We start from the raw sequence: 57,671 nt of genomic DNA, 5'->3' as shown, positions 1-57,671 counted from the left end.
ACTGCTGCAAGCTAATTTTGATAACTTCACTGTGACAGAACTAGAATCTGTTTTCAATGAAGGCGATGATCGCTTTAACAACGGTATCTACAGATAATTTTTCATGTAGTTCCTGTCAAGAAGACTCACCCACCCTCTATCCAGGGGGTGGGAGTCTTATTATTTAAGAAGGGAAGAAATTACTAATTCGTAATTCGTAATTCGTAATTCGTAATTAAGGTTGAGTATTGCTTCCTGATTCCTAGTCCCCAGTCCCCAGTCCCCAGTCCCCAACCTTGCCACAAATAGACATACCTAGCCAATTTGACGTTTTAGTAGTCGGTGCTGGTGCAGCCGGACTTTATACAGCTTTGTGTCTGCCAGAATCTTTGCGTGTTGGCTTGATTACTAAAGAAACAGTTGCTCTTTCAGCCAGCGATTGGGCGCAAGGTGGTATCGCCGCCGCGATCGCTCCAGATGATTCTCCTGCCCTTCATATTGAAGATACACTCCAAGCAGGCGCAGGTTTATGTGATGTTGAAGCTGTAGAGTTCCTCGCCCGACACGCCCCTAGTTGTATTCAATCTTTGGTAAACTTGGGGGTGGCTTTTGATCGTCATGGACAAGCCCAAGCTTTAGCATTAACGTTAGAAGCAGCCCATTCGCGTCACCGGGTTCTTCACGCTGCTGACACCACCGGTAGAGAAGTGACAACGACTCTTACCGCCCAAGTATTACGTCGTCCAAATATTCAAGTAATTCAGCAAGCTTTAGCTTTGAGTCTGTGGCTAGAACCTGAAAGTGGTAAGTGTCAGGGAATTAGTCTGTTTTATCAAGGTGAAATTAGCTGGATCAAAGCTAGGGCTGTGGTACTAGCTACAGGTGGCGGCGGCCAGGTATTTGCCCAGACTACCAATCCAGCCGTTAGTACCGGCGATGGAGTGGCGATCGCTTGGCGGGTGGGGGCAATTCTCCGCGATTTAGAATTTGTTCAATTTCACCCCACTGCTTTAACTAAACCTGGACGCTTCCTGATTAGTGAAGCTGTCCGTGGGGAAGGCGCACACCTGATTGATGATGAAGGACGGCGGTTTGCTTTTGACTATCACCCCTCTGGTGAACTCGCGCCTAGAGATGTAGTCAGTCGAGCCATTTTTAGCCATCTGCAACGTACCGCCGTTGATCTAGCTACTGCCAATGTGTGGTTAGATATGCGCCCTATCCCCCCTGACAAAATTCGCCAGCGTTTTCCCAACATTCTGAAAGTTTGTCAGCATTGGGGGATTGATGTCTTTCATCAACCCATCCCTGTCGCCCCAGCCGCCCATTACTGGATGGGTGGCATTGCTACTGATTTGATGAATCGTACCAATGTTCCGGGATTATACGCAGTGGGAGAAACTGCCAGTACAGGGGTACACGGGGCTAATCGCCTAGCCAGTAATTCCCTGTTGGAATGTATTGTCTTTGGCGCACAGTTGGCACAAATAGAACTTCCTGATGAAGAAGACGCAGAACTACCAGGATTACCCTCACGGGAATTTAATATTGATGTTAACGAATGGCAACACCAACAAACACAGCTAGCCACCATCAGGGAAAAATTACCCCGCCTAGTTTGGCAAAGTGCTGGTATTTGTCGGGAAGAGTCAAGTTTATTGAGTGCGATCGCTACTTTAGAATCCTGGCGGCAAGATTTCGAGGATTTGCCTTTGAGTCAATTCTTAATGGCTTTACATCCCAATGAACCTGTTAAATTCAATTTTCTAGACGTTGATCAACAAGTCCGACTTTGGGCAGAAACTGGCAATTTATTGGATGTAGCTTATCTCATCCTCAAAAGTGCTGCCTTTAGAACTGAAAGCCGGGGTGGACATTATCGTTTAGACTACCCCCACCCCAATCCTCATTGGCAAACTCACACTTTAGTACATAAGTACCGATGGAGTAAATCGTCAATTGTGAAATCTTAAATCTTTCTTAAGTAAATTCTACTAAGTGCTTTCATTGACTATACTCTTTTCAGAAAGAGCGAGTATAAATACTGAAAGTTCTCTACACCTCATATACCATAGCTTTTGTGTTGAGACACGAGAATTTTGCCACAAGAACCACCTTGTGACCAGACTTCTTTAGTTTGTGCTTTCCACATTTTTTCAAAAAAAAGATTTAGCGAGTACCACTCCCATACTCGCTGTCTGGCCCTCCATAATTTGGTGGAACGTAAGTATTAACTACATCTTTTTGCTGATATTGACGAGTTTTTGTAGGTTTACTATCAGGATGATGAGAAGCAAGATTTGGTAAATGACGAAAAGTGGCCGTAGCGTCAGCAACCTTTGGTATTACCAAAAAAGCACTGAGACACAACATCACAGCACTAATGATTTGCAATTTTGTCGTCATAGCTCTTTGTAACCAGAAAATATTGTGAATTTATCGCGCGTGTTTTGTTAAATACAGGAAACTGAATTACTTTTCCAAAAACAAAATTTTGGAAAAGTTTTTGCTTATTTACCGAAAAAACTACTTAATTGACAAGTATTTAGTAAAAAGAGTAGCCGAAATACGGATTTTGATCTTCAAACAAGCTTGACAATTAAGAAATACAACTGAAAGCCAGTAGTTTACATCACTCTAAAGTTAGAAGTAAAACTCAGCCTAAAGTTATATATGTTCATTAAGTACCACAAAAGAATTATCTCTGCCATATTTATTTAATAAAATCTTAACATTTTCATGTGTAAATACTCACTTAAATAAGTATTTGCTCTGTAAAATCACTTAAAAAATTTGAGCTACTGATAGTAGATTTATGTAAGAATTTGGTGAATATGGATAGTAAATTAGCTCTTATATAAATTTTTCATGAATTTTTATCGATCAAACTTAAAGAAAGTTCAAGAATAAATGAATCATGAGTCATTAATGAATTGGGCATTGGGTAATTCGATTGTGGATTGATAAAGCCTGCATCCACTCAGCACCGGCTAACGCCGCGCTACCGCTAACAGCACTCACAACTCCCTTACCCCTAAAAAAATTCATAGCGATTTTTCCCCAGATTCTTCGCGCGATACATAGCAGCATCTGCTTGTTTCAGTAATGTATCAGCATCTTGACCCGTTACAGGGTAAATACTGATGCCAATACTAGCCGAAACTTTAGTAGTGTATCCCGCTAAAACAATTGGTTCAGAGATACTAGCTAAAATTTTCTCTGCGACTTTATCTGCTACTTGCTCATTAGGTATAGCTCGTAAAAGCACTGTAAACTCATCGCCACCTAAGCGAGAAACAGTATCACTAGCACGTAGGGAATTGCTTAATCGCTGACCAATAGTTACCAACAAGCGATCGCCGATTTCATGGCCTAGGGTATCGTTAACTTGCTTAAAACCATCGAGGTCAAGAAACAGTATCCCCAGTAATAGATGATTATTGTGCGCCCAGTCAATGGATTCTTGCAGTTGTTCAGCGAAAAATTTACGATTAGGTAGCCCGGTCAGAGAATCATGATAGGCTAAATAACGCAAACGGTCTTCTTTGAGTTTGAGTTCACTATTAGAGCGAAACAACTCAGCCGCAGTCCGCCGGAGTTCATCTTCCATCAATTTGCGCTGCGTGATATCTCGAATCACCCCTACTAAAAAGAAGTTTCCAGCTGCATCTTTATGAAGCGATCGCTTAGTTGCAATTAGATGGGTTTTCCCATAAGCATCAGTAAATTCTTCTTCATTTTCCTGGGGTAGCTGTGTCAATAAAACTAACTCATCTTGCTCGCGGAAAATGTCAGCTTCATGTTTAGGGAAAAAATCAACATCCGACTGATCAATCAGCACAGTATCAGGATGACCAATAAATTCACAATAAGCTTGATTTAACACAATCCATTGACGTTGTTCATTTTTCACAAAAATGGGGTCAGCGATCGTATTGATTACTTGCTGTAAAAACTCTCTAGAGCGTTTCAACTCTTCCTGCATATGAGCCAAATGATAAGTTATCCAGATGACTGAACCACTAAATGTCAGTAGTGGCGGAATCAGTGGTATCCACCAACCAGACAAGAAAGCTAGATATGCACCAATGATCAGCACCAAACAAGAAAGTATCACACTGACAGCACTTTTCATGTAAGTGAAATACAAAATTACACTACCCGCATTCTTGCTAATAGGAAGATTACGGATTGGTGTACTCCATTGTTCTACAAATTTATGTAAAAATCTAGGTAGAGGTCGCCAGATTCGCCATTTAGTTGCAGTTCCGATATAAGACCAAGCAAAAATCCACAAATATTCCCAAAAATCTGGCCAAACTTTTAATAATGGTCTTCCGTCTAAAGCTGCTGAGATTAATTGATCCACAAAATAGGCTTGCAATACAATCCCAGGGACAGGCTTTGCTCCTGTCATCAGCCCACTAGAATAGGGAATAAATACAACCTCCTGAAGACTAGAAGCCGTAGAGCCAATTAAAACAATCCGATCCTTAATCAAGTTAGTTGGGACTCGATCCGCTAACACATCCGCCATACTAATTTGGCGATAACCACAGCTTTTTTCTGGCGTATTGTTACAACCAGGTTTAGGAAAATTAGACAAAATTTGATAGCCTTTGGCATCAGATCGCACATAAGCACCGTCATTCTCTTGAAAGCGTTTAAATACTTTCTTCCCTAACTGTAAATACTTGGGGTTACTAGCTGCACCCTGGGGAATAATACCCTCTGATTTTAAATACAACAACGCTAGTTTTAAAGCAAAGCTTTCGTGTAAATTATTGTCAATATGCCAATACAATAAACTCCGACGGACTTTGCCATCAGGGTCATACAGTATATTGTTAAAGCCTACTTGTTGGCGATTTAAATCTGGTGGAGGTAAAACAGTTTGTTTACCATGAGATGATAGTAGTTCAATACCAATCAAATTGGGCATTGATTTATATGCTGCAACTAGAGCTGCATGACCATTTTTTATAGGCACATCCCGATAGATATCTAAACCAATAGCACGGGGTTGATGAGCTTGTAGTTTTTGCAATAATTCAGCAATCACAACATCTGGAATAGGGAATCCTTCACGTAAAGAAGTTTCATCAATCGTGACTATCGTAATCCGGTGATTGGGAGGCTCATGTGGTCGTAACTGAAAAAATTGATCTAATACCGCTAACTCTAAGGATTGTAATAATCCCAAATAGCGTAAACATAAGACTAAAATGACAACGCCAGAGGTAATAATTAATTCTCTGTTAACTCTACTAAGCGATGCTTTTAGCCCCAAAATTAATTTTACGAGACGCTTCCTGAGTTTCTGACTCATTCCCATTACCCACTGGACTTAACAATTCAAAATTAAAGACAAGTTTTTAAGAGAGGGGTCTTAGAACCTATAATTTACGATAATTCAGAACCCCGATTTCTAAAAGAAATCGGGGTTCTTCTCCCTCACAAATAATTTAGTTTGAGGATGGTGATATTATCTAAAGTATTTGAAGTTACTCAGACCTGTATAATCTGTCACCTTGGCTAGTTCTGAAAGGTCTTGGACTCCACTGTAGGGTTTACCGTTGATAATCCAAGTGGGGAAGCCTGTTATCTGTGCAGCTTTACACAATTCAGGTTTACTATTAGGGCTATCAGCAGCGCATTCTACCTTGACCTGATTCTCTTCGAGGATATCGTAAGCCTCTTTGCCAAACAGCTGTTTTTGGTCATGGCAGTGAGGACACCAATAAGCTACGTACTCCTTAGCACCTACCTGAACCAAGTGGCGTGCTAAGGCAATTTCCGCTTCACCAGAAGTAGTAGTGATTTCCCAACCGAATTTAGGGTCAGGATTGCTCTGGGGAACGAAGGGGGCAAGCCTTCCAGGCGGTACACTAACTTGATCGTTTGGGGTCTTGCGATTGGGATTGATATCTTGATAAATAATCAAAGTACCAATTAGTGTCACCATCCCTACAATCAGTGCAGTCAACAAGATTTGCCCAATGTCCTCCCAGGTGCGACCGATAATAGTCACTACTAAAAGACTGAGGGAGAACAAAGCCGAGGTAATGCAATAAGGACAAACAGCTTTCAGTTGAAACGCTAGTACATACATTAAGTAGCCACTAAAAACAGACATGGCGATCGCGCCTACCAACAGTAGCCACCACGTCAAGTTTTCTAGTTGTTTGGGGCCTTTATTTTCGTCTGTTTTTAAAACCACAGGTGCTAAAGCCAAAACCATCATACCGATGTAGGCTAAAAGCCCAAATAAGGCGAGTGGTTGGCCGAAAACTGTCCCCCAAGGGCTAGCAAGGACATCATTGCAACCCTTAGCACCAGCCTCGGCTACACAAGCAGCACTACCTCCGGTTAACTTTTCGATAGTTAAATAGCCAGTATTTAAAGCACCAAGTCCAGCGATCGCGGCAATTATTATCCGTGACCACTTATGAATCCAGGGAGTAGAACGGCGGCGAATCATAAACTGTGAATGGGGATTAGGGACTGGGGATTAGGGACTGGGGACAATTATCTACTCCCTACTCCCTAAGAATGTAACTTTACTTGTTTTGCTGATTTGCTGTCACTGTCACTTTTGGAGTTCCAACTCCGATGGGCAGCTTCCACAAATTGACTGACGCGAATAGGGTCAATTGGTTGCTCAATCCGACCTTGGCGTTTTAATGAGCTAGAAATAATTACACCATTAGCGGCCTGCAACAGTGTAGCAACATTTTCCCAATTTGCTCCACTGCCAATAAATACTGGCGTGCCATTGGCTGCACCACAAGCGAGTTCTAAATCTTCTTGGTTTGGGGGACTACCAGTAGCCCAACCCGATAAAATCACCGCATCTGCCAAACCTCGCTCAATAGCGTCTTTGACGGCAACAGTGAGATTGGGGGAACTCAGGGGACGGGCGTGTTTTACTAAAACATCCGCCAGAATTTTGACATCAGTACCTAATTCTCGACGATAGCGGAGTAATTGATGGGCTTCCCCCTCAATTAATCCTTGATCAGTAGCCATTACCCCTGTTAAAACATTCACACGGATAAATTGCGCCCCTACACAACTAGCGATCGCCATTGCACTATGACCATCGTTTCGCAAAACATTGAGGCCTACAGGCAACATCACCAAATTCTGGATGCGCTGAACTACTATAGTCATGGCACTCACAACGGCTGGATCAACATGATTTTTGGTGAACGGTGCATCAAAAAAATTTTCTACAATAATACTGTCAACTCCGCCACTAGCCAGAGCCGTTGCTTCTTGTTCGGCGCGGTCAATCACTGCCTTGAGGCTACCTCCCCAACGTGGTGAAGTCGGGAGGGGTAGCAAGTGTACTACGCCAATAATTGGTGTTCGGGTTTTAAATAACTGATCTAAGTCCACGTCTTTTACTATTGTGAGGGCATCAGGTATTGGGAATGGGGCATTGGGCATCGGGCATTTACTTGCTCTTCTCTGCTTCCTTGTCTCTCTTCCAAATATTCTCTAATATTGAATTTTGAATTGATTCGTCCGCAATTCCTTCTTATCATTTAAGTCTGTTTTATTTTGGTTGTTTTACTGCCTCCACCTGAAGATAGAATTTAGCGTAAAACTCACCATAAGATATGTTAAGATAAAACCTGGCTACAAGAGGAGTTTGCCACTCACAACACGCAAGGCAGCTTTCCTTGGTTTAGGCACTTTGCTCACGCATCGTCGTTGGCATAGCCTAGACATTAGGGCAGCATTACTGCTTCATGGGGCGTAGTCGCAAGTGCGATTTCCCTGAGGGTAGCGACTTCTCACAAACAGCCCTTTGGGCGGCTTCCCGATGGGTAAATTAACAACGCACACGCTGCGGTAGTATAAAATACCAACAGGCGATTTGTTAAAAAAGATTACAAGTGTCAAATGTACCCAAAGACACTTAATTTTTACCTGGGAAACAGACTAATAAAAACATCATAACATGACCTGAACATAACTAAGGTCATAGGTTTGAGGCGGTTACTGACAGTGGAAACACCCCACCGGAGTAATGTAACTGCTAGGGTGCGAACCACAAAGAGCAAAATTACTGCTGTTTGTGTTTGACAACAAGCAAAAACCGGAAAATTTTTTCAAAATATGGGTGAAAAGCCAACAATAGCAATTTCTCACTTGGGTTGTGAGAAAAATAGAATTGATACAGAACATATGTTAGGGCTGCTGGTAGAAGCAGGATATGGTGTAGATGCAAATGAAGAGTTAGCAGATTACGTTATAGTCAATACTTGTAGTTTTATTGAAGCAGCTAGGGAAGAATCTGTTAAAACATTAGTAGAACTCGCAGAAGCAAACAAAAAAATAGTAATTACAGGCTGTATGGCCCAGCATTTCCAAGGACAATTGTTGGAGGAATTGCCTGAAGCCGTGGCTGTAGTTGGCACTGGAGATTATCATCAAATCGTCAATGTCATTGAAAGGGTAGAGCAAGGTGAGCGGGTTAAACAGGTTAGTGCCGAACCAACTTACATTGCGGACGAAACAACACCGCGCTACCGCACCACTACCGAAGGAGTTGCTTACCTGCGAGTCGCAGAAGGGTGTGATTACCGTTGTGCATTTTGTATTATTCCCCATCTGCGCGGTAACCAGCGATCGCGTACCATAGAATCGATAGTTGCTGAAGCCCAGCAACTAGCCTCTCAAGGGGTGCAAGAGATCATTCTCATTTCCCAAATCACCACTAACTACGGGTTAGATATTTACGGTAAGCCCAAATTAGCACAATTGCTGCGGGCGTTGGGGAAAGTGGATGTACCGTGGATTAGGATGCACTATGCCTATCCCACTGGGCTAACCCCAGATGTCATAGCGGCAATTCAAGAGACACCTAACGTCTTACCTTACTTGGATTTGCCTCTGCAACATTCTCATCCAGAGATTTTGCGGGCTATGAACCGTCCTTGGCAAGGGCGAGTGAATGATGAAATTATCACTTGCCTGAAAACAGCCGTACCAGGTGCAGTGTTGCGGACAACATTAATAGTAGGCTTCCCTGGAGAGACAGAAGCGCATTTTGAGCATCTACTTGAGTTTGTGCAACGGCATGAATTTGACCATGTGGGAGTCTTTACCTTTTCAGCAGAAGAGGGAACAGCCGCATACACACTACCCAATCAACTGCCACAAGCTGTCATGGACGAACGTCGCGATCGCATTATGGCCATCCAGCAGCCCATATCTTGGCAAAAAAATCAGCAGGAAGTCGGCAAAATTGTTGAAGTCCTGATTGAGCAAGAAAACCCTGAAAGTGGGAAATTAATCGGCCGTTCTGGCAGATTTTCCCCAGAAGTTGATGGACAAGTCTACGTTGGTGGCGAGGCCAAGTTAGGAACTATCGTACCCGTCCAGATTCATGGCGCGGATGAGTATGATTTGTTTGGTCAAGTTGTCGCATAAGACAGGTGACAGGTGACAGGTGATAGGTGACAGAAGGGAAAAAGGTTAAAAGATTTATTCTTTACCCAGTCCCCAGCTTTTCAATAAGTGGATTTTAGATGATTCAATCCAAAATCTAAAATTCCCAGTCCCCAGTCCCCTAATAAAGTTTCAATTTACAAATTTCAAAGTAAAAAACACAATCGAGGAGATTTGATGAATCTTTCTTTTCAAGAACTAGGCATTTCACAAGAACGCGTTGAACACTTAGAAAAACTTGGTTTTACCGAACCTACCAACATTCAAGCGCAAGCTATTCCCCAACTGTTGTCGGGTAGAGATGTAGTAGGTCAATCACAAACGGGTACAGGCAAAACAGCTGCCTTTTCCCTGCCAATGCTAGAGCGGATTGATGTTCAGCAAAGAGGTGTGCAAGCCGTAGTTTTAACTCCTACCCGCGAGTTAGCCATTCAAGTTCACGATGCTGTGTCCCAATTTGTTGGTCATAGTGGCTTGCGGGTGTTAGCAATTTATGGTGGTCAATCAATTGATCGCCAAATTATGCAACTCAAGCGTGGTGTTCATGTAGTTGTCGGTACTCCCGGACGAGTAATTGATTTACTAGAACGGGGTAATCTGAAACTTGATCAAGTCAAGTGGTTTGTATTAGATGAAGCCGATGAAATGTTGAGCATGGGCTTTATCGATGATGTTGAGAGAATTCTCTCCCAAGCACCCCAAGAACGCCAAACTGCTCTATTTTCAGCTACCATGCCACCATCGATTCGGATGTTGGTCAACAAGTTTTTGCGATCGCCTGTGACTGTCACAGTTGAGCAACCAAAAGCCACCCCCAACAAAATCAATCAGGTAGCTTATCTCATTCCTCGTCACTGGACAAAAGCCAAAGCTTTACAGCCAATTCTGGAAATGGAAGACCCAGAGACCGCTTTAATCTTTGTCCGCACCAGACGCACCGCCGCCGAACTCACCAGTCTACTGCAAGCGGCTGGTCACAGTGTCGATGAATATCACGGCGATTTATCCCAACAAGCACGGGAGAGATTACTCAATCGTTTCCGTAATCGTCAGGTACGCTGGGTAGTAGCCACCGACATTGCTGCACGGGGTTTAGATGTCGATCAACTGTCCCATGTAATCAACTTTGACCTTCCCGATAGCGTTGAAACCTACGTTCACCGCATTGGCCGGACAGGTCGCGCCGGGAAAGAAGGTACAGCAATCACCCTAGTACAACCCTTTGAGCGTCGCAAACAGCAAATCTTTGAACGCCATGTGCGGCAAAATTGGCAGTTGCTTTCCATTCCCACACGGGCGCAAATCGAAGCACGCCACATCATGAAATTGCAAGGACAAGTCAGAGAAGCTTTGGCTGGTGAACGTTTAGCTTCATTCTTGCCCATTATCAGCGAACTGATTGAACAATACGACGCACAGGCGATCGCAGCTGCGGCACTACAAATCGCTTACGATCAAACTCGTCCCGCGTGGTTAAGTTCGGATGTCGAAATTCCTGAAGAAACCACATCATCTCCCAAACCCAAACTCAGCAAGCGGCGTGAATTTTCCGGTGACAGAAACCGTTCTAACTGGAACAGATCCGATAACAACAACGGTGACGAAGACAGACGTGGAAGTTCCAAGCCAAAACTACGCTCAGGTCGTCGTGAACCTTCGGTTTCCTCTGGTAATCAAAAGTTAGGCTCATCCGCAACTAGAGAATCAGCTTCATAGAGTGCTGAGTGGGAGTATGATTTTGTCTACTCGGAACTCATGACTCATGACTCCTTGTGTTGACTAATTGTTTTTATCAGCTTGTAGGAACATAGATAGTGATGCAATATTTCTAGTCTGATGTTCACAATCTCATTCCTTAGAGCAGCTACAAGCTGAACATCCAGAATGGCAGATGGAACTAGTGGACGGTAATATCCTGGTTAGAGAACCATCGGATTATACTTCAGAAAAAATAGCTGCTGAGTTAATTCGATTACTTAGCAACTGGGTACGTCCGCGTAAACTTGGACGAGTAACTAGTTCGAGTGCTGGTTTTATTCTGCCTGACCTGGAAACAAAAAATGGTAATAAAGTTGAATGGGTGCTAGGTAGATGAGCAAAAATATTTACAGTCATTAAAAGCGTCCGCGTCTCCGAGACACGAACGCTTTTAATGACATAAATAATCTAAATCTAAAATTCTTCGTCCCCAGTTCCTATCTCCAAGGACGACTGACTTTTTCCAATTCCTGAACTTCATCGTCGCTTAACTTCCAACCTAACGCGCCAGCATTTTGTTGTACTTGTTCGGCAGTTTTTACCCCAGCAATAGGAATGACATTCTCCTGAGCAATTAACCAATTAAGAGCAACTTGGGCTGGAGTGCGATCGCGTTTCTCCCCTAAGCTGCGTAATAAAGAAATCACTGGTGCGATTTTTTGCATTCCTTCCTGGCTAAATCTGGGATCTAATCTTCTTGCACCGCTAAGATTAGCAGAACTTTCAGGCGTATATTTCCCTGTAAGCAATCCCTGAGCTAAAGGACTATATGCCAAAATTGTTACACCCAACTCACGGGCAGTTGCCAAGATCCCTTCGCTTTCAATTTGGCGACTTAGTAAAGAATAGCGTATTTGGTTAACCGCTAATGGTATTCCTTTAGCTGCTAATATTTGATGAGCTTCGCGCATTTGTGCGGCGGAGTAATTACTAACACCAACCGCCGCAATTCTACCCCGCTTCACTTCATCGGCTAAGGTGTTCAACAAAGTTTCTTGACTTAAAAAGAAGGCAAAAGGCCAATGTACTTGATACAGGGCAATACTTTCTAATTGCAGGCGGTTCAGACTGTCTGTTAACGCATCAGTAACAGATTGTCCTGAAAATCGCCAAGGTAGGGGGCCAAATTTCGTGGCAATTTGTACTGGCTGCTGTGTTTGCTGAAGAAATTGTCCTAAAAATTTTTCTGATAGTCCTAGTCCGTAAACTTCTGCGGTATCAAAAAAGGTCACACCAGCTTCTAAAGCGGCGGTAAATGCTGCTTGTAACTGTTCTTGTCCGTAGTCGTCGCCATAATTCCAAAACAGTTTATCACCCCAAGCCCAAGTGCCAATGCAAAGGGGGGTGACAGATGGGCCATTTTTCCCCAATGTGATTGTTTCCACGATAGTAAATTTTAGTTTGTTTACATTTCTTTACTTTCTTAGTGTAGCTTTAGCATCATCGAGAAGTTGCCCTAAACTGCATGAAAATTGACAGATTGGGGATGGGCAGGGTTTATCTTAAGTTAAAGAACGACTAAATCCTGTAGTGTTTTCAGTGAATTATCAATGACAACCAGCAATTTTGAGTCAATAAAACCTGAGTCTGTTAAGAGAGTGAATCTCTTCACTATGTTTCGCCTTGGCCTATTTCAAATGGGGTTGGCGATGATGTCTATTTTGACTCTGGGTGTACTAAACAGAGTCATGATTCAAGAAATAGCAATTCCGGCGACGTTAGTGGCGTTGGTACTCGCATTGCCTGCATTTGTCTCTCCTTCGCGGATTTGGTTTGGTCAGATTTCCGATGCCAAGCCTTTGTGGGGTTATCACCGTACAGTTTATGTTTGGATAGGTGCAGCAATATTTGCGATCGCGGCTTTTTTAGCTGTACAAGTAATGTGGCAGTTAAATAGTGTAGCCAATGATTCTAGTGGCTGGGTGTGGACAACGGCTACTATTGGCTGGACAGCAGTTTTAGGGTTAGTTTTTGCCGTCTACGGTCTAGCAATTTGCGCTAGTGGTACGGCTTTTGCGGCTTTATTGGTGGATATCTCCGAGGAAGATAACCGTTCTAAAGTCGTCGGTGTCGTCTGGTCAATGCTGATGCTGGGGATTATTGTCGGGGCAATTATTAGTTCTAGTTTGCTCAAACAATTAACACCAGAAGCCAACATACTGACTTTACAGGCAGCAATTAACAGACTGTTTTTGATTGTGCCGGCGATTGTCTTTGGGTTGTCGTTTGTCGCTACCTGGGGTGTAGAAAAAAAGTATTCTTTCTACGCTAGCCGTTCTAGTCTCAGCAACCGGGAAGACAGCATCACCTTGGGTGCAGCGTGGAAGATTTTAACAGCTAGTCCCCAAACAGGGTTGTTTTTCACCTTTTTATTGGTGATGACATTTTCCTTGTTCATGCAAGACCCGATTCTCGAACCTTTTGCGGGTCAAGTGTTTAAAATGCCTTTGGCTGAAAGTACCAAACTCAACGTTTTTTATGGTACAGGTCTGTTGATTGCCTACGGAGTCACAGGCTTTCTGATTGTACCGCGCTTGGGTAAACGCAGAACTGCACGCTTGGGCTGTATTTTAGTCGCATTTGCGGCGTTATTGTTGGGTGCGTCGGGATTTTCGGCTAATCCTGCCTTTTTGAAGTTTGCTTTAGTTTTATTTGGGTTAGCGACTGGGTTTTTAACGACAGCTGCAATTAGCTTGATGCTGGATCTCACAGTTGCGGAAAGCGCAGGTACATTTATTGGTGCTTGGGGATTAGCACAGTCCGTTTCTAGGGGACTAGCAGTAGTTGCAGGTGGTGCAGTTTTAGATTTAGGCCGGAATCTGCTACCAACATTAGAATTAGCCTATGGATTAGTATTTGCTTTGGAAGCTTTAGGTATGGTGCTGTCGATTTGGTTTCTCAATCGGGTAAACGTGACAGAATTTCAAACCAATACCAAGCAAGCGATCGCTTCTGTATTAGAAAGTGATTTAGACTAAAACGGCTTTGGTGAGAATTTATCAATGAATGATTTTTGGACGACAGTTCTCGATTTCGCCCAAACCACTACTACCAGGGTGGGAAAGCGACTCATGGAAGATTATGGTCAGGTGCAAGCTTTACAAAAAGCTGATGGTAGCTTGGTGACACAAGCCGACAAATGGGCTGATCAAGAAATTCGGGATGCGATCGCTTCTACTTTCTCTGGTTATGGAATTTTGAGTGAAGAAAGCGATCAGATTTTTCCTGGTACAGAATGGTGTTGGGTAATTGATCCTTTAGATGGGACAACCAACTTTACACGGGGTATCCCTATCTGGTCAATTTCTTTGGGTTTGTTATATCGAGGTACACCAATTTTCGGTTATGTGTATGTACCACCTCTGAATCAAGCCTTTCACGGATTTTGGTCAGGTGATTCTGGTTTAACCACACCATCGGGAGCGTTTCTTAATCATCATCCCATTCATACTAGTATTGATGCTCCCAGCAGTAATCATTTCTTTAATCTCTGTTCTCGCAGCTTGGCTGTGGTGCAACAAGGCTTTCCCTGCAAAATTCGGATGCTGGGTGTAGCTAGTTATAATTTTCTCACCGTTGCGACTGGAGCGACTTTAGGCGGTGTGGAAGCAACACCCAAAGTATGGGATATAGCAGGAGCTTGGGTGATTGTGCAAGCGGCTGGCGGTAGTTGGATATCCCTGGATTCAGAGCCATTTCCTTTGGTATCAGCAGAAGATTATAGCGATCGCTCTTTCCCTACCCTTGTTGTCAGTCGCTCGGAATTAGTGCCATTTTTTACCCCCTTTACTCAAAAGATGGAAATCTAACAAGTTTTTCCAGCTTTTTGATCAAGAAAGGCAGGAGGCAGAAAAAATACTACTCTCTGCCTTTTTTCGATCAAATAAGGAACTTCCAAAAATTAAATTATCCCAAATTGACTGTTCGTAGGGTGTGTCAGTGTGAGAAACCTTTGCTATGCCCAGATATTCTTTGTACTGATGCACCCTACAGATGGAACATTTTTTGAGTTGGAAGTCCCTAAACGAGTTCAAAAAGTTTTGACTATTCCTTTAACTAATTTAATAGCCTGATCTCGCTCTTCAATTAAGCGGTTGATTTCTAAGGCAAACTTAGCACTGTGTTCCGCCAGGTGAATGATAACCTCAGTCGGAATCGCGATCGCCTGCAAATCTTGAACCACCGTCACAGTGACTAAGCTCCTTTGTCCCGCTAAAAGTGACATTTCACCGAAACAATCTCCACTTGACAAACGAAATACTTCTTGCTCTTTCCCTTGAGAATTTTTTACCGAGAGGCGAACACATCCATCCCAAACAATAAAAAATCCTTTGTCGATATTTCCCGCTTTGATAATACATTCGCCTACGCCGTATTCTTCCACAATGGCATGACGAGCAAGTTTATTGATAGTGCTAGGGTCGAGAAAGGCCAGATAAGGCAGTGCTTCCAAGTATTCTAATACTCTTTCCTGTGGAACTTCACTTTTTAACAAAGCTTGATCAACAGAATATTCCATTTGAGTCGGCAGAGGAATTGTTAACTTGTGACGCTTGGCAGCGTAGTAGATTATTTTTAACAAATCGCCTCTGATATCATCTTTCTTGGGATAATTATTGATGTAGATTTTTATCTCGTAATTGATGAAAAAATCCCCATATTCTTTGATGCGAACATTAGGTTCTGGATCGGCAATAATCCCTGGAGTTTCTAATGCAGCTTTTTTAATAATATCTATAACATGATTAGGTAAATCATTATAAGAAAATTTCACAAAAACCCTTTCTGCATGGATGGGATTGAGTAAGGTGTAGTTTTCAAAAGTTGTTTTCCCTAGTTCTCCATTTGGGATCACGATAATGTCTTTATTTCGGGTTCTTAGGCGAACAGCCCGCCAATTCATCTCGATTACTTCTCCTTCAAAATTTGTGCCTGAACGTGGCGAAATTTTTATCCAATCTCCTTCTTCAAAGGGTCTTTCCAAAAGTAACAGAAAACCTGAAACTAAGTTGCTTAAGGTATCTTGCAAAGCTAACGCCACTACTAAAGAACCAACCCCAAGAGCAGTTGTAATTTGTGCTAAGTCAATTTTCCAAATATTAGCTAGGATATGCACCCCAATAAGCAATACAACAGATGCTCGTGCTAACAAAAAATAGAGATTTGGTACTCTAATTTGCCAAGCTTTGGGTTTTTTGCGGGGTGTCAGGGTAGTGTTTAAAAAAGATAGTCCAGTGTAGATAATTGCCACCCAAAATAAAGTTTCGCCTATACGCACGAAGTTTCCTGAAGGTGCGAAACTGAGAATCTGACGCATCACTAGCCAGGCAGTTAGAAAGGGCAAAACTAGATTCCGCAGATGTTGCAGCGTTTCTACGAAGGGTATATTCTGCCGTTGTAATCTCTCAATTACTTCGTTGAGTGCGATCGCCACTACAGGAACTCCCAACATCAGAGCAATTCCCCAAGTTAATATGTCTTGGCGCATGATCCTAAACCCCAATATTTTGATGCTCTACCTGAGCCGCAGCATCTTTCATAATTTCACTCAAAAATTTATAAGCTTCTTCCCAGGCTCGCCGGACTTGGGGAGTAAATGCTTCGCCTAAACCTTGCTCTAGCGTCCAGAGTAAAGCTTCCCCCACAACATCATAATATTCCTCCTTCACTCCGTAACCTGCGTGTCTTTTACCGAGTTCTTGCACAGCCTTAATCACTGCTGCTGGGTTACGTAATCCTTCAACAGCGATCGCTAGTGTACTCATTAGTTTGCGTTGTTGATCTTCCATACTCCCTTTAAATAAAGGTCGTAAAGAGGGGCTTAATTCAAATAGTCGTTGATAGAATAGTTCGGCGGCGGTATCGGCGATCGGCTGAACTTTTGCAAAGGATGATTGCACTAGATCAACTTTGCTCATTGACATCCTAGTGGCAGTAACCAAAATCCATGTGTCCACCTCACCAATGATGTCAATGTACATTGGTCTATACTGCACTAAAGTGTAAGAGTCTGCCACCCACTCATAAGCAGCACGAGTCATCACAATGCTGTTAAGTTCCGCTTGATTGTACAAGCGCATGACTAAATAAACCGATTCTCCCCAAATGTTATAACCAAATCTCTTAGTACCAATTACCCCAGCTGTTACTGAACCGGCATGAATACCAATTTTTAACGCTAAAACTAAATCTTTTCTCAACTCCATCCGATGCAGGATATTCAACATTTCTACCCCAAAATCAATGGTGCGTTTAACATGATCTAGTCGGGGTATCGTCAGTCCGCAGACAGCCATGTAGTCAGTATCAATTGTACTTTTACGCTCCAGCCCAAAGCGTTCTGCCGCCTCATCAAATTCATGGAATAAGTGAGTCAACAACTGGGCGACTTCTGCTGGTGGAAGTCGTTGACTAAGTTCTGCAATCCCAACCACACGGGCATATAAAATGGTGACTTGTTTTACATGGTCAGCAATTAGCAACTCACCTTGCTTAAGACGCTGGGCAATGGTGAAAGGCACAATATTGAGCATGAGAGCTTCGTTTTCCCGATTTTTTTGCTCTATTTCTGCTAACTTTTCGCCCAAACTAATTACCATTGCATTAAATGCCCGCCCTAACTCCCCAAATTCATCATCAGCATTAATATCAACTGTGGTGTCATAATTGCCGGCTTGCAGTTGTTGAATTCCCTCTTTGATGGCTGCGATGGGGCGATTCACAAAATGAGAAACAATGATGCTCAAAAATGTGAACATGACAATTAAAATTGTGCTGGCACTCAACAACCACAACTGTAGATTGTCCACGGGAGTCAAGACTTCGGCTGTGTCCATCTGTGCCAATATTGCCCAATTCAGATCGCCAATCTGCAAAGGAGCATAAGCAGTGAGTGCCGAGATCCCACGATAATCTTTGAAAATGCCTGTACCAGTTTCACCTGCCAAGGCTTTTCGTGCGCCTTCTGTTTCTAGAGTCTGGATTTTGTTTTGTTTATCTGCGAGTGCAAATCTTGAGCGCGATCGCATCCGATAATCTGAACTAACTAAATAAGCTTCTCCAGACTTTCCCAAACCCTCATTCACCCAGTTTTGGTTACTGGTCATGATACGGTTAATTTCCGCAACAGATAGTTGCACCGCTAAAATTCCCACCAGCTTAGAACCGTCATAAATGGGGCCGGCGATAAATGCCACTTGAGAACCATACACTGGTCGATAAGCTTCAAAATCCGTGATTTGAGTTGTTCTCGGATCGAAACTTTGACGCACAGTTGCTACTAACTTGGCTAGGTGACTGGTGCGGTATGGGCCAGTATTGAGGTTAGTGCCGTAGTCTGGTTCTTTACGGATTGAGTAGATAATATCGCCTGTATTATGATCGATTAGTAATAAATTGCTGTAGCCCATGCTCTGGACTAGATTTTGAAATAAAGGTTGATATTGAGCATGGAAGCGACTGTATGCACTACCATCACCAGCATCTAAAAGTTGAGCTTTTTGTTCCACAGGATAGACATTACCAGCAACGTAGTAATGCTGGAGATATTTAGCAGCTTGGCTGACAGGACTGTAGTTGCTAAAACGGAGTTCTCCAGAAACATTGTCAGAAATCGTGGGAAAGAATTCCTTTTCATAATAATTTTGCAAAGATTGCTGCCACTGTGGCGGAATTGATTTCTGATTCAATTCCTGAAATCCTTGATGTAAATCTACCATCGCGGCAATAACCATCCGGTCTTCACACAGGGTTTTCAGGTGGTTGCGTAGAGTTTGCAAATAAGTTTTGATTTCGTCGGACTTAGCAGCGCGAACACTTGTAAGTTGGTTAGAAACAGACTGAGTTAGCGATCGCTTGCCCATCTGCAACCCTAGATAGGCGATGAGCAAAATCGAGCTAATACTGGCAAAAAGAATAATGATAATAAGCTTGGATTTGATGGTCAACCGATTAAAGAGGAGTGGCTGCATATTCGTGATGATTTTTTCCTGCCCCCTAGAGAGCATAGTATAGGCTGATAGTTATTTCTTCCTTTAGAGGCTTGAAATAAGAGAAAATACTTGAATCTAACTAGATGACAGAAAGTTTCCCAGAAAGGAAAGAAGATTTTGAGGATTGGAACCAGGAAATACGGTTATAACCTCTGTCTTCCTCAATACCATCCACTCCTCATTAACTCAAGTCGCCTAACGCCAAAAATTTTACAGATGACTTGGGTATTTTTTCAGGATGTTATAGCTTTACCACGTATATGTAATTAGATGGTGTCAATAACTAATGACATCACTAGTTATTGACTGTGTATTTTTGACTGTCAATAGTAACTTAATTAATGCTGACACCCACTACCTTTTTCAAAACATATTTGAACTTTTTGAGTAGATGATGATGATGATAGGAATCGCTCTATTATCTGCTTGATTGTTACTGCAATGTAAATATTTCCAGTATTTATACTAAGTCAATATAAAAGCTTTATTTTTTTATCTAATCAATTATCAATAGTTCATGGAATATTTCAAATCAATGTATAGAAGAGTTATTCATGAAAACTTTACTACCCGTAATGGACAAATTTGAAGAATCAAAATAGTTCACCGTATATTTACAAATTTAAAATAGGGTTTGGGTATAATCAGAATTACAGTGATGATTTAGTAATGGTGATATTACGGTAATTGCTTACTGACAATGAGCTATAGCTTAAGTAAAAATGGTGCATTGAATATAGAACAGCCATGTTATCTAACTTAGATTTATTAAAAGAGTTTGTTGATCAATCTATCCAAAAGAAAGAAGTTTTGTTAGCCAACGCTTCTTTACAGGCACAGACCGCCTATAAAAGTAACCAAGTCATAGCCAAAGCTGAAGGTGTGATTGCTACTGCCGAAATTACGCAGAAAACACTGGAATTCTCAATTAAATCAACTTCATCTTACTGGGAATTAATGAACGAGGCCTTGGCAGATTACAACTATATCCTCACAGGGGAAATAGATGAACGCCATTGCTACCAGTATAAATACTGTCCTTTGCCCCAAGGATATCATATGCACTGTACAAAATCAGTGAATCTGTGGCGGGCTTGGTGGAAATATCGCAAAAATAGTTTACAGTTAGGGATTCCTTTGGATTTGCTGATCCGTACACGTAATTCATGGTATCCCATCAGAGACTTAATTATTAGCGATGGGCTTTTATATATCAAAACCTTAGGTAGTGAGATTGCAGTTCATTCCAATGACCTAATAATTTGGTTAAGCAAGGTTGAGGTCAAATTCCCCAGTCCATCTGAGGTGGAAAATTGAAGTGCTTTTAGTTCTTTTTGTCAGAAATAGTTATAGCTGACTGGGTAATCAGCATTTTCCTTCTAGAAAAATATTTAAACAACTACAGAGATGAAAATGTCTCTTATCTAGCCTTTGGTCTAAACCTCCCTATGTCCAGCTACTTGCATTGCGGTTAAAATGCCTGTGAGTATTTGACTAGAAAAAGATCATGAAAGGACTCTGGCTGGAAAATAACCAATTACAACTGCGTACAGATATTCCGATTCCTGAACCACCAGCAGGGGAAGCCCTTGTGCGTGTTTTACGCGCAGGAATTTGCAATACTGATTTAGAATTACTGAGAGGTTACTACCCCTATACAGGCGTTTTAGGACACGAATTTGTCGGTTTGGTAGAACAAGGGCCAAAACATCTTGTCAATCAGCGCGTAGTCGGTGAAATTAATGCTGTTTGTGGTCATTGCCGTTTCTGTCGTCGGGGACAACCAACCCACTGCGAAAACCGTACAGTATTGGGTATCGTCAATCGTCACGGCGCATTTGCTGACTATCTTTGTTTACCAATAGAAAATCTTCATCCCGTACCCGAAAATGTATCAACAGACACTGCCACTTTTACCGAACCTTTAGCAGCCGCACTAGAAATTCAGCAGCAGGTGACGATATGTGCAGATGACCGCGTTCTAGTAGTGGGAGATGGCAAACTAGGGCAGTTAGTAGCGCAAACATTGGCTTTAACTGGTTGTCAACTATTAGTGGTCGGTCGTCACCAAGACAAACTCGCTAATTTAGAGGCGCGGGGAATAAAAACTGGTTTCGTTGATGTTGTAAAAGATAGAACTTTTGATATTTCCGTAGAATGTACTGGTAATCCAGAAGGATTTGAGATCGCTCGTCGCGCCCTACGTCCTCGTGGTACTCTTATACTCAAAAGTACCTATGCAGGCAACCTCAGCTTCGATGCTTCTGCTTTGGTAGTAGATGAAATCACCCTCATCGGTTCTCGTTGTGGCCCTTTTCCGGCAGCATTGGATTTATTAGCAGCAGAGAAAGTAGACGTAAAACCGCTAATTCATTCCAGCTACCCCCTCAACGAAGCACTAGAGGCTTTTGCACAAGCCCAACGCCGAGGGGTTTTAAAGGTATTGTTGGAAATTAGTTAAGAGTGCTGAGTGCTGAGTGCTGAGTGCTGAGTAGGGAGTGCTGTTAGCGGTAGCGGGGCGTTTAGCCCGTGCTGAGTAGTGAGTGGGCGTTATTGGGCATTGTATTTTGCTCCCCCTGCTTCCCCTGCTCCCCCTACTTCACCTGTCCCCTATTCCCTAGTACAAATAAGGATTTGTCTTGGGTTGAAAATCACAACAATGAATCGCCTCTTCTGTATTGGCTATAGATGGGTGGACAGTGCATTTGAGGCGGTAGTCATCGGTGAAAAATTGACAACCTGTACAGGGTATTTGGTGCATTTGTTTGGCTGTGGTGATACTGTCTCGTGCAGCTGTCCATAGACTCCAAACAACAAGAGAAATGAGCATCCAAGCAACAACAAAGCAAATGGGTACTAAAAATGGTTGGATGCCTCTGATTAGTAAAACTATCAATTCCAGCACGGCAATTTCTGATAAAAATGGAGAGTTAGAAGTATATTAACTCCTAACTCCTTCAACCTAACTTCTCGCTACAGAAGTATAAATTCATGGGGACTGGGTATTGGGGACTGGGGACTGGGACATTGGTGTTAGGACTTACGCACAATTTACGGAATAACAAACCACAGAGACGCAGAGAACACGGAGAAATAAGGGTTTGAGAGACTTTTTGCGTAAGTCCTGGGTGTAAAATCTCCTCTGCCCCTGTGCTTCTTTCCTGTCACCTGTCACCTGTCACCTTTAAATCCCAGCGTGACCTAATGCTAAACCAGCTACCAGCATTCCTAAAACCAAGAATGGTTGTGCGCTGGCTTGGTATTTCACATCATTCTTTAAGGGGTCGCGCAGAAAGTACATATCCTGGAAGGTGATTTGAGGAATGATTAACAGTACCAAAATCGCTGCATACAAATTTTCGTGGATACTTACCAGATAAGCAGCTATCAAGCCTTGAAAGACATCAATCATCACCACACAAATCCAGGCGGCCTTGTCGATACCGAACATTACAGGTAAAGATTTTAGACCGAGTTGGCGATCGCCTTCTACACTCTTAAAATCGTTGACGATGGCAATTCCTAATCCTGCCCAGCTGTAAATCAAGGTAATAACGATGATTTTCCAGTTGAGTTCACCAAATAAAGCATGACCAGCCCACCAAGGTAAGGCGATGTAGCTAGCACCCAAGGCGTAGTTACCCAACCAGCCGTTTTGTTTCAGCTTGAGAGGTGGTGCAGAGTAGATAAAGGCAATAAAAGAACCAAATATCGCTAAAACTGTGACATTGGGAAATTCATGCCCTGCCCATAAATCCAGTACAAAGGACAGGGAAATCCCAGCAATAAATAAGAAGATAATCTGGCTAACTACCTGGGGTACGGAAATTGCGCCGGAAGGGATAGGGCGATAGGGTTCATTGATGGCATCAATTTCGCGATCGTAAAAGTCATTTAGGGTTTGAGTATAACCCGTCAGTAACGGCCCAGACAGTAACATACAAGCTGCTGCTTTTAAGACATTTTCTAAAGTCCAAGTGTAATTACCAGAAGAAGCCGCACCACAGACAACACCCCAAATTAAGGGAATCCAGGTAATCGGCTTCATCAATTGCAGGCGAATTTTCCAAATCGAGGTTTCCCCCGGTGCTGCACCTTTCATCCCCAGTAACTGCCGGGTTTTAGCAGTGCGGTCACTTGCTTCAGAATTAGAATCGGGAGTAATAGGAGTGAGTTCTGACATAAGGATTAATTATGAATTTGGGAATTGGGAATTGGGAATTGAGAATGGGGCATTGATAATTTCTATATGCCCTATACCCTATGCCCCAGTTCCCAATCCTAAAAAGAAATGATCAAATAATTATTTTGAAACTTAGCCCCAGTGATTGGTCTGCCACTCAGTGCCGGTGGTAGGAAGATATTCCGCCTTTGGTCGCCTGCTTCTACAGTGACTTCTGGCCCATATTGGGTGAGTTTGACCTGTTTTTTATCAAATCCAGGCAAAAACAAGCGTACTTGGAGGTTGTGGACATCGATTGTAATTGGGTTGGGGGCTTGTACTGCTTGCTCAACAAAATTAGGTAGAGCATCTATTAATGGTTGCCAATTACCATTTGTCAAGTCAGGAACAACACTTACCTTCAAGGGTGCGAATTCTTCCGATAAGTCGGTGTTTCCCTGGGCAGAAATTTGGATGACACCACCAATTGTTAAACCGACTTGTTGCGCGCTTCCCCACAAATAACGGCCGCTTGCTACTTCTAAGGGATCTCCTGTAGTCACTAAAAAAGCGGCTACGCGCTGGGGGTCAGCTAGAGCTGCTTTTCCCTTATCTAAGAAATTATTAACTTGATTGGTAGGGTGAGCAAAGTTATCTGCTGTCCAGTTGAAGTTAAAAAAGCTGCTAATTAGCGGTTGAACCAACGGTGATTCTGCAATACTCTTACCTAAGTCAGAGTTGACTACTAACTGCCGAAATCGGCGGATATACCAACTTAAAGACTCTGGTAAACCCAACATCCGCAAGGTAGATGAGTCACCTGTGCCGTTGTAGATAATGGCATCATACTTACCACTGGCATCATATTCACGGATAGCATTGAGGGCAAGGGCATTGTCCATGCCTGGTAATACTACCAGTTCTTGACCGTAGACATCTTTGATGATAGGTGTTCTGAGGTATTGCGCCTCAAGTTTTTTCACTTCATCCCAATTGCGTTCTAGTAATACAGATGCTTGGAACTGTACTACTTCTAGATTGGGTGCAATTTCTTTGGGGTCAGGTGTCAGGGGTTGATCTAACAGGATGGATAATACTGGTTCTGCCAATCCTGCTAAAAGTACGCGTTTACCTTGACTCGCCAATGACTTAGCAGCAGCGATCGCTATTTTGGTACGAGCAATGCTGCTTTCGCCCAAAAATGTCAATATCTGGGACATTATCTTGATTTCCAATAACCGCCGGTCTTTTCAACTCCAACTTAGCACTAGACAAATAACCTTAGCTTCTACCTGGAGTAGCTATGACTACACTGGCTTGATTTCATCATCAAAAAACCAAGTGGAACTATTATCGTCAAACTTCACCACTACACCAATGCCCTGACCATCAGTGACTTTGTAGCCTTCGATAATACCAACTTTACCTAGTTTCTGAGCAATGGGAGCAGAAACGCGATCGCGCAAACGAAATACCTTAACTTTTTGTCCGATTTCCATGCCGACATAAAACGCAATAAACCAACAATCAGTTTAGCTGAATCTGGTACTCATCGGTTATAGGATTTGGGGATTGGGGATTGGGGATTGGGGACTGGGAATTTTAGATTTTAGATTTTGGATTGGATAATTTAAAATCCACTCATTGGAAAGCTGGGGACTGGAGACTGGGGACAGATACTAACTCATACTCCAAGACCTTTTTTCATTTTGAATTTTGACCCTTCACTTCTTTCGAGGGCAAGATTTTAAATTTTGAATTCGGAACGCAGCAACGTGACTATTGACCAAAAGCTTAAAATTAAATCAATACGCAATCAGGTATAAAACCATGTTTGTCACAGCGCAACAGCTAGAACAACAAATGCCCGATGCAACTCGGTTATTAAGTGATGAGCCGGAAATGGAAACTTCGTTGCATTATATGCAGCTATTGCTATTAGTCACTTGTTTAGAATGGCTGTGGCGCGATCAAAATGACTATTTTATCGGTGCAAATCTGACAATATACTTTAGCCGTCAGCAATTGCGAAATCGAGATTTCCGTGGACCAGATTTCTTTTTAGTCAAGGACACCGAAAAACGTCCCCGCAATTCCTGGGTAGTCTGGGAAGAAGATGGGCGTTATCCAGATTTAATTATTGAATTACTTTCTGAGAGTACGGCTGATATTGACCGGAATTTGAAGAAAAGCCTGTATGAAAATCGATTTCACACACCGGAATATTTTTGGTTTTCGCCAGAGAGGTTAGAATTTGCTGGTTTTGAGTTAATAGGCAATAGATATCAAGAAATCCTAGCTGATGAGCGTGGCTGGCGTTGGAGTGGAGTTCTTGGTCTGTATTTGGGTGTGGAAAATAGTCAACTTCGTTACTTTACTGCTGACGGTGATTTAGTACCAACGCCAGAAGAAGTTGCTATAGCAATACAGCAACAAGCATCTGAAGCACAACAACAGTTATCTGAGGTGCAGCAACAAGCATCTGAAACACAACAACAGTTATCTGAGGTACAGCAACAATTATCTGAAGCACAACAACAGGTATCGGGTACTGAATTACGATTGCAACAAGAACAGGAGCGATCGCATCGTTTGGTAGAATATTTGCGTTCTCTAGGCGTTGACCCAGATAGTTTGAGTTAAGGTAAAACTGGCATTTAATATCGTTGAGGTAGCAATCATGTATCAAACTAATCCACCTCGTCCGCCACAAGAAACTATGCCAACGATGTATGATTTACCCAGTGAATTAGTAGGCGAATCAGGCTTGCCAGACGAATTTCATTGCATACAGGCAGATTTGCTTAGTGAGACTTGTCAACCTCCTAACTATTCATCGGAGGAAATTTTACTTGCTAGCGACTTAAACCTTTACTATGACCCCCGCCATACTTTGTGGTACAAGCGTCCTGATTGGTACATGGTTTTGGGAGTACCAAATGCTAATCAACAGCAAGACTTACGTTTAAGTTACGTTATTTGGCAAGAGGGGATTGCTCCGTTTTTAGTAGTTGAATTACTCTCACCAGGTACAGAACAGGAAGATTTAGGGACGACACTACGAGAAGTAAATAAACCTCCAACCAAGTGGGAAGTTTATGAACGGATTTTGCGCGTTCCTTATTATGTTGTATATGACCGCTACGAAAATAATTTGCGGGCGTTTCGACTCAATGGTACTCGTTATGAGGCTATACCTTTAGTAGAAAAGCGATTTTGGTTGGAAGAGCTAGAGTTAGGTTTAGGTCTTTGGCAAGGTTCTTATCAGCAGACAAATGGTTTATGGTTGCGTTGGTATAATACAGCAGGTTGGCTGCCAACATTCAATGAGAAAGTAGAACAAGAACGCCAACGGGCTGAACAAGAACGTCAACGGGCTGAACAAGAACGCCAACGGGCTGAACAAGAACGCCAACGGGCTGATAAACTGGCAGAGTATTTGCGATCGCAAGGAATTGATCCAGATAGCCTAAGTTAAGCCATTCCGGTAGAGACTAAATTTGTAGCTATTTTAAATACCTTGATCGCTGGAAAAAATATTTATTTGACTTTTCTGCATTAATATGGTTAAAAAATCAATAATTACTCACAGAGAAATTTTAGGAACTAACTAACCAGTAAACTGGTCGTGCGGATGTAATATGTGGTGAGTGGTTGAAGTAAGAGCTTATAAATTTGGCTAATATTCACCAATACTTTGAAAAGTATAATTTTATTCTCAGTCTAATGCGACAATTTAGCCTCTAATGAGATAAAATGCGCGAATGAATTGCCTGTGGTGTGTGATGGGTTTTGAGGATGACACTTTCTATCAAAGATAATTCAAATTGGTTACAAGTGCGCCGTTACCGGGAATTGCTATATGTCTTGGTAATGCGAAACCTCAAGGTGCGTTACCGAGGCTCTTTATTAGGCGTATATTGGTCGCTATTGAACCCGTTAATTATGACGGCACTGTACAGTGCGATTTTTGGAGCAACATTTGCTTCTTATTATGGCAATTCTATACTGAACTACATGCTAGCAGCCTTCACTGGCTTAGTGGTGATTAATTTTTTCTCATCCTCTACATCCCAAGCTTTGTCAAGTGTAGTAGGCAATGGAGCATTGTTAAACAAAATTCGCTTACCTGTCAGTGTTTTCCCGGTTTCAATGATTGTAGCAAATGTCTTTCAGTTTGCAGTTGGGGCATTTCCCTTGCTAGCAGTAATCGCTCTAATCAATTCTAAGAGTTTAATCAATGTGCTGGCACTACTATTTCCATTTCTGTCCTTAGCTTTAGTTTGTACCGGAGTTGGATTTTTAGTCAGTGCGCTGTATGTTTTTTTTAGAGATTTACCTTACTTCTATGAATTAGTTGTATTTGTACTTTGGATTAGCAGCCCTGTATTTTATCCAGCAGCTATTGTTCCGTTACCAGTTAAAAAGTTTTTATTACTCAATCCGCTATCACCAATTATTGAAAGTCTCCGTCAAATTACATTATCTGGAAATTTACCTGATTTCAGTTTAATTTGGGGTAGTTTGCTCAGTGGAATAATCCTTTTGTCATTAGGATGGGTTTGTTTTCATATGTGGCGACATCAGTTTATGGATTTGCTGTAGATGGAAGTCATTCGTCTAGATCAAGTTTCACTCTGGCGACGGACGCAAGAAGAGTTTTCTTACGACCTCAAGAAAACAGTTTTATCAATTATTGAAGGTAAGTACCGTCAGCCTGCACGGAAATTAGTACTTGATCATATTGATATAGTCGTTAATTCAGGTGAAAAAGTAGGAATTATTGGCGCAAACGGTTCAGGTAAATCAACTCTCCTGAAAATAATTTGTGCTATTTTACAACCAACAAGCGGTATAGTCAGAGTCAGAGGACAAATAGCTCCTTTGATTGAACTCGGTGCAGGGTTTGATTCAGAGATTTCGGTGATGGATAATATTGTTTTGTACGGAGTTTTACTAGGATTTTCTAGGGCGGAAATTCAGCAAAGATCCTCCTCGATCTTGGATTTTGCAGAGTTGGAAGATTATGCATTAGTCCCAGTCAAAGGTTTATCTTCTGGTATGGTAGCTAGGCTAGGATTTGCTATTGCTACAGATGTGCAACCAGATATTCTAATATTAGATGAAGTTCTATCGGTAGGAGACGAAAAATTTAAAAATAAATGTAAGCAGAGAATCGATCACTTTTGGGATGGAAATGCCACAGTCTTGGCAGTATCGCATGATCTAGCGTTTATTAGAAATTCTTGTGAGCGAGCAATTTGGCTAGATAAGGGACAAATAAAATTTGTAGGTAATGCTGAAGAAACAGTAGATTATTATCTGCAAGCAGTCAAAGAGGGTAACACTTAAACTTCGATCTTTAAAGCAATAATTTTTACAAAAAAGCTCTTTTACGTGTAAAATCTCAATCAGAGTATACAAGGAATGACAATGAGAATATTAATTACTGGAGGGGCGGGTTATATTGGTTCTGTACTGACACCAACTTTACTAGCTAATGGTTATGAGGTGACTGTATTAGATAATTTTATGTTTCACCAAAATAGCTTGGCTGATTGCTGTCAATATGATGGCTTTCAAGTGATGAGGGGTGATTGCAGAGATGAAAACACTATTAAATTTCTGCTCAAAGATGCCGATGTGATTATTCCCCTAGCAGCACTAGTAGGTGCGCCCTTGTGTAAGAATGATGCGATTGGCACTCAAACTATTAACTCTGATGCTGTCAAGATGTTGTGTCGGCTGGCTAGCAAAGAACAAAGGATTCTCATGCCAGTAACAAATAGCGGTTATGGTATTGGTGAACCTGGAAAGTTTTGTACAGAGGAAACACCTTTACGCCCAATTTCCCTTTATGGAGTTACGAAAGTAGAAGCAGAAACAGCAGTTTTAGAAAGAGAAAATAGTATCACGTTCCGACTAGCAACTGTTTTTGGGATGTCACCTCGTATGAGGATGGATTTATTAGTAAATGACTTTGTTTACCGGGCTGTACATGACCGAGCCGTGCTGGTTTTTGAGGGACATTTTAAGAGAAATTATATTCATATCCGTGATATAGCCAAGGTATTTTTGCATGGCATTGCTAATTTTGAAACCATGAAGGGTAAGCCCTACAATGTGGGTTTAGAAGATGCCAACTTATCCAAATTAGAATTATGTGCTGAAATTAAAAAGCACTTGCCCCATTTTGTATATCTAGAAGCTCCTATTGGAGAAGATCCAGATAAGCGCGATTACATAGTTTCTAACGCCAGGATTTTAAATACTGGTTTTGAACCAGATTGGTCTTTAAGTCGAGGTATTCAGGAGTTAATTAAGGGTTATACAATCTTACGCAACAGCCTGTATTCTAATGTCTAGTGGAGGCAGCCAATGTTATTTCCCCCAAATGAGGTCATAGCCGTAATTTTAGCTGGTGGTTACGGCACACGCATCAAACACCTATTAAATGGTGTCCCTAAACCTATGGTGTCAATTGCAGGTAGACCTTTTGTTGAGTGGGTTGTACGTTATCTAAAAACACAAGGAATTACAAAAGCCATTATTTCGACAGGTTATCTTGCAGAGGTCATAGAACAACATTTTCAAACACACCCTGTTGATGGTATACAGATTATTTGCTGTCGAGAAAACACGCCCCTAGGTACTGCTGGGGGTTTTTTAAATGCTGTACATCACAGTGAAGACGTACCGAATATTTGGCTAGTTGTCAATGGTGATTCTCTAGTGTTTGCAAATTTAGCGTTACTGAGTAACCATTTTTATGATAAAAAAAATAGTGGTGTAATTGTAGGCTTATCTGTGAATGATGCTTCACGATATGGTTCTCTAGTATGTAATCAGTTCGGTGAACTAGAAAATTTTGCTGAAAAGTGTACTGGTGCTGGAATAATAAGTGTCGGTGTATACTTATTAAAAAATTCTTTATTACAAGAATTTCCAGACACACTGCCGTTGAGCTTTGAAAATGAAGTATTCCCTTTATTTTTAAGCAAACATTTTTCCATACAAGTAGCTATCACCGATGCTGCTTTTTTAGATATAGGCACTCCTGAGTCTTTAGCACAGGCTGAATCATTTATTCTACAAAACTTAGATAAGTTTGAGTCGGCATATTAATATTTTCCGTACCATGCACATATGATATATAGACGCTTCGCCACTTATTTTTTCTTGTAATTTATCAGTTATCCAATCACTTTAAATCATCATTACACCAATTCTGGTAAGCTAGAGTTAATTGCAAAAATCATCACTCATTTAAAAATTTCAGATGCTTAGTTGTATATTTGTATATGTTTAAATGAGGTATGTTCAGACAGTAGCATTGCTAAAAAAACTATTTCATTTTGTAATTCTAGACTAGGTTATCAGAGTGAGTTGTCTGCTTAGGAAAATGAAAGAATGCTAATATCTCGCGCCCCTGTTCGTATCAGCTTTTTTGGTGGTGGAACTGACTATCCTGAATATTTTCTTCAGCATGGAGGTGCTGTATTAGCCACAGCTATTGATAAGTTTTCCTATATTACTGCTAGTCCATTTCTTAGCCGCTTATTTGATTATTCAATTCGACTCTCATACCGGAAAGTGGAACTAGTCAAAAACTTAGATGAAATTGAACACCGTGTTTATCGTGAGTGTTTAAAGTTTTGTGGGTTAGAGAAAGATATTGAATTACATAATGTGGCAGATTTGCCAGCATTTACTGGTTTAGGTTCGTCTTCAACATTTACGGTTTCTCTACTCCATGCCCTTCACAGTTTTAAAGGTGAATTCATCAAGCCAATGGAATTGGCCTATGAGGCCATTTATGTAGAACGAAATTTAGTCAAAGACAAAGTGGGGTGTCAAGATCAGGTTTTGGCCGCGGTTGGTGGTTTTAATTTGGTCGAGTTTAGAACTGAAGACAATATCATAGTTAACCGTGTACCTATATCTCAACAACGCTTGCAGGAATTTGAGCAGCATCTTTTTATAGTTTTCACTGGTATTAGACGCAAAGCGGCTGATGTTGTAGCACAGCAGTTGCAAAAGGTGGGTGATAACACAGCCACATTGAAGGAGATGCGATACATGGTTGATGAAGGTTGGGATATATTGACGAGCAATAGACCTCTATCAGAATTTGGTGCATTACTGCATCGTGCGTGGTTAGCTAAACGTAGTCTGGATGGGGGTATCTCTAATTCTGAAATCGATAAAATTTATCAAACGGGTATTGAAGCAGGTGCTTGGGGTGGTAAGTTATTGGGAGCAGGTGCAGGTGGATTTATGCTGTTTTTTGTACCTCCACAATTCCATGAAACCTTACAAAGTTGTTTTGCTAATCATCAAATTTTAATAGCAAAAACAAATGCTCCTGGTTCACAAATAATTTTTTCTTAACCAATACATATTTATCGAAATTAAGCAACCATATGAAAGTTTTAATTGTTGACTTTGATTTATTTAATAAAATTGGTGGCGGACAAACATTCTATCGCAGTTTAATTGAAAAAAATCCACACATTGATTTTTACTACTTCATAGTTTCTGAGAGTTTAAAAGGCAATCGTCCTAGTAATGCTCATGCCATTCTTTATCAAGAAAAATACCATATTGCTGATCATGCACTTTTTCTTGATTTGACTCCACCAAAATGGATTTATCGAGTATTTATCATGACTAGTAATATAGCGGCTTCTGTGGCTGGAGAACGTTTTGATGTTGTAGATATACCAGATTATGAACAATTTGGTACTATGCTAAGACCAGCATTAAAATATCATAATGTGGATTTTGAGAGCATTGCTTTGTCAATGCACGGCAATATATCGACATCTATTAAGATGGATTGGTTTTATGATGGAAAAGTTGATCAAACTTTAATTTGGCAAGAAAAAATACAGTATAGTGTGGTTGACACTCGCTACGGTATTAGTAAAACCTATTTAGATGAATGGCATAAAATTGTAAATTTAAAATCTTATTATTTAAATCCTTTGTCGGTTATATCACTACCTAGACCGAAGTTAGCCAAAAAATCCGATGAATTACCTGATATCAATTTTGTTGGTCGTACTGAAAGGCGTAAAGGACCAGATATTTTTGTTGAATTAACTTGGTGGCTACCCCGTTCTAAATTCAAAACTGCAAATGTTATTGGTCCTGATAGTTTTGATTATAAAGGTGAATTAGGTTCAGGACTGCAACTTTATCAAATGATCAATAACAGGCTCAAAGATGACGTTAAATTAATGTCGTCCATGAGTCATGAACAGTTATATGAGCAAGTATTTTCTAGTAAATCTGTAACTTTATTACCTTCTAAATATGACACATTTAATTTGACTGCTCTTGAATCTTTATTTTCTGGTTGTCCAACAGTTATAGGCACTGGAGCTGGAATTGTAAGATTTCTGAAGGAGACATATCCTGATTTACCTTTAATAACTATAGATAAAAATAATATTTATTCATGTATTCATTCTATGATTTCCCTATTAGATAATTATGATGACTATCGTTACCAATTAGTCGAATATTTATCTCAAGCTAAACCAGAGATATCTGGCTTATCTATAGAATCAATATACGAAAGTCAGCCAGACTACGACCAAGGTATACGTCGTGAAACAGAATACTGGTATTCTCAATTAATGAATGTTCAAGAAACAGGTAGGCGCAAAAATATAGTTGCAATCAGCTATATGAAAAATGATGTTTTACATGTTATCAAGAAAAAACTTCAACCGGAAATTAAGCAATACTTCAGAAATGTCAAATCATTTCAGGTCAATCCTAAGGGGTTTATCAAAGAAAAAGTTCGTTCTTTTTTAAGTAAGGATAATTACGAAGATCTAAAAATTGTAGATCAAGGGCTAAAAGCATTATCACTGCTTAAGAGCTATCAAAATATCTTTAATTCAGGTGAATCTAATGAGCAAGAATTAAGCAACAAGGTAAATAATTGTTGGAATTTATCATCTGAATATCGGATTGATCGTGTCAGAATTTGGAGAGAGCTAGCCAGATTAGAGATGCTAAGAGGTAATGATATTGTTGCCGCAACATATCAAATAAGATGTATGCGATCGCTTGGTTATGATTCTTTTAATGATCTGCCAAATGTTGTATCCATACTTCAGACTAATGGCTTTAGTCGAGAAGCACTAGCGGCTGAAGCTATGTATGGCAAATATCCAGATCAACACGAACGTTGTAAAGCAATCATCAATCAGGCTCTAGTAGACAATAAACTTAATCAAAAGTGGGAGTACGAATTTCTAGATAATCGGCGTACTTCATCCAGCTATCGGGTTTCCATAATCGTTTCACTTTACAATGCTGCTGCCAAGCTACCTTTATTTCTGCAAACACTCAAACTCCAAACACTGATTCAATCTGGCATTGCTGAAGTAATTCTGGTTGATAGCGGTTCTCCTGCTGATGAATATGGTGCATTTAAGCAGGCGATGGAATCTCTGGATATTCCTATTCTTTATGCTCGGTGTGCTAAACGTGAAACCATACAAAGTGCTTGGAATCGTGGGATAGACCTTGCTCGCTCACCATATTTGACTTTTCTGGGTGTTGATGAAACTATACTGCCTGAATGTCTGGAAATTTTAGCAGCAGAATTAGATGCAGATCCCACACTAGATTGGGTACAAGCAAATAGTTTGGTGACAAATGTTGATCAGAATGGTTCATGGGTTAGCGATGTTATGGTTTATGACCGCAAAGGTTATAAACAAGGTCTTGTTTACCTGGAAACCTGTTATTTATCTTGGGTAGGTGCGCTTTATCGTCGCTCTATTCATGAGCGATTTGGTTTTTATGATGCTACCTTCAAAGCTGCGGGAGACACAGAATTTAAGAGTCGTGTCTTGCCATTTATTAAGACTAAAGCTATTCCTCAAACTTTAGGTGTTTTTCGTAACTACCCAGACGAGCGAACGACGCAACACCCTAGAGCAGAGATAGAGGATTTACGCGCTTGGTATTTGCATCGTACTCTAGCTGGAGTTGAATATGCTTTTGTTAATCATGACCCTAAAGAAGTTGAAGAGTTATTCTACAGATGTTTAAGATATCGCAAATCATACTGTCAGCACTGGAGTACAGATGTAGAGTACGCCTACAATGTAGGACGTTTTATTCAACAACAAATACCAGATTCACTAGCATTAAAATATCTGCCAGGAACTAAAAATTTACTTGATGCTTATAGAGCTTTAGATTGGATACCCCAACTTTCTAAACTATTACCTGCTAATACAGTCCTCCGCACAAATCGTATGATTACAAACATTGAGCAACAGCATCAAGCTATAAATAACCAAGCCATTGAACCTATGTATAAAATTTTTAATGATAATCGTCATGAACAACACGCTTTTTTGTGGTTTACTAAGGTTTGAAGAGTATTTATTCCATTAACAAATAGTAATGCTCGCGTTACTATTTGTTAATGAAAAAGATAACGTTAAACAAAATTAGTTAAAATACAAAACTTTATTTTCATGAAAAATATAAAACATGGGTTCAAGGTTAAACTTCGTCAGGCATTAGCTATTCCAGTCTTAGAAGATTCTGTTAATCTACTCAGCGATAAAGTTGCTAGGGATTATCAAGGTTTATTTGGTATTTCTTACTGGTATGAAGGTAACTTATGGGAGCCTCCTGTTCAAATTGCATTACGAGACCTTTGCCAGCCTGGCGATGTAGTTTTTGATGTAGGTGCTAACTTTGGTGGACTAACCACCGTTATGTCACGAATGGTAGGGCCAAAAGGTGTTGTATGTGCTTTCGAGGCTAGTCCAAGAATTATAGATAAATGCCAAAAAAATCTAGTGCTGAATGGATGTAATAATGTCCAGGTTTATAATGTTGCCATCTATAGCAAATCAAATGAAACAGTACCAATTTACTTAGGTGGTCATCTTAACGACAGTATTTATTCAACTAGCGATACAGATGTAGCAGCTTTTAATGTATCGACACTCGCTCTAGATGATTTTATAAATTTTACAGGCTTAGTACCAAATTTGGTCAAAATGGATATAGAAGGAGCAGAATTTGATGCCATTAAAGGTATGTTAAATACTCTTGTGACTGCCAAGCCTTACCTAATATTAGAAACACAGCCACAAGACACTAAATGTCTTGATTTATTAAGGGAAAAAGGCTATATCTCTATAGACTTAAATAACTATCGTGAAATTAAAAGTTACCATGACTATCCTGATGGGGTTGTTATACGCAATAATCTTTACATTCATCAAGATAGATTATTGGAAACTCTCTATAGACCTCCATTTACTTTTCATGAAATAACTACTTTGACACAGGAATTTTTCACCAATATTACTCCTAACTTAATCAGTTTAAAATCTTCTATTAGACTTGATAAAGGTCGATACTTAATAGATATGGATTTTAGTGCTAGAGGTACAGATAACGAAATGATGTGCGGCGTGAAAGTAGGTGAAACTGTTATTTTTAGATATCATGCTTACACAAGCTTCCTTGCTCAAAGTTATCGTGATTGGGTAATTAATTTAACAGAACCTTCGGAAATCAGACTATATTTTGAATTTTTGAATGGTACATCTGATCAGACATTTTTGATAAAACAGGCAAAAATATTCAGAATAGCGGAATTTGATAATTTAGCTCCCTCTTTGTATAAATAGTATAATTTCAATGACATTACATTCTCTTTTTCGCAGCGTTTTTTACGAATATTTCTAGGAAAAACAACAATTTAGCAACCAAACCCACTCCTCAAAATTAACATTGACCATTTTGTGAGAATCAACCCGTCAGCATAAAATGTGACATTTTAGAACGAAATATCCCTGAGTATAATTTGCATTTTTACTTACACGATAATTATGAACATCAAAAATTGGCTAAAGATGAAAATCCGTAGGGCATTAAATTTACCAGAAATTGAAGAATATGTACGCCAAATCCGTTTAGACACTCTTACTTTACGAACTTCAATCCATAACTTACGCAGTTCAAATAATTTAATATCCAACCATGATGAACCCATTGTAGAGACAATGCGTGCATTTTTAATGGAGTTGATAGACTTCAGCAGAGCAGGTTCAATATTCACTTGCCAAATCAATGGTATGAACCTATTAGCACCTGTTGAACTATTGCGTTTATATCCTCATTGCTTACATCCTCAAGCAACACAAAAACTAACCTACTGGGTGGAATCGCAGCAGTCTGATTGGTTGTGTTCTCATCTGCAACCTGGTGATGTTGCCCTTGATGTGGGTGCAGCTTTTGGAATTATAAGTTTAGCTTTGTCAAAAGTAGTCGGTGAAAAAGGTTCTGTTCATGCTTTTGAACCATCTAGAACAGCACAAAATTGCCTCCAAAAACTATTAGAAATCAATCATGCCCACAATGTCACCTTGGTAAAATCAGCAATAGCTGATGCTCCTGGATTTACAGAGTTTATTGAATATACTTCAGATAATGATTTATCTTGGGCTTCTGATACTTCTACCTTAGCCTCACCAAATATTAATCCCACAATGAATCATCTATGCTATGCAGTGGATGTGACAACTATTGATGAATATGTTGCTGCTAAAAATATTAAACCTAAAGCTATCAAAATAGATATTGAAGGCTTTGAACTTTATGCTTTACATGGTGGAAAAACTACGTTAGAAAAGTTTTTACCTTATTTGTGTATTGATATTCACAAGGATGTAAAAACGGGAGAATCTGCTTTACTTGGAGTAGAACCATTTTTATCTGCTCTAGGATATCAAATTAAAATGGAAGGCCATGCACTTTATTGTATGCCTAAATAAAATAATCCAGGTTATGAGAAATAAGATTGACTAATTGTATAATTTCATAAAAGAATGAAACAAAAGATAGCTGATATTCAAATACTTAGAGTTTTGGCAATTCATCTTTGTATTGTTTGAACATTTAAGCCTATTGAAAAATAGAATTACCATGTATTGAATATTTTCAAAAAAGATTATCCTTTTTGAAAAAATAAACAGGTTTGTCTCTTATGCAATGCCGTGTCTGTGATTTAACTAACTTAGAACTTGCAATTGATCTCGGCTCTCAACCTTGGTGCAATCACTTCTTGAAACCAGAGGAAATTGGAAAAGAACCTTTTTATCCTTTGCGTGTACTCTACTGTCATGATTGTGGAACTGTCCAGCTAGATTATACTGTTAAAAAAGAAATTATGTTTGGCGATCATACTTATTTATCAGGTGTGACTCGCTCTTTAAGTGAGCATTTCAAAAATGTAGCCGAGGAAATAGATAGCCGCTTTTTTAAGGATACTCAAGGTAAATCTGTACTTGATATTGGTTCTAATGATGGAACTCAGCTCAAGCATTTTCAAACACTAGGCTATGATGTTTTGGGTGTGGAGTCTTCCAAAACTACGGCGAAGATAGCTAACGATGCCGGAATTACAACTTTAAACGAATTTTTCAATTTGGATGTGGTTCAGCGTCTTAATCGCAAATTTCATATAATCAACGCGGCTGGTGTATTCTTTCACCTAGAAGAACTACATTCTGTAGCTGAAGGAATTCGGGAAGCTTTGCGGGAAGATGGGGTGTTTGTTGTGCAGTTTCTCTACATGAAACGCATTGTAGAGAATCTAGCCTTTGACCAGATTTACCACGAACACTTACTTTACTACAATCTCAATACTATTGAGGTACTCCTAAACAGACATGGTTTATCCATGTTTGACGCTTATCTTTCCCCAATTCATGGTGGTTCTATTATTGGGTTTGTAACCCATAAAGGAAAAAAAGCAGCAAGCGATCGCCTGCAATCTTTCCAACAAGCAGAAGTAAATGAAAAAAGCAACGAACTCTCTACATATCTAGAGTTTGCTAAAAGAATTCAACAAATGAAAACCGAAAATCTTGCCTATTTAGAACACGCTAAACAGCAGGGTAAAAGAATCTTTGGTTTTGGCGCACCCGTCAAAGGAAATACCATGTTGAATTACTTTGGTGTTGGCACTAATTATATAGATTGTTTGGTAGAAAAAAATGAATTGCGGCGCGGACTCTATTCACCAGGAATGCACATTCCTCTTGTGATTGAGAAAGAACTTCAGGAACTACCAGATATTTATTATGTCTTAGCCTGGAACTTTAAAAAAGAAATTCTGTCCAATAACCAACACCTAATTGACAAAGGAGTTGAATTTTTCTTTCCTGTCAATCCCAAGGATGCTTAACGATGAAAATCATAGTTACCGGTGCTACAGGCTTTTTAGGTACAATACTTTGCTCACAATTGGAAACTCAAGGACATGAATTAGTTCGCTTGAATTCTAAAAACTGTGACCTGACTCAGCAAAACTCATTGTTGAAGTATAACCATGAAAGTTATGACTATATTTATCATTTAGCCGCTTGGACTCAAGCAGGCGACTTCTGTTTATACCATCCTGGGGAGCAATGGATTATCAACCAGCAAATTAATACAAATGTGCTGGCTTGGTGGCAAACATATCAACCGCAAGCCAAGCTAATTAGTATGGGTACTAGTTGTGCGTATGCGCCTGATTTAGAACTAATAGAAGAAAACTATTTGGCAGGAATCCCGATAGATAGCTTGTTTACCTATGCAATGACTAAGCGGATGTTATATGCAGGACAACTAGCGTTGCATAAACAGTATGGTTTGAAATACCTTTGTTTAGTTCCCTCCACCCTCTACGGCCCAGGCTACCATACAGATGGGCGACAAATGCACTTTATTTTTGACTTAATTCGCAAAATTATGCGTGGTAAACTCTACGGGGATTCGGTAATTCTCTGGGGTGATGGGTATCAATCCCGCGAACTCGTTTTTGTAGACGATTTTGTCAAAACTATGATTCAATTAGCAGTTAGTGTAGATAACCAAATCATCAACATTGGTGCAGGTGAGGAATTTACAATTAGACACTTTGCTAAACTGATTTGCGAAAAGGTAGACTATGACTTCCACTTAATCCAATTTGATACAGAACGCTATGTTGGTGCTAAATCTAAGTGTCTAGGTATTGGCAAACTGCAACAATATGTTCCTGATTTAACTTTGACTTCGTTAGAAGTTGGGTTGAGCAAAACGATTGAGTGGTTTGGAACGCAACAAGATAAACTGTTACCAAACAACAAGTGAGGAAGAACGTTGGATTATTGGGTGCAGGATAAACTCAGAAGCTTGGAAGCTGCTTTCACAGTAGAGTATTGCCAGGCGATAGATAGTGTAGTTGATCTGATCGTCAAAAGTTTTCAGCAAGGCAACACCTTATTCATTTGTGGTAATGGTGGCTCTGCATCTGATGCACAGCACATAGCTGCGGAGTTTATTGGACGCTTCTTGATCAATCGTAAAGGATTACCTGCGATCGCACTATCTACCAATCCAGCTACTCTCACAGCTTGGACAAACGATCACGAATTTGAAACGATCTTTTCCCGACAGATTGAATCTTTGGGTAAACCAGGAGATATCATCTGGGGAATTTCTACATCTGGGAAATCCCAAAATGTAATTAGAGCTTTAAAGATAGCTAAAGAACTGGGAATTGTAACTATTGGAATGTCAGGTAACAATGGGGGAATGTTAAAGGAAATTACTGACTATCCCTTATTTGTTAGTGAACAACATACTCCATTAGTACAAGAAATTCATGTGATTACCTATCATCGTATCTGCGAACAGGTGGAACTTAATTTATTTACAAAAAAAGTTAATTAAATTACTATTGTTTAGTCCATTTAACAATAATTATGATTGTAATTGATATAGAAGCTTTTTATTCATGAAACAAATTGAATATGTATTCTGATAATCATAGAGATAAATATACTAATTTTACTAAACCTAACAAAGCTTTATTTCTGGATAGAGATGGCGTTTTAATAGATTACATCCCATACCTGAGCCACCCAGATCAAGTGAAACTTCCCTTGGGTGCTGGTGAAATTTTCAAGAAATGGCAGGAGTCAGGATATTTATTAATAGTTATTACCAATCAGTCCGGTATCGGTAGAGGATATTTTACTGCAAATGATGTCGAGTTAGTTCACTCCAAGATGTGTCAAGAATATGAAAGACTAGGTGTGTATTTTCAAGAGATTTTTATCTGTCCTCACCAACCATCTGATAACTGCAAATGTCGTAAGCCTTCATCATATATGTTGCTGCAAGCTTCAGAAAAGTATTCTATAGAGCTTTCGCAGTCTTATTTTATTGGAGATGCAATTAGTGATGTAGAGTGTGCCATTAATGCTGGTTGTAATCCAATTTTTTTACTGACAAATAGAACTTTAGCAGATGCTAAAAATTTATCTCACACACAAGCTTCTGTTCAGATTGTAAATGAATTGATTGAAACAACTAAACTCATTCAACATTAACCTCTTGATAATCGGTTTATGAATCACAAGGATATGGAGCAAAGTCCAATATTGATTTCTCTCATCCCTAATCTCATGGGAGGAGAGGGACATATAATCCCATATCATATTTCTGTGACTAAAGCCGCTAAAATTCTAAATTGGCAGCATATAGCCATAGTTGCGCCAGACTCCGAAATTAGTGATTTGCCAACTAACTGGTATCCTGAACTCAGTGGTGAAAACTTAGAAGCAAGCATCAATCCATTAATTAGAATATTAAAGTTTCAAGATATATTAAGATTGAGTTTCTCGATTGCTAATGAATTACGAAAATATGTTTTAATACCATCAAAATTTTCTATTGTTTTTCTAGAACGATTTATTCATGTACAACTTTTTGCATTACTCATAGCCATATATTTAATACCAACAAATAACCTATCAGTGTGGCTACTTTACCGTAGAGATACACATAAAGATAAAACCGGCTGGATTTATAAAATTTTAAATAAAGCAATTAAAAATAAATTAAAACCTGGAAAATTTAAAATACTCACAGATAGTGAGATTTTAGGTAAATCAATATCAAATTACTTCCAAGAATCTGTAACTGTAATGCCCATACCACATACAGAATTTATTGATATTAAAGAGATTCATCAAAATAATGAAGTAATTTGTTGGTGGGCTGGTACGCCACGATTAGAAAAAGGATGGGATGTTGTTAAATCTTTGGTTACTTGTATTACTGAAGACGCAAACAAAATATGTGTTGTAGCTGCCCAAAGTTCTCAACTTATATCTACTATTGGTGGTGTTAAAGTTAAACTGATTCCAGATAATTTGAGTAACTCAGACTATTTAAACTGGCTCGAAAAATCGGATATTATCCTACTACCGTATGATGTTAATGCTTATAAAGAGCGTACTTCTGGCATTTTTACTGAATCTATTATGGCTGGTAAACTTCCTGTTGTAACCGCAGGTACTTGGATGGCAAAAGAACTCTCAAAATATGGTATTGAAGAACTGATTATAGAAGACTGGAGTCAACCTCACATTATTGTCAGTAAAATTATTAAATTTGCAAATTCTTTAGAATTAAAAGCGAAAATCCAAGAAATTCAGAAAAATTATCAAGACTTTCATACCGTAGAGAGTTATGCTAGGCAAATGAAGAAATTGTTTGATGCCTCAGATCATGCTGAAAATAGCAATTGATGCTACGTCTTTAACCTCTCAACCTAGTGGCATTGGATTATATGTTTATAATTTAATTCATGCACTATATTTACTACAAAAAACTGAAAATTTTGAATTAAGAATTGTACGCCAACCTAGGTTAAAAAATTGGTTAAAGCTGAGAATAAATGAACCTAATTTTTTAAATTTAGATACACCAGTATATACCTTACCTATTCCAGTTAGTATTACTAATCTCTTAACGAAAATTCCTAATCCTATTCTTCCTTATTATGAAGGCTATTTTGGCTTTCCCGATATTGTTCACGGCACTGATTATTTTGTGTATCCCTGTGCTAAAAGCATTAATTTAATGACGATTTATGACCTAACTTTTATTAAATATTCTAATTTTTCTAGTCAGATAGTAAAAACATATACAACCCGTATTAATCAATGTCTAAAATGGACAGATTTAATCATCACAATTTCAGAAAATTCTAAACAAGATATTATTAAGTATTTAAATATTTCTCCAGAGAAAGTTTTTGTGACTCCTTTAGCTAGCCGTTACAACTCTGATTATTTTTACACAGATAATAGTTTAAATCTAGAAGCGCAGGTTAGATATGATTTTTCTAAACCATATCTACTTTTTGTTAGTACAATAGAACCTAGAAAAAATATCAATGCTATAATTACTGCTTTTAATATACTAAAACAGCAGTATAAAATTGAGCATCAATTAGTATTGATTGGGAAAAAAGGGTGGATATATGAATCAATATTTGCTGCTATTGAAAGTTCTCCTTGGAGGAAAGAAATACACCATCTCGATTACTTATCCGATGAACTAGTAGCATTATTTTATTCAAAAGCTGATGTCTTTGTTTATCCATCTCATTATGAAGGATTTGGTCTACCTGTATTGGAAGCAATGACATTAGGTGCGCCGGTTGTTAGTTCTAATACTTCCTCAATTCCCGAAGTTGCGGGAGATGCAGCTATTTTGATTGACCCTCAAGATCCTATGCAACTAGCTGAAAGCATTTTAAAAGTGATTAGCGATCGCCAGTTACGAGAAGATTTAATTAATAGAGGTAAAGAAAGAGCAAAACTATTTACTTGGGAACGAACTGCAAGAGAAACATTAAAGGCTTATAGAGCAATTATTTGATGAATATAGCAGAGAGTTACTCATCCAATCAGTTAATTATTAACTTATCTATACTCTTATCCCAACCAACAGGTATAAGTAACTATGCTCATAATATTTTTCCTTATTTAAAATCTCTTAACCCCACCTTATTAACAGCTAACAATTACCCTGATCTTAAGTGCTATTCTATACCAAGCAATTTAACACCTTCTCATGGTACTAAAGGGCATTTTCGTCGCTTAGTTTGGACACAGTTGCAAGTACCGAGAATTTATCACGAATTAAAATCGCATCTTTTATTCTCTCCTTTACCAGAAGCACCGCTTTATAGCAACTGTCGTTTTGTGGTCATGTCTCATGATTTAATACCTTTGCGTTTTCCTAAACGTTTCTCACCGTTAACGCCGTATCATCGTTACTACATTCCTCAAGTTTTGCAGCAGGCGCAACATATTATCTGTAACTCTCAGGCTACAGCTAACGACATCATTGACTTTTATCAAATTCCAGCTAGTAAAATTACCCCCATCCCCCTAGCGCACGATCGCACTCACTTTCGCTATCTCAATTTACCAACTCGCAATTACTTTCTCTACATTGGTAGACAAGACCCTTACAAAAATCTACATCGTCTTGTCGCCGCCTTTGCTGCGCTACCTAATAACGACGACTACGAACTATGGCTAGCAGGCCCAACTGACAAGCGTTATACCCCGCTTCTACAAACACAAATTGCAGAACTAGGGATAACTCATCAGGTCAAATTCCTCGACTATGTAGCTTACAGTGAATTACCCACCATTATTAATCAAGCGATCGCCCTTGTTTTCCCCAGTCTGTGGGAAGGTTTCGGTTTCCCTGTCCTAGAAGCAATGGCTTGCGGTACTCCTGTTATCACTTCTAATCTCTCCTCTCTCCCAGAAGTGGCTGGTGATGCAGCGATTCTGATTAATCCCTACAACACAGCCGAAATCACCGCCGCGATGCAGCCGATAGCGGCTGATTTAGCATTGCGTTTACATCTTTCTACTCAAGGTATTGCTAGAGCTAATCAATTTAGTTGGGAAAAAACTGGACTTGCTACGGTTGAAGTCTTATCTGGATATCTCTAATTCTCAAAGCCAGAAAATTCTTGCTTGACTCATACCTACATATAGATGTAATATCTGTCTCATAGAAGGGGAGTAGCAACTGGCAAAGAATTTCCCAGCCAGTACATTTGAATCAACATACTGGCGATGAGCCTGGTTCAAGTGACAAATAATTAATATTTGGTAGCGAGACCTTCACTAAGTTCACAAAAATGTGAGCTTGGTGAGGTCTTTTGGCATTCATCAAGCTCACATGGATACATGATTTTTCAGGAGCTTGAGAGAGTGCTAACGGCTTTTACCGCAGGTTTATTACTAATTACAGTTTCAGAGTTAGGGGATAAAACATTTTTTATCGCTATGATTTTGGCAATGCGCCATTCACGGCGATTGGTATTTATAGGAGTGGTAGCTGCTTTAGCCGCCATGACAATCCTTTCGGTATTATTTGGACAAGTCGCTTCTCGATTGCCAAAAGTTTATACTCATTATGCTGTAATCGTATTGTTTTTTGCCTTTGGTATTAAGTTGTTGTACCAAGCTAGTAAGATGACTGCTGCTGCTGAACAAGGCGAAATGATGGAAGAAATAGCAGAAGCCAAAGCCGCAGTAGAAAAAGCCGAATTGCAGCTACCCAAGCAAAAAAATTCCTTATCGATTGTCATAGAAGCCTTTGTTTTGACATTTATGGCAGAATGGGGCGATCGCACGCAAATCGCCACCATTGCCTTAGCCGCAGGCAATAACGCCATTGGTGTCACCATCGGGGCTATTTTAGGTCATGCAATTTGTGCCGCGATCGCAGTCATTGGTGGCAAAATGATCGCTGGACGTATTTCTGAGCGTCAGCTTACCTTTGCTGGCGGATTCCTGTTCTTAATTTTTGGTGTTTTTGCTGTTCTTGAGGGAGCGTAACAATTAAAAATTAAAAATTAAGAATAACAGCCCCTAAATTTTGAGGGGCTGTTGTTTTTTTACTGCTTGGGTGTAGTTTCAGGGGTTGATGTGGGAGGTGTGGGAGGGATAGGATTAGGCTCAGGAGATACAGTAGCCGCTTTGTTAATCTCATCTTTGTATTGAGCAGGAGCTAAAGCCACAGCACTATCAAACAAAGGTTTAGCTTCAGTGACTTTACCCTGTTCCTTCAACAGCATCGCCTTAGCCAAAACTGGGCGAAAATCTTGGGGAGCTTTCTGAATTGCCTGATCAAAAGCAGAAATAGCTTGAGGATAGCGTTTTTGGCTAGAGTGAACATTGCCCAATAACACTTGTACAGCTACAACATCCACACTTCCCGGTTGAATAGTATTAGCTTGAGCCGCATTAGTCAGAGTCTCTTGCAGTAAGCCTACAGCAGCTTCTGGACGTTGCTGACTCACAAGCAAAGCCACCATTCCCTGTAAAGCCTTCAAATCTCCTGGTTTCGTGTCTAAAATATTTCGATAAGCTTGAGCAGCTCCTTCCTTATCACCAATCTGCTGTTTAGCTTGAGCCAACAACACACCATACTCTGACTGCTGCGGATTAAGTTTCGCCAACTTTTCCAAGGGTTCAATCACCCCTTGGATCTCACCTTGTTTTAAACTCAAAAGTTGTAGTCGGGCTTGTAATAAGCCCTTGAGCGCGGTTTGATTTTCTGGCTCTCGTTGTAAAACCAGTTCATAACCTCGCACCTCATCTTGCAACTTGGATGTTTGGTTAGAAGTAGCGACATCACTAGGGTTGGTGGGATTCGGGGTTGAGGATGACGTATCATTGAGCGCACTAATAATGGGAACTAAAGAAATACCTACAAAAGTAAGAACTGCCAGTGCTAGAATGATCTGAACTATCCAGCGATTGCGCGGTTGAGACACTATTTTGTCCCCCTCCAAAACTCTCATCTCATTATTATTGACACAAACTAGAAAGTTAAAAATTTCAAAAACTGTGCGGAATACCGCCAATTAAGAGTGAATTTTATAACAAATGATTATTTGACTGCTAAATTAAGTGATTACTTTAGGGAGAGCCATCATATTAAAAGCTATGATATGCTTCCGAAACTGCCGTAAAGACGCTAAATTACACATTTACATAATGAATGACTGATTTAGGGTCTTTACAATTGTATAGAGCGTTCTGTTGTGATTTTGTGAAAAGCCAATATACTTTCATCAGCCACGCAAACGCTATTTCCAGCTGCCTTATTAAAATCCCATAATTGGGATGTGTCTCCGCCGCAAGGAGTTTTTATGAATTCCGACCTGATGCCTTCGCCTGATTCCGCTAACTCTTTTGCTTCCAATGAACCTCAAACTCCCAAAGAGGCAGCTGCTAATGTTCACATAGCAGCAACCCAGCCCTCTAAGCTTGAGACTTCACCTGTCAACTCTAGTGAAACTGACTCTAATGAGAACCTAGCAGATCACCTACAGTGTGGCGAAGCCAATCGCCAACAACCGATACCGCCTCCTAGTGAACCGATGCAATACCGCGCCATCGGACTAGTCCGGGGTCGTTACCAAGCCAGTGACGAACATTTTACCCAAGGTATCTTACTCACCCCAGATGGTGTAGAACTCAATTCCGTCTTGCTGGGTCGGATTATGAGCCTAGTCAAAAATCATCTAGACCTAGAAAAAGAACATTTGTGGGTAGTTTATCCCCGCACCAGACAAGAAAATGACAGCTTACACATTCAAATTGTAGGGGTATGGGAGCCAGAAAGTCTGGCTAAACAACCAACAGAAGAAAACCAAGCAGATTCGGAGTCACAAGAATTACAGACACCCGATGAAAGCTTAGTAGATGAGAGTAAAGAAGCTACAAGCCTCTCAGCACCTTCATCTAACATCCCGGATGGCGGTTTCTCCGTCCGTGGGGAAGTGGTTTACCAGTCTTTTGATGAAAAGAGCTTAGTAGTAAAAATTAAGCAAGCTCCACGTAAACGAGATGACAAACCCAAATATTTCAAGTTGAAATTGCGGGGTGTGCTGACAACCAAAGCCGTAGGCAAGTTTTGGGACTTCAAAGCCAAGCGAGAAGCCGACGCATTAGTCATAGAAACGGCAGAAGCGATCGCTGACTTACCCAAAAAACGCAGACCACCCTTTAGAGGTGGCGGTGGTGGTGGTCCTCGCGGTGCTGGTGGTGGTCCAGGAAGAAGACCATTCCCCCCCAGACGACCAGGAGAAACTCCACGCCCCGTCAAGAGAACAAGCAGCGATCCCTCGGTAATTTCCAAACCCTTACCAAAATCGCCTTCGCCTAGCTCTACACCAGCACCGAAGCCAATCAAGCGACCGAAACCTACTCAGGAGTAAGGTGATTAATGAGTGCTGAGTGCTGAGTAATGAGTGAGGAGTGAGGAGTAATGAGTAATGAGTAATGAGTGAGGACTGCTGAGTGTTGAGTAAAAAATCATTTACAACTCACAATTCACAACTCACAACTCATAACTCACAACTCAGCACTCAGCACTCACAACTCTCTCCAATGGTCTTGAGGAAGAAAAGACCTCTCCATTGGAATTGATGCTACTGGTTCAGTGAGGGTAAAACTGCCTGCTTCAATCCATTGTTTTAACTCTATGGCAACTTGCCGAGATAAAAATAAACTAGCTAAAGGAGCAACCCTAACAGTTTTACCCTCGATGGTGATACGCCCGGATTTGAGTTGGGCGTAACTCACCAACCCAAATGTCGGACGGACGCGCCGGGGAATGGAAAAGTCTACTATTGGCGCAACTAAATTTTGATCTTGAACTGCACAGTTTTCTACTACCTGTTCGTTTAATAAGGGTATGGGTACACCTACACCCAACATCAACGAAGAACCATAACTTTTAAAGTAACAACCCCGTACCCAACGCGTATCCATTTGTTTGGCATCACCAATTAAGGCTAAAGTCGCAGAGGGGCCAATGGGTGTTTGATTGGCTAGCCGCTTTTGTAAAGGAAAATGTTGCGTCCCTTCCCAAGCAACGTAACCAATACCGCCGCCTAAGAAAATACGCGTACCAATGCCAATAATTTGTAATTTTGGGTCATTTAATAGGGGAGAAATTGCACCGGGGTTAGAATAGACAGCATTACCTAAACGCGGTTGCAGAGGGCCGAGGTAAGTATGAAGCGGGCGATCGCCTCCATTCACCCCTACAATAAAATTTTGATAAAGATTACGTGGATTAAATAAATAAAACTGATTTATTGTGTCGCGAGTAATAGAAGTCTCAAAACTTGCTCTAGGATAGCAATCAGTGACTTGTCCTTGGGCGCGGATATGCACAGGTTTACCGGCGATCAAATCCTCTATTACATGACCGCCGCCCCGTTCGCGGACTTCTTCGCCATCCATCGTATCCACAACACAGCTAGCACCTAAATATAAATCGACTGCGCCAAAACCACTGTATGCAGGAACTCCATCCACCCAACAACGGCGAATTTTAATTGGCGGGTCAGTGTGTCCTAGATTAATAATTGCCCCACTTGATTCCATTGGTTCAAAAGTTCCAGTGGTGACAACATCAACCTCTTCGGCAACTTGCTTCACACCGACTTCTGCAACTCGTGCTTTTAATTCCTCAGCCGTTAACACTACCGCAGTTTGGCGGTTAATTTTCTCGTTGATTTCTGCAATAGTTCGCATTTTTCATGTGGCAGATTGACATCCTAATTCTAGGGTTTGAACCAAAAAACAAATTTAAAATCTGAAATTGGTACGGTCAAGAACTAGGCAGTAAATCTTGATTTGGCAGATTTTTATTAATGAATGTTTTAGGTAATTGTGACCCCAGCACTAAAATCATGATAGTCATATAGCCAACTAGAGCCATCCATAACAAGTGATTATTATGTAAATACCATCCTGTAGCAGCTAAGGGAGTAAAACCGAATCCAAAGGCTAATAGAACGGCATTACGGATAATTGCACCTTCTTTTAAGCCAATAAAGTACCCTTCCAGCATAAAAGCAACAGCAGTTAATCCTAGAAGCGGCAATAACCAAATTGCATAACTACTGATGTGTTGGTTAACCTCTGTATGATTAGTCAGTAATCCAAATATGGTATCAGGGAAAATCACAGATGCGATCGCAAAACCTAGAGCAATAAACAAACTGGTAATTACAGAAACACTCAACAATGGAATCATCTTTTCTGTTGTACCTTTACCCTGAAAGTTGCCCGTCAAGGTTTGCATTGTCATCCCTACACCTTGAATGGTGAACTGACTCAACAGCGCAATTTGCAACAGCAACCCATTTTCTGCCAAAGTAATTGTTCCTAGTGTGGCACTCAGATTTGTAAAGATGGCATAGGTAGAAATCAAGACTAAAAATCTCACCAGAATGTTGGTTTTGAGGACAACAGTCTCTTTCAACGCCACCCAATCAAACACCTCTTGTAAGGCGGCTGCTACTTTTGCCCACTGAATGCTGAAGCACACCCCCACTAAACCAATGACTAACGCCAAATACTGACTGATGGCTGTAGCCAGTCCAGCACCCATGCTTTCCCAACCCCACTTGACAATCATCAAATAGTCAAGCAGTACATTAGAACCATTACCAATTAAAGACATCAACAGCACTAAGCTGTTCATTTCGCGCCCCGTAAACCAACCAATTAACACAAAGTTAAGCAACACAGCCGGGGCTGCCCAAATTCTGGCATAGAAATAGTCACTTCCAGAACTTTCAATTTCTGGCGAACCACTCAAAATCAAAAACCCCATCTTTTGGATTGGGTATTGCAGCAATAGGATCAGTAACCCCAGTCCTAGGGCAATTAAAGCACTCCTCATCCCTACTAGTAAGATAGTTTTTTGGTCATCCAGCCCCACGGCTTGTGCAGTTAGGGCATTGACACTAGAGCGTAAAAACTTTAACACCCTGTAAAGGTAGTCAAAGAGTATGGTTGCTAAAATGACTCCTGCTAAGTGACGGATATCTGCTAAATGTCCTAAAAAGGCAATGTCAACAATACCCGCTAAAGGAACCATCATGTTGGAAAGCACGTTAATGCTTGCCATTTTGTAAAAGCGAGGTAAGAAGTCGTACTGGAGTGAGACTGCTGCAAATCTCATATTTTGACTGTACTGGAGTTATTGATGGAAATTGGCACTATTTTAGTGTAGGCGACAGGGAACTCCAGAAGTAGCCTATAACTGTAGAGACGTTGCATGCAACGTCTCTACATATTCCCCCTTCCCTGTCTACGACACGCTCCGCGAAAGTAGGGAAAGGGGTTAGGGGGTTAGGTTTCCCGTTAGCTTTTCCACATAACGTAAAAAGTCAGCTCTACATTCTTGCTCACGCAGCAGTTTTTTCCTCAAGGGGGATAAAAGTCTTTTTGGTAGCACCACAGATGGGACATTGCCAATCATCAGGAATTGCTTCAAAGGCTGTACCAGGTGCAATACCAGAGTCAGGATCACCAGTCACAGGATCATAAATCATGCTGCATTGTCTGCAAACCCATTTACGGGTGTTGGGATCTGCACTCGCCACTCTGGTTGTAGGTTGTCCACCATTAATTACTTCTAACGCTTCAGTGTAGCGATCGGCGTGGTAATTCTCTATGAATTTTAATAAGCCAAAACGATGTGCTGCGGTGCGGAAGGTATCAGCGTGTTCGCTAGATTCTTGCGCTTGTTTGAGAAACTCTTCGGCGGCGGGATTGTCGCGATCGCGTTGAGCATCTGCGGCAAATTCAGGATACATGGTAGTGTATTCGTAGGTTTCGCCTTCAATGGCTAAAGATAAGCACCGAGAGACAATTTCTTGTTTTTGTTCGTCAGTTAACGCAGTTGGATCTTCTACAACTAGTTCTGGATGTAGCAACTCAAAATGAGCAAAGGCGTGTTCGGTCTCTTGCTCTGCGGTTTCACGAAACAGTTTAGCTAAATCTTTAAACCCAAGTTTCCGCGCTACCTCTGCAAAAAACAGATACTTCCGGTTTGCCATTGATTCGCCGCCAAAGGCAGATTCTAAGTTTTGCAGAGTAGTGAAGTTTGAAAGATCCATAATTTTTGGATGCCTACGAAGTAATATTTAGAGGTAAAATCCAAACTCTCAAATTGAGTTCATGAGCTACCACTTGTATAATTTACAGGTTTTTATACAAATTTTTCAGCCCATATTTATTTACCTGTTTTCTTAGCTTTGACAGGAAAATTATGTCAGGAAAGCAGAGTATAAAAGTAATAGCTATTAACTATTGACTATTTCAGGACTTACGCAAAAAGTCTCTCAAACCCTTATTTCTCTGTGTTCTCTGCGTCCGTGTGGTATGCGCTACGCGCACGTTATTCCGTAATTTGTGCGTAAGTCCTATATTTATAAAAATGGATAATCAGTGTATCCTGTGGCATCTGGAGCGTAGAATGTTCTGGGATCTGGAGTGTTTAATTGGGCGTTAGTCTGGAATCTTTTTGGTAAGTCGGGATTAGCAATAAATAGCTTGCCGAAAGATACTAAATCTGCATCATTTTTTGCGAGGATATCATCTCCTGTTTGCCTTTCATAACCACCATTGGTAATTAATGTACCTTTGAAGATTTGGCGGAAATAGGGTGTTACAGGGTTCATGACTTCACGAGTTGACAAATCAACTTCGTTGGCTTCCATCATATGGAGATAAGCTAAATCAAAGGGGTTGAGAGCATTAACCACATAACTAAATGTTTCTTTGGGGTTGGAGTCGTACATCCCGTAAAAAGTGTTACTAGGAGAAAGCTTAATACCGACGCGCTCGCCTGCGCCTCCCCAAACGCCAGTAACGGCTTCCACCACTTCCAAAAGAAAGCGGCTGCGATTCTCAACTGAACCGCCGTATTTATCGGTGCGCTGGTTTGAACCATCTTGTAAGAATTGGTCGATTAAATAGCCGAATGCGCCGTGTAGTTCGACACCATCAAAGCCAGCCTCTAAAGCATTGGCTGCACCTTGGCGGAACTGTTCGACAATTTCGGCAATTTCTTTGGTTTCTAAAGCGCGGGGAGTCTCTAAAGATACTTTACCTGTGGGAGTGTGCAGTGAACCAACCCCAGCGATCGCACTTGGCGCAACTGGCAATTCTCCACCTAACAAGGCGGGATGAGCAATTCTCCCAGAATGCCACAGTTGCAGAAAAATTCTTCCCCCTTGTTGATGTACTGCATCTGTTACCAATCGCCATCCGGCTATTTGTGCTTCGGTGTAAATCCCTGGACAGTTCATATATCCCAAACTCAGGGGAGAAACGGCTGTACATTCAGTTACGATTAACCCTGCACTAGCTCTTTGTGCGTAGTATGTTGCCATCAGCGCATTTGGGATGTTGTCAATTGCCCGTAACCGAGTCATGGGGGCCATAACAATCCGGTTAGGTAGAGTATAAGACCCTAGTTGAACTGGTGTGAATAGATTGATGGTTGTATTCATCGTCAAAGTTTTCATGTTGATAGATCATGAGACAGAATCGCAGCGTAAATCTTTGCGCTACTCCACGCCCCACTGCGTTTAAAAATTCATCTCTCCTGCTAAATTACTACACAAAGGTTAAATTTACCGATGAATAACGGAATTAACTTGATTAGAACCAGTAAAAGGAGGCTTGCCGCTTGGTTTCATGCGATCGCGCATTTTACCAATCACGATGTACAAAATCGGCACGAGGAACAAACTGAAGAAAGTAGCCACCAACATTCCGCCAAACACTGCTGTCCCCAAAGATTGACGACTAGCCGCACCTGCACCGACACCAATTAAAAGCGGAAAAACCCCTAACAGTGTAGATAAAGCCGTCAGGAGAATCGGGCGTAAGCGTTCTTGCGCTGCTTGGATAGCGGCTTTGGTGATACTCAGACCTTCAGCACGCAATTGATTAGCAAATTCCACAATCAAAATTGCGTTTTTACTCGCCAAGCCAATCAACATTACTAACCCCACCTGACAAAATACATCGTTACTCAAACCTCTCAGAGATTGGGCTATTAATGCTCCCAAAATAGCTAAGGAGATGGACAACATAATAATCAAGGGGTCTACATAATTTTCGTACTTTGCAGCTAATACCAAAAACACAAACACCAAGCCTAAGCCAAAAATTAAAGGTGCTTGACCACTAGATGCTTGTTCTTCACTGGTAATCCCTGACCATTCGTAACCCATACTGGCTGGTAATACTCGTCGGGCTAGGCGTTCCATTGCGGCGATCGCTTGGCCTGAACTGTAGCCAGGAGCAGCCCCACCGTTGATTTCTATCGACCGGAACAGGTTATGGTGATTGATGGTTTGCGCCCCGGTTGTGGGGGTTAACTTGACTAAGTTACTCAGGGGAATCATTTGGTCAGTCTGGGAACGCACATATAATTTACCGATATCCCCAGGCTCAGAACGGAACTTAGCATCGGCTTGCACATATACCCGATAAGTCCGCGAGAGAAAATTAAAGTCGTTGACGTATTGCGAACCTAAGTAACTTTGTAAGGTTTTAAAGATATTATCTATCGGCACTTGCAAGACCTTGGCTTTATTGCGGTCTACTGCAATTAACATCTGTGGTGTATTGGCATTAAAGGTACTAAACACACCTTGTAATCCTCGGTTCTGATTACCTTCTGTAATGATCTGTCCCATGACTTCTAACATGGAGTTTAAGCTAGTAGTCCCTGATTTATCTTGCAGTTGAAATTGGAAACCGTTAAAACTGCCTAAACCTTGAATTGATGGAGGATTAACCGGAAAAATCCGCGCTTCGGAGATATTAGATAATACTCCCTGCAACTTGTTAATTATCGCATCGGCTGATTGTCCTGGTTGCTGGCGTTCGCCCCACGGTTTGAGGGTACTAAAAATTACGCCACTATTAGCTGTGTTACCGCTAAAACTAAAACCACCCAAGGCAAAAGTACCAGTAATTTCTGGTAGTTTCAGGATTTCGGCTTCAACCTGCGCCATTACTTTGCTTGTGTAGTTGATTGAAACCCCCGCAGGTGCTTGAACAATCGTGATGAAATAACCTTGGTCTTCATCAGGGATAAATGCTGTCGGGACGGTAAGATAGAGCCAGCTTGTTAATGCTAAGGAGGCGATAAATAGACCAATAACGATCGCTCTCATCCGGTTGAAGAAATGCAGCGATCGCGCATATTGTCTCTGTATATAATCGAGAAACCAGTTCACCCTGCCAAAAAACCAGCCAAATATTCCCCGTGGTTTGGGTTTAGTTCGTAGTAATACAGCCGCTAAAGTCGGTGTGAGGGTGACAGCTAAAAAGGTAGAAATGGTGATAGAAAAGGCGATCGTTAAAGCAAATTGACGATAAATCAGACCAGTCGAACCGGGGAAGAATGCCACTGGTACAAATACGGCCATTAAAATTAATGATCTAGTAATTACAGATCCAAATAACTCCTGCATAGTTGCGGCGGCAGCTTGACGCGCTGACATTCCCCGGTCTTGAATTAAGCGGGAGATATTTTCGACTACGATAATGGCATCATCAACTACCATCCCTGTAGCTAAGGTCAGACCAAACAGCGTCAAAGTATTGATGGAAAAGCCAAAAATTTTAATAAAGGCGAAAGTGCCAATTAATGATAAGGGAATAGTAATGACGGGAATGAGGGTAGTCCGCCAGTCTTGGAGGAAAATAAAAATTACCAAGACAACCAGTGCGATCGCTTTTAATAGTGTTGTCACCACTTCCCCTAAAGACTCTTTCACAAAGTCAGTTGTATCAAATGCCACTTGATATTCCATCTCTGGGGGAAAACTTTTAGCCAAGCGTGCAATTTCAACTTTAACCGCCTCAGCCACTTCCAAAGCATTACTTCCAGGAAGCGGAAATATGCCAATCCCTATACCTTCCTTACCCCGAAAGCGCAGAAAGGAGTTATAGTTTTCTGCTCCCAATTCTGCCCGTCCGATATCCCTAAATGTAATCAGTGAGCCATCTGCACCTGTTTTCAGAATGATATTCTCAAATTCCGAGACTTCCGTTAATCTACTAACTGCCGTCAGGTCGATTTGATACATCTGATCGGCTGGGATTGGTGGCTGTCCGATTTGCCCCACACCCACCTGGATATTTTGTTCATCCAGTGCATCAATCACATCTTGGGCGGTCAATTTACGACTAGCCAAGCGATTGGGGTCAAGCCACAACCTCATTGCATAACGGCGTTCACCAAAAATCCGCGCTTCGCTGACACCATTAATTCTTTTGATGGCATCTACTATATATAAGTCGGCATAGTTGCTTAAAAATAGATTGTCATATTCTTGGCGATCGCTATACAACGCGATCGCCAGCAAAATATTATTAGACTGTTTGCTGACAGTCACACCATGACGCTGCACCGCTTCCGGTAACTGTGGCTGGGCAAGAGAGACGCGATTCTGCACATCAACGGCAGCAATGTCTTTATCCCGTGACCCATCAAAGGTGACTGTAATCGTACTACCGCCATCATTACTACTGCTAGAAGTCATGTACTTCATGCCTTGCACACCATTGATTTGGCTCTCTAAGACATTCGTAACTGTTTTTTCTACAACTTCCGCACTAGCACCACGGTAGTTAGCATTAACAATAATTTGTGTAGGGCTAATTTCTGGATATCTATCTGTTGGTAGCGTTAGGATACTAATTGCACCCACAAAAAAAATAATAATAGCGCAGACACTGGTAAATACAGGTCGTTTAATAAAGAAGTTGACGAACATTGGGGAATGGGAATTAGGGATTGGGGATTGGGGATTGGGTATTTGGGCAATTCAATTTTGAATTTCGAATTTTGAATTAATTTTTCCCCAATCCCCAATACTACAGAGAATCAGGAACAATCGGCACACCGTCTTGGAGATTAAGCAACCCTGAGACAATGATTTTGTCTTGTGGCTGCAATCCTGATAGAACTTGGTAATGATTGCGTCTAATATCACCTAGTTGCACCCGTTTTTGACGGGCGACTAATTGAGAAATGCCTTGCGGTGATGTTTCCGTTTGCGCTACATAGACAAAGGTGTTACCAGCGATGCGAGAAATGGCTGTAGTAGGAATTAAAACACCAGTTCTCTGACTCCAAATCACTCTAGCTCTAATTAATTGGTCTGCCCTGAGTTGATTATTAGAGTTAGTGTACAGTGCTTTCATCAGGATAGTTTGGGTATCGTTAGTAGCATTAGAAGCAATGAAAAATACCCGACTTGTACCCAAAACTTGACCTTGCGCGTTCATAATCTCCACCGGCATTCCCTTACGCAGTTGGGAGGCGCGTTCTAGGGGGACGGAAACATTAACCTCTAATGGTTGGTTTTGAGTGATAGTGACTAGTTGTGTAGATGTATTGACAAAATCACCCAGTTTTACAGGAATATTGCCCACAGTACCCGTCAAGGGGGTAGTAATTCTGTAGTATTGCAACTGGAGTTGTTGTTGAGCAGTATTAGATTGGGCTTGCTGCCAACTTTTTTGAGCTTGGGCAATGTTGGCTTTTTGAGCTTGAATCCTGGAATCTATGGCGTTAAGACTAGCTGTAGTTATGGCTAGTCTGTTGGCTGATTGATCCCTAGTTTGTCGAGATACTGCCCCTTCTTTTGCTAAACTGGCATATCTTTGATAATCTTGCCGATTTAGGCTTAAATCTGCTAGCTTCGATAACCTTTCTGCTTCTAGTGATTTGAGTGTGGCGTAAGCATTTTCTAACTGAGCTTTAGCTGCATCGGCGGCGGTATCGTTACCTATAAATGCGGCTTGTTGCTGTCTGGGGTCGATTTGCATCACAACTGTACCGGCGGCGATCGCATCTCCTGATCTGACGTATATTTGGGTAACTTGCCCTTGAATTCTCGGTTGCAGCTTCACAGATTGCCGAGATTCTAGACTAGCAACAAAGTCCGTACTGTCCTCAATTGTGCCTATTTGTACTGGTGATATTTTGACTCGTACCCCTGATGATTTAGCATTGGCAGCTAATGGTGCTTGATTAATGGGAGTCAGTAATCGCCATACCACGGCTGTTCCACCTACTAAAAGTAGGATACCAGCTAGCAATAACCGCAGCCCCCGCGAGTTTTCGGGGGGTGGCTCATAGGATGGACGAGGAAGATTGTCTGGAAAATCAGTGTGAGAATCAGGGGATGACATAGCTGACAGCAAACCTACAAAACAAGATAAATGGAACTAAATCTGAATCGAAAATTTTGTAATGAAGTTTACTTATTAAGCATGAAGATTTTTGCTCCATTTTGTGTTATCTCATCCAAATATACTGTCTTATGGATATTCCCTAATCTACCTAAAGGAGAATGATAAAAAATAGTTACAAGTCAGCAGGTAACCGACGGTCGGTTGGAGACTATCGAGCTGTTTTCTTCTTTCTGGTGAAAAATATACTAAGTTTGCGATCAGCATCTTTTTTATTTAATGTCGAAAAAAGAATATTTTTTATCTAAAAATTCCAGCAAACTGTTCAAAATTAACAGCACAAAAACATCATCAGTGATATGGGAT

46 protein-coding genes and 1 pseudogene (1 of these 47 running past the window's edge) are annotated in these 57,671 nt (G+C 40.8%); 28 read left to right on the top strand and 19 right to left on the bottom strand.

The genetic code is table 11. The features are described from left to right. Together psbU and nadB are read left to right on the top strand one after the other, a co-directional pair. Positions 1-97: the 3' end of a photosystem II complex extrinsic protein PsbU gene (psbU, locus tag VB693_RS20860; protein WP_323267932.1), read on the top strand. It extends 332 nt beyond the left edge of the window; only the last 97 of its 429 coding nucleotides appear in the window; its start codon lies off the left edge, out of view; its stop codon occupies positions 95-97. A gap of 178 nt (positions 98-275) precedes the next feature. Further along, positions 276-1,952: an L-aspartate oxidase gene (gene nadB / locus VB693_RS20855; RefSeq protein ID WP_323267931.1), complete on the top strand. Its 1,677-nt coding sequence runs from the start codon at positions 276-278 to the stop codon at positions 1,950-1,952. Positions 1,953-2,148: 196 nt separating this feature from the next. Here the strand turns inward: nadB and VB693_RS20850 are convergent, their stop codons facing one another. From VB693_RS20850 to btpA, 5 genes are all read right to left on the bottom strand, one after another. Continuing rightward, a complete protein-coding gene (locus VB693_RS20850) occupies positions 2,149-2,385 on the bottom strand; it encodes a hypothetical protein (protein ID WP_190706184.1) in 237 nt (78 codons plus the stop codon). 519 nt (positions 2,386-2,904) lie between these two features. Continuing rightward, positions 2,905-3,027 (bottom strand): hypothetical protein, encoded by a 123-nt coding sequence (locus tag VB693_RS20845; protein ID WP_323267930.1) that lies wholly within the window; start codon positions 3,025-3,027, stop codon positions 2,905-2,907. Then, positions 3,014-5,308 (bottom strand): CHASE2 domain-containing protein, encoded by a 2,295-nt coding sequence (locus VB693_RS20840; RefSeq protein ID WP_323267929.1) that lies wholly within the window; start codon positions 5,306-5,308, stop codon positions 3,014-3,016. Before VB693_RS20840 ends, VB693_RS20845 begins: the two co-directional genes overlap by 14 nt. Positions 5,309-5,464: 156 nt before the next feature. After that, a complete protein-coding gene (locus VB693_RS20835; RefSeq protein ID WP_323267928.1) occupies positions 5,465-6,460 on the bottom strand; it encodes a vitamin K epoxide reductase family protein in 996 nt (331 codons plus the stop codon). Between the two features lie 65 nt (positions 6,461-6,525). Then, positions 6,526-7,380, bottom strand: a complete 855-nt coding sequence (gene btpA, locus VB693_RS20830; RefSeq protein ID WP_323267936.1) for a photosystem I biogenesis protein BtpA — start codon at positions 7,378-7,380, stop codon at positions 6,526-6,528. Positions 7,381-8,106: 726 nt separating this feature from the next. On the opposite strand from btpA, the gene rimO reads away from it, so the two are divergent. The 3 genes and pseudogenes from rimO to VB693_RS20815 all read left to right on the top strand — a co-directional run. Further along, positions 8,107-9,423, top strand: a complete 1,317-nt coding sequence (gene rimO / locus VB693_RS20825) for a 30S ribosomal protein S12 methylthiotransferase RimO (protein ID WP_190706174.1) — start codon at positions 8,107-8,109, stop codon at positions 9,421-9,423. A 195-nt stretch (positions 9,424-9,618) separates the two neighbouring features. Next, a complete protein-coding gene (locus tag VB693_RS20820; protein ID WP_323267927.1) occupies positions 9,619-11,157 on the top strand; it encodes a DEAD/DEAH box helicase in 1,539 nt (512 codons plus the stop codon). A gap of 120 nt (positions 11,158-11,277) precedes the next feature. Then, a pseudogene (locus tag VB693_RS20815) lies at positions 11,278-11,512 on the top strand (Uma2 family endonuclease); the annotation flags it as partial. A 124-nt stretch (positions 11,513-11,636) separates the two neighbouring features. Here VB693_RS20815 and VB693_RS20810 read toward each other — a convergent pair. Next, a complete protein-coding gene (locus VB693_RS20810) occupies positions 11,637-12,584 on the bottom strand; it encodes an aldo/keto reductase (RefSeq protein WP_323267925.1) in 948 nt (315 codons plus the stop codon). A 165-nt stretch (positions 12,585-12,749) separates the two neighbouring features. Here VB693_RS20810 and VB693_RS20805 point away from each other — a divergent pair, with 165 nt between their 5' ends. Next, positions 12,750-14,177, top strand: a complete 1,428-nt coding sequence (locus VB693_RS20805) for a BCD family MFS transporter (RefSeq protein ID WP_323267924.1) — start codon at positions 12,750-12,752, stop codon at positions 14,175-14,177. 24 nt (positions 14,178-14,201) lie between these two features. Continuing rightward, entirely contained in the window at positions 14,202-15,008 is an 807-nt protein-coding gene (locus VB693_RS20800) for an inositol monophosphatase family protein (RefSeq protein WP_323267923.1), read from the top strand. A gap of 221 nt (positions 15,009-15,229) precedes the next feature. On the opposite strand, the gene VB693_RS20795 is transcribed toward VB693_RS20800, so the two are convergent. Both VB693_RS20795 and VB693_RS20790 read right to left on the bottom strand, forming a co-directional pair. Beyond that, complete coding sequence (locus VB693_RS20795; protein ID WP_323267922.1) at positions 15,230-16,687, bottom strand: mechanosensitive ion channel family protein; 1,458 nt, start codon at positions 16,685-16,687, stop codon at positions 15,230-15,232. Between the two features lie 4 nt (positions 16,688-16,691). After that, positions 16,692-19,169 (bottom strand): adenylate/guanylate cyclase domain-containing protein, encoded by a 2,478-nt coding sequence (locus VB693_RS20790; protein ID WP_323267921.1) that lies wholly within the window; start codon positions 19,167-19,169, stop codon positions 16,692-16,694. 768 nt (positions 19,170-19,937) lie between these two features. On the opposite strand from VB693_RS20790, the gene VB693_RS20785 reads away from it, so the two are divergent. After that, entirely contained in the window at positions 19,938-20,507 is a 570-nt protein-coding gene (locus VB693_RS20785) for a hypothetical protein (RefSeq protein WP_323267920.1), read from the top strand. 190 nt (positions 20,508-20,697) lie between these two features. Continuing rightward, positions 20,698-21,651, top strand: a complete 954-nt coding sequence (locus tag VB693_RS20780) for an MDR/zinc-dependent alcohol dehydrogenase-like family protein (protein ID WP_323267919.1) — start codon at positions 20,698-20,700, stop codon at positions 21,649-21,651. Between the two features lie 156 nt (positions 21,652-21,807). On the opposite strand, the gene VB693_RS20775 is transcribed toward VB693_RS20780, so the two are convergent. From VB693_RS20775 to VB693_RS20760, 4 genes are all read right to left on the bottom strand, one after another. Continuing rightward, a complete protein-coding gene (locus tag VB693_RS20775) occupies positions 21,808-22,095 on the bottom strand; it encodes a hypothetical protein (RefSeq protein WP_190706150.1) in 288 nt (95 codons plus the stop codon). A 279-nt stretch (positions 22,096-22,374) separates the two neighbouring features. After that, positions 22,375-23,373, bottom strand: coding sequence for a chlorophyll synthase ChlG (chlG, locus tag VB693_RS20770; RefSeq protein WP_323267918.1), 999 nt, complete (start codon positions 23,371-23,373; stop codon positions 22,375-22,377). 98 nt (positions 23,374-23,471) lie between these two features. Continuing rightward, positions 23,472-24,572, bottom strand: coding sequence for an ArsA family ATPase (locus VB693_RS20765; protein ID WP_323267917.1), 1,101 nt, complete (start codon positions 24,570-24,572; stop codon positions 23,472-23,474). Between the two features lie 87 nt (positions 24,573-24,659). Continuing rightward, positions 24,660-24,851 (bottom strand): DUF2862 domain-containing protein, encoded by a 192-nt coding sequence (locus tag VB693_RS20760; RefSeq protein WP_190706141.1) that lies wholly within the window; start codon positions 24,849-24,851, stop codon positions 24,660-24,662. 331 nt (positions 24,852-25,182) lie between these two features. On the opposite strand from VB693_RS20760, the gene VB693_RS20755 reads away from it, so the two are divergent. The 18 genes from VB693_RS20755 (at position 25,183) to VB693_RS20670 (ending at position 45,101) form a co-directional block, all read left to right on the top strand. Further along, positions 25,183-25,995, top strand: coding sequence for a Uma2 family endonuclease (locus VB693_RS20755; RefSeq protein WP_323267915.1), 813 nt, complete (start codon positions 25,183-25,185; stop codon positions 25,993-25,995). Between the two features lie 37 nt (positions 25,996-26,032). Continuing rightward, positions 26,033-26,830 (top strand): Uma2 family endonuclease, encoded by a 798-nt coding sequence (locus VB693_RS20750; protein WP_323267914.1) that lies wholly within the window; start codon positions 26,033-26,035, stop codon positions 26,828-26,830. A gap of 320 nt (positions 26,831-27,150) precedes the next feature. Beyond that, a complete protein-coding gene (locus VB693_RS20745; RefSeq protein ID WP_323267913.1) occupies positions 27,151-27,957 on the top strand; it encodes an ABC transporter permease in 807 nt (268 codons plus the stop codon). After that, positions 27,958-28,704 (top strand): ABC transporter ATP-binding protein, encoded by a 747-nt coding sequence (locus VB693_RS20740; RefSeq protein ID WP_323267912.1) that lies wholly within the window; start codon positions 27,958-27,960, stop codon positions 28,702-28,704. 81 nt (positions 28,705-28,785) lie between these two features. Next, complete coding sequence (locus VB693_RS20735) at positions 28,786-29,718, top strand: NAD-dependent epimerase/dehydratase (RefSeq protein WP_323267911.1); 933 nt, start codon at positions 28,786-28,788, stop codon at positions 29,716-29,718. Between the two features lie 12 nt (positions 29,719-29,730). Then, positions 29,731-30,477, top strand: coding sequence for a sugar phosphate nucleotidyltransferase (locus tag VB693_RS20730; RefSeq protein WP_323267910.1), 747 nt, complete (start codon positions 29,731-29,733; stop codon positions 30,475-30,477). Between the two features lie 285 nt (positions 30,478-30,762). Further along, a complete protein-coding gene (locus VB693_RS20725) occupies positions 30,763-31,743 on the top strand; it encodes a hypothetical protein (protein WP_323267909.1) in 981 nt (326 codons plus the stop codon). Positions 31,744-31,775: 32 nt separating this feature from the next. Then, the gene (locus VB693_RS20720; protein WP_323267908.1) at positions 31,776-34,760 is read left to right on the top strand and encodes a glycosyltransferase; all 2,985 of its coding nucleotides are present in this window, start codon (positions 31,776-31,778) and stop codon (positions 34,758-34,760) included. Positions 34,761-34,862: 102 nt separating this feature from the next. Beyond that, the gene (locus VB693_RS20715; protein WP_323267907.1) at positions 34,863-36,035 is read left to right on the top strand and encodes an FkbM family methyltransferase; all 1,173 of its coding nucleotides are present in this window, start codon (positions 34,863-34,865) and stop codon (positions 36,033-36,035) included. A 201-nt stretch (positions 36,036-36,236) separates the two neighbouring features. Then, complete coding sequence (locus VB693_RS20710) at positions 36,237-37,181, top strand: FkbM family methyltransferase (protein ID WP_323267906.1); 945 nt, start codon at positions 36,237-36,239, stop codon at positions 37,179-37,181. Positions 37,182-37,393: 212 nt separating this feature from the next. Beyond that, positions 37,394-38,596 (top strand): class I SAM-dependent methyltransferase, encoded by a 1,203-nt coding sequence (locus tag VB693_RS20705; RefSeq protein ID WP_323267905.1) that lies wholly within the window; start codon positions 37,394-37,396, stop codon positions 38,594-38,596. A 2-nt stretch (positions 38,597-38,598) separates the two neighbouring features. Then, entirely contained in the window at positions 38,599-39,528 is a 930-nt protein-coding gene (locus tag VB693_RS20700; protein WP_323267904.1) for an NAD-dependent epimerase/dehydratase family protein, read from the top strand. 9 nt (positions 39,529-39,537) lie between these two features. After that, on the top strand, positions 39,538-40,110 hold the full coding sequence (gene gmhA / locus VB693_RS20695) for a D-sedoheptulose 7-phosphate isomerase (RefSeq protein WP_323267903.1): 573 nt from the start codon (positions 39,538-39,540) through the stop codon (positions 40,108-40,110). Between the two features lie 80 nt (positions 40,111-40,190). Continuing rightward, positions 40,191-40,772, top strand: a complete 582-nt coding sequence (locus tag VB693_RS20690) for an HAD family hydrolase (RefSeq protein WP_323267902.1) — start codon at positions 40,191-40,193, stop codon at positions 40,770-40,772. Between the two features lie 18 nt (positions 40,773-40,790). Further along, on the top strand, positions 40,791-41,975 hold the full coding sequence (locus VB693_RS20685) for a hypothetical protein (RefSeq protein ID WP_323267901.1): 1,185 nt from the start codon (positions 40,791-40,793) through the stop codon (positions 41,973-41,975). Then, positions 41,944-43,113, top strand: a complete 1,170-nt coding sequence (locus VB693_RS20680; protein WP_323267900.1) for a glycosyltransferase family 1 protein — start codon at positions 41,944-41,946, stop codon at positions 43,111-43,113. The genes VB693_RS20685 and VB693_RS20680 overlap by 32 nt, the downstream gene beginning before the upstream one ends. Continuing rightward, on the top strand, positions 43,113-44,207 hold the full coding sequence (locus VB693_RS20675) for a glycosyltransferase family 1 protein (RefSeq protein WP_323267899.1): 1,095 nt from the start codon (positions 43,113-43,115) through the stop codon (positions 44,205-44,207). Before VB693_RS20680 ends, VB693_RS20675 begins: the two co-directional genes overlap by 1 nt. A gap of 264 nt (positions 44,208-44,471) precedes the next feature. Continuing rightward, positions 44,472-45,101, top strand: coding sequence for a TMEM165/GDT1 family protein (locus VB693_RS20670; protein ID WP_323267898.1), 630 nt, complete (start codon positions 44,472-44,474; stop codon positions 45,099-45,101). 59 nt (positions 45,102-45,160) lie between these two features. On the opposite strand, the gene VB693_RS20665 is transcribed toward VB693_RS20670, so the two are convergent. Further along, a complete protein-coding gene (locus VB693_RS20665; RefSeq protein ID WP_323267897.1) occupies positions 45,161-46,042 on the bottom strand; it encodes a tetratricopeptide repeat protein in 882 nt (293 codons plus the stop codon). A 378-nt stretch (positions 46,043-46,420) separates the two neighbouring features. On the opposite strand from VB693_RS20665, the gene VB693_RS20660 reads away from it, so the two are divergent. Further along, positions 46,421-47,491, top strand: coding sequence for a hypothetical protein (locus VB693_RS20660; protein WP_190706096.1), 1,071 nt, complete (start codon positions 46,421-46,423; stop codon positions 47,489-47,491). Positions 47,492-47,648: 157 nt separating this feature from the next. Here the strand turns inward: VB693_RS20660 and VB693_RS20655 are convergent, their stop codons facing one another. From VB693_RS20655 to VB693_RS20630, 6 genes are all read right to left on the bottom strand, one after another. Continuing rightward, positions 47,649-48,818, bottom strand: coding sequence for a homocysteine biosynthesis protein (locus VB693_RS20655; RefSeq protein ID WP_323267896.1), 1,170 nt, complete (start codon positions 48,816-48,818; stop codon positions 47,649-47,651). A gap of 76 nt (positions 48,819-48,894) precedes the next feature. Then, complete coding sequence (gene gntT / locus VB693_RS20650; protein WP_190706092.1) at positions 48,895-50,256, bottom strand: guanitoxin biosynthesis MATE family efflux transporter GntT; 1,362 nt, start codon at positions 50,254-50,256, stop codon at positions 48,895-48,897. Between the two features lie 226 nt (positions 50,257-50,482). Then, a complete protein-coding gene (locus VB693_RS20645; protein WP_323267895.1) occupies positions 50,483-51,196 on the bottom strand; it encodes a rubrerythrin family protein in 714 nt (237 codons plus the stop codon). A 312-nt stretch (positions 51,197-51,508) separates the two neighbouring features. Further along, positions 51,509-52,594 (bottom strand): alkene reductase, encoded by a 1,086-nt coding sequence (locus VB693_RS20640; RefSeq protein ID WP_323267894.1) that lies wholly within the window; start codon positions 52,592-52,594, stop codon positions 51,509-51,511. 123 nt (positions 52,595-52,717) lie between these two features. Continuing rightward, positions 52,718-55,882: an efflux RND transporter permease subunit gene (locus VB693_RS20635; protein ID WP_323267893.1), complete on the bottom strand. Its 3,165-nt coding sequence runs from the start codon at positions 55,880-55,882 to the stop codon at positions 52,718-52,720. Between the two features lie 100 nt (positions 55,883-55,982). Continuing rightward, entirely contained in the window at positions 55,983-57,305 is a 1,323-nt protein-coding gene (locus VB693_RS20630; protein ID WP_323267892.1) for an efflux RND transporter periplasmic adaptor subunit, read from the bottom strand. Positions 57,306-57,671 lie beyond the last annotated feature (366 nt).

Origin of the sequence: Anabaena sp. UHCC 0399 (genome assembly GCF_034931465.1) — a bacterium.
Lineage (GTDB): Bacteria > Cyanobacteriota > Cyanobacteriia > Cyanobacteriales > Nostocaceae > Trichormus > Trichormus minutissimus.
The sequence above is the reverse complement of the archived record's forward strand: the minus strand, read 5'-3'. Positions and strand labels throughout refer to the sequence as shown.

Bases quoted from the DNA above. Each gene is read 5' to 3' on its own strand.
- VB693_RS20720 (WP_323267908.1), top strand. From the start codon at position 31,776: ATGAAAGTTTTAATTGTTGACTTTGATTTATTTAATAAAATTGGTGGC.
- VB693_RS20740 (WP_323267912.1), top strand. From the start codon at position 27,958: ATGGAAGTCATTCGTCTAGATCAAGTTTCACTCTGGCGACGGACGCAA.
- VB693_RS20805 (WP_323267924.1), top strand. From the start codon at position 12,750: ATGACAACCAGCAATTTTGAGTCAATAAAACCTGAGTCTGTTAAGAGA.
- VB693_RS20660 (WP_190706096.1), top strand. From the start codon at position 46,421: ATGAATTCCGACCTGATGCCTTCGCCTGATTCCGCTAACTCTTTTGCT.
- gntT (WP_190706092.1), bottom strand. From the start codon at position 50,256: ATGAGATTTGCAGCAGTCTCACTCCAGTACGACTTCTTACCTCGCTTT.
- VB693_RS20675 (WP_323267899.1), top strand. From the start codon at position 43,113: ATGAATATAGCAGAGAGTTACTCATCCAATCAGTTAATTATTAACTTA.
- VB693_RS20715 (WP_323267907.1), top strand. From the start codon at position 34,863: ATGAAAAATATAAAACATGGGTTCAAGGTTAAACTTCGTCAGGCATTA.
- VB693_RS20795 (WP_323267922.1), bottom strand. From the start codon at position 16,687: ATGCGCCAAGACATATTAACTTGGGGAATTGCTCTGATGTTGGGAGTT.
- VB693_RS20745 (WP_323267913.1), top strand. From the start codon at position 27,151: ATGACACTTTCTATCAAAGATAATTCAAATTGGTTACAAGTGCGCCGT.
- VB693_RS20635 (WP_323267893.1), bottom strand. From the start codon at position 55,882: ATGTTCGTCAACTTCTTTATTAAACGACCTGTATTTACCAGTGTCTGC.
- rimO (WP_190706174.1), top strand. From the start codon at position 8,107: ATGGGTGAAAAGCCAACAATAGCAATTTCTCACTTGGGTTGTGAGAAA.
- VB693_RS20735 (WP_323267911.1), top strand. From the start codon at position 28,786: ATGAGAATATTAATTACTGGAGGGGCGGGTTATATTGGTTCTGTACTG.
- VB693_RS20630 (WP_323267892.1), bottom strand. From the start codon at position 57,305: ATGTCATCCCCTGATTCTCACACTGATTTTCCAGACAATCTTCCTCGT.
- VB693_RS20765 (WP_323267917.1), bottom strand. From the start codon at position 24,572: ATGTCCCAGATATTGACATTTTTGGGCGAAAGCAGCATTGCTCGTACC.
- VB693_RS20780 (WP_323267919.1), top strand. From the start codon at position 20,698: ATGAAAGGACTCTGGCTGGAAAATAACCAATTACAACTGCGTACAGAT.
- VB693_RS20760 (WP_190706141.1), bottom strand. From the start codon at position 24,851: ATGGAAATCGGACAAAAAGTTAAGGTATTTCGTTTGCGCGATCGCGTT.
- VB693_RS20790 (WP_323267921.1), bottom strand. From the start codon at position 19,169: ATGCAGCCACTCCTCTTTAATCGGTTGACCATCAAATCCAAGCTTATT.
- chlG (WP_323267918.1), bottom strand. From the start codon at position 23,373: ATGTCAGAACTCACTCCTATTACTCCCGATTCTAATTCTGAAGCAAGT.
- VB693_RS20820 (WP_323267927.1), top strand. From the start codon at position 9,619: ATGAATCTTTCTTTTCAAGAACTAGGCATTTCACAAGAACGCGTTGAA.
- VB693_RS20835 (WP_323267928.1), bottom strand. From the start codon at position 6,460: ATGATTCGCCGCCGTTCTACTCCCTGGATTCATAAGTGGTCACGGATA.
- VB693_RS20725 (WP_323267909.1), top strand. From the start codon at position 30,763: ATGCTAATATCTCGCGCCCCTGTTCGTATCAGCTTTTTTGGTGGTGGA.
- VB693_RS20845 (WP_323267930.1), bottom strand. From the start codon at position 3,027: ATGAATTTTTTTAGGGGTAAGGGAGTTGTGAGTGCTGTTAGCGGTAGC.
- VB693_RS20700 (WP_323267904.1), top strand. From the start codon at position 38,599: ATGAAAATCATAGTTACCGGTGCTACAGGCTTTTTAGGTACAATACTT.
- VB693_RS20645 (WP_323267895.1), bottom strand. From the start codon at position 51,196: ATGGATCTTTCAAACTTCACTACTCTGCAAAACTTAGAATCTGCCTTT.
- VB693_RS20730 (WP_323267910.1), top strand. From the start codon at position 29,731: ATGTTATTTCCCCCAAATGAGGTCATAGCCGTAATTTTAGCTGGTGGT.
- VB693_RS20755 (WP_323267915.1), top strand. From the start codon at position 25,183: ATGTTTGTCACAGCGCAACAGCTAGAACAACAAATGCCCGATGCAACT.
- VB693_RS20705 (WP_323267905.1), top strand. From the start codon at position 37,394: ATGCAATGCCGTGTCTGTGATTTAACTAACTTAGAACTTGCAATTGAT.
- VB693_RS20850 (WP_190706184.1), bottom strand. From the start codon at position 2,385: ATGACGACAAAATTGCAAATCATTAGTGCTGTGATGTTGTGTCTCAGT.
- VB693_RS20785 (WP_323267920.1), top strand. From the start codon at position 19,938: ATGTTATCTAACTTAGATTTATTAAAAGAGTTTGTTGATCAATCTATC.
- VB693_RS20685 (WP_323267901.1), top strand. From the start codon at position 40,791: ATGAATCACAAGGATATGGAGCAAAGTCCAATATTGATTTCTCTCATC.
- VB693_RS20640 (WP_323267894.1), bottom strand. From the start codon at position 52,594: ATGAATACAACCATCAATCTATTCACACCAGTTCAACTAGGGTCTTAT.
- VB693_RS20750 (WP_323267914.1), top strand. From the start codon at position 26,033: ATGTATCAAACTAATCCACCTCGTCCGCCACAAGAAACTATGCCAACG.
- VB693_RS20800 (WP_323267923.1), top strand. From the start codon at position 14,202: ATGAATGATTTTTGGACGACAGTTCTCGATTTCGCCCAAACCACTACT.
- VB693_RS20690 (WP_323267902.1), top strand. From the start codon at position 40,191: ATGTATTCTGATAATCATAGAGATAAATATACTAATTTTACTAAACCT.
- VB693_RS20710 (WP_323267906.1), top strand. From the start codon at position 36,237: ATGAACATCAAAAATTGGCTAAAGATGAAAATCCGTAGGGCATTAAAT.
- VB693_RS20655 (WP_323267896.1), bottom strand. From the start codon at position 48,818: ATGCGAACTATTGCAGAAATCAACGAGAAAATTAACCGCCAAACTGCG.
- VB693_RS20680 (WP_323267900.1), top strand. From the start codon at position 41,944: ATGCCTCAGATCATGCTGAAAATAGCAATTGATGCTACGTCTTTAACC.
- VB693_RS20840 (WP_323267929.1), bottom strand. From the start codon at position 5,308: ATGAGTCAGAAACTCAGGAAGCGTCTCGTAAAATTAATTTTGGGGCTA.